This is a genomic window from Achromobacter sp. DMS1 (assembly GCF_001270295.1).
On record NZ_LHSJ01000004.1, the window covers coordinates 5,784 to 50,677 of the forward strand.

Consider the following 44,894-nt stretch of genomic DNA (forward strand, 5'->3'; position numbering starts at 1 on the left):
CCAGCGCGGCGCGCTCGCCCGGCGGCAGGCCGGGCATGTCGGGCCGGGCACAGAGAAACAGCGGTTCGTCCAGCAGGGGCATGATGCTCCAGCGGCGGGCCGACTCGGCGTGGAACACCACGGCCAGGTCCAGCAGGCGGCCGTTGAGCATGTCGCTCAGGTGCCCCGACAGCGCCTCCACCAGGTGCAGGCGGATATCGGGATAGCGCGCGTTCATGGCCTGCGCGTAGGGCGCGCCCAGGATGGCCGCCGTGGTCGAAGGCAAGCCCACGCTCACGTGCCCGGCCAGGCGCGCCTGCTGGGCCGCCTGCACCGCATCGTCGGCGTGGCGCAGCGCAAGCTGCGCCTGCCGGAAGAAAGCCAGCCCCGCGTCGGTGGGCACCACGCCGCTGGCGCTGCGCTGCAGCAACCGCGTTGAAAGCTCTCCTTCCAGCCGGCTGATCTGCTGGCTGAGCGCGGACGTCACCATGCCCAGCGACATGGCGGCGCGGCCGATGCTGCCCGCCTCGACGACGCGCACAAAATAACGTAGCTGGCGTAATTCCATGACGGCCCCGCACCCGGAGTGATACCCGGCTCCGATTGTAGGGCCGGCCCGGCTTCAGTACCGCGCGTCCTTGGGCTTCTTGCCGTTGGGCCAGTCCTTCTCCTTGCCCGGGAAGTCCGGCCGCGGCATGTGGGTGAAGAACTCGGCGATGTCCACCGCGTCCTGGTCAGACAGCGTGCCGTCGCGGCCCTCGCCCCAGCGGCCATGCGTGGCCACGCCCATGGGCATGTTGTTGCGGATGAAGGCCGCGGCCTTGTATGTGCGCGCCAGGCCCGCCCCGATGTTGAACGACTCGTCGCCCCACAGCGGCGGAAACACGACGTTGCCGGCGCCGTCCTTCTTGCCCTCGCCGTTGGCGCCATGACAGGACGCGCACTGCGCCGCATAGAGCGTCTTGCCGCGCGCCGGGTCGGGCACGATGCCCGTATCGATGGGCCAGGCATTCTTGATCTGGACCTGGGCGCCGTGGGGCACATCCTGCGCCAGCCACTTCATATAGGCGATCATGGCCTGCATTTCCCCGGAATCCCTGGCCAGCGGCTTGCCGTTCATCGACCTCATGAAACAGCCGTTGATGCGGTCTTCCAGGCTCACCACCCTGTCCGCCCGCGGGTTGTATTGCGGAAACGCGTTGTAGGTGTTGATGTAGGGCGCGCCCAGCGGCTTCTTGCCCTGCTGCACGTGACAGCTGTTGCAGTTCATGCTGGCCCCGGTGTTCTGCGGCAGCAGGCGGCGCGTCTCGTTCAGCAAGCGCTGGCCGTACCGGATCTGGTCCGCGTTGGGCTCCCTGTCGATCTCCGTATCGGCGGGAATGGCGTAGGCCGGCAGCGGCTTGCCGTCCTTGTCCAGCACGGGATACGTCTGCGGCGCAGAGCCGCCCGGCGCGGCCAGGGCCGTCAAGACGCCGGCAGCCCCCAGCGCGGCCAGCGCCGCTCCGATCTTCTTCTTGCTCATTGCGCGCCTCCCGCGACGATGTTGGGCTGCTTGCCGGCCAGGAAGGCGCGGATATGCGCCACGTCGGATTCGGCCACGGCCGGCGCCTGGTTGGTCCAGGCGGTGCGGATGAAATTGATCACGTCGGCGATATCGCGGTCGCTCAGCCGCCGGAAGCCGGGCATGGCGAACGCCATGGCGTCCTGGCCGCTGGACGGCATCCGTCCGCCTTCCAGCGTGATCTGGATGATGGACTGCGCGTTCTGCGCGTATACCGCCGAGTTGCCCGCCAGCGCCGGGAAAATGCGCGGCATGCCCTGGCCGTCGGCCCGGTGGCAGGCCACGCATTGCTCCATATAGATGACCGCGCCGCGCGAGTCGTAGCGGCCCTCCCGCAGCATGGCCGTGGTGGCGTCCTGCTTGGGCGGGAACGCCGGCAGCTTGCCCTGCGCCGGCGGCAACTGCTTCAGGTAGGCCGCCACCGCCGCGATGTCGCCGTCGGTGAAATGGCGCGTGCTGTGCTCGACCACGTCGGCCATCGCCCCGAAAGCCGCCACCTTGTCGGTGCGCCCCGTCTTCAGGAACATGCCGATTTCGCCCTCGCTCCACGACTGCAGCCCCTGGGCCTCGCCCCGCAGGCTCTTGGCGCGCCAGCCGTCGATGACCGCGCCGCTGAGGAACGCGTCGCCGTCGGCCAGCGACAGCGCCTTTTCCTGGTAGGCCAGCCCGCGCGGCGTATGACAGGCGCCGCAATGGCCGGGGCCTTCCACCAGGTACGCGCCGCGCGCCACCTGCTCGTCCGCCCCGGACGGCGCCGCGAAGCCGCGCTTGGGCGCGAACAGGGCCTGCCACCAGGCCATGGGCCAGCGCATGTTGAGCGGCCAGGGAATCGTGGAGCCGGCGCTGGGCTGCGCCTCAGGCTGCACCCGCGTCATGAAATAGGCGTACAGCGCGCGCACGTCCTCGTCCGGCATGATGGCGTACGAGGGATAGGGCATGGCCGGATACAGCGGCGTGCCGTCCTTGCGGATGCCGTACTGCACGGCATTCTTGAAATCCGCGTAGGCGTAGGAGCCGATGCCCGCCGTCTTGTCGGGCGTGATATTGGACGAATAAATCGTGCCCACCGGCGTCTGCATCGCCAGCCCGCCGGCAAAAGGCTTGCCGCCGGGCGCGCTGTGACAGGCCACGCAATCGCCCGTGCGGGCGATATAGGCGCCAGCCTCGGCCAGGCTGCGATCCGCCAGATCGACCCCGGCCGCGTCCGTCTTGCGCGCCGACGTCAGCACGTGCGCCCCGCCCACGGCGCCCGCCGCCAGCACGGCCAGCGCCGCCACCGCCTTGATCCCGAACTTCTTCATATTCCCTCCGAGTGCGCTGGACGGCGTGCACGTCGGGGTATTCGCGCATCGGGGTCCAGCTCTGGAGGAAATCTTAGTTCTATAAGTAATAAGCTAATTACTTGAGGAAATATTTATTCGACCCCTTTTTGATTCGGCTCAAAAAAGGGGCCGGTTCGTGGCCCGGCCGGCGCGCCGGTGCCGGCGGCGCGGCTCAGCCCGGAATGCCCAGGCCCCGCTGCACCGCCGGCCGGGCCACGAACGCCGCCAGCACGCGCGCCACGTTGCGGAACCTGTCGAACGCCACCAGCTCGCCCGCGCCGTAGTAGCCCACCAGGTTGCGCACCCAGGGAAAGATCGCGATGTCGGCAATGGTGTATTCCTTGCCCATGACCCAGTCGCGCCCTTCCAGGCGCTGCTCCAGCACGCCCAGAAGGCGGCGGGCCTCGGCCGCGTAGCGGTCGCGCGGGCGCTTGTCTTCGTAGTCCTTGCCCGCGAATTTGTGGAAAAAGCCCACCTGCCCGAACATGGGCCCGATGCCTCCCATCTGGAACATCAGCCACTGCAGCGTTTCGTAGCGTCCGGCCGTGCCGGCCGGCAGGAGCTGCCCGCGCTTGCCGGCCAGATACAGGAGAATGGCTCCCGACTCGAACAGCCCGAACGGCTTGCCGTCCGGCCCGTCGGGATCCAGGATGGCGGGAATCTTGTTGTTGGGGCTGAGCGACAGGAATTCCGGCGAGAACTGGTCTTGGGCGTCGAACGAAACGCGGTGCGCCTCATAGGGCAGGCCGGTTTCCTCCAGCATGATCGACACTTTCACCCCGTTGGGCGTGGGCAGCGAATAGAGCTGGATGCGGTCGGGATGCCGCGCCGGCCATTTGCGGGTGACGGCAAAGGAATCGAGTGCGCTCATGCAAGGGCTCCTGGTTGGGGTGGCGCCCACTGTAGCGCAAGGCGACGGGCGCGGAAACGGCGCACGCGCCCTACCCGGCCGGCGGCTCGTGCAGACAGGCGATATCGGCCTCCGCCGCCAGCGCGGGATAGCGCCGCAGCACCTCCGGATCGTGCCCCGGCACGATGTGGCCGGGCGAGTCGGCCGCGGCGCGCAGTCTGCCGTATCCCGCCAGCATGTCGGCGGTGTTGTAGACGATGGGAAACGGACGTCCGTCGTCCATGTTCTCGTAATAGTGGCTGGCGTCGGAAGCCAGCACCACCCAGCCGCGCCGGGTATGCACCCGCAGGGCCTGCAGGCCCTTCGTATGGCCGCCAATCTTCAAGAGCTGCAAGCCCGGCTCAAGTTCGCCGTCGCCGTCGTGGAACACGACGCGGTCTTCGTACACGCGGCGCACCAGCGTCACTACGTCTTGCACGGCATAGGCGTGCCGCAACGGCTCGTGGCACATGCAGCGCCCGGTGGCGTACTGCATTTCGTCGTCCTGCACATGCAGCCGCGCACGCGGCAGCTTGTCCAGGTTGCCCGCGTGATCGTAGTGCAGATGGGTGAGCACCACGTCGTCCACGTCCGCGGGCGCCACGCCCAGCGCCGCCAGAAACCCGATGGGGCAGCGCAGCAGATCGCGCCGCCGGGCGCGCGCCGTCTCGGCATTGAAGCCGGTGTCGACCAGCACCACGCGGCCGGGCCGGCGCACCAGCCAGACGAAAAAATCCATGGGCATGGGGCCGTCGTGCGGGTCGCCGCCCAGGAAGTTGTCGGACCGGCGGCGCGGCATGTGCGCATAGCGCAGGGCATACACTTCGAACCGGGGCAAGGTCTCGCCGGATGCGGCCATGCGTCACACTCCCAGATAGGCTTTTTGCACGAAAGGGTCGGCCAGCAGATCGCCGCCCCGCCCCGAGCGCACGATTTCGCCGTGCTCCAGCGCATAGGCCTGGTGCGCCAGCCGCAGCGCCAGGCGCGCGTTCTGCTCCACCAGCACGATGGAAAGGCCCTTGTCCCGGTTGATGCGCTCGATGGCGGCCGCGATCTCGGCGACGATCTTGGGCGCGATGCCCAGCGACGGCTCGTCCAGCATCAGCAGCTTAGGGTTGGCCATCATCGCCCGCCCGATGGCCACCATCTGCTGCTCGCCGCCCGACAGCGACCCGGCAAGCTGGCGCCGTCGTTCCAGCACCCTCGGAAACAACGCATAGATCTCCTCCAGCGTGCGGCGGCGCACGGCGCGCGAGCGCACGCCGTGCGCACCGGCCAGCAGGTTTTCCTGCACCGACATGCGCCCGAACAGGCGGCGGCCTTCCGGCGACAGCGCCACGCCGGCCGCCACGCGCGACGCGGCCGGCATCGCCGTCACGTCCCGTCCGTCGAACCGGATGCGTCCGTCCGCCGCCCGGGCCAGCCCGATCACGGCCTTGAGCGCGGAGCTCTTGCCCGCGCCGTTCGATCCGATCAGCGCCACGATCTGGCCGGCGTCCACAGCGAAACTGGCATTGCGCACGGCCTCCAGCCGCCCGTAGCGCACGGTCAAGGCATCGACTTCAAGCATGGGCATAGTCCGGCGCTCCGAGATAGGCTTCGATGACGGCGGGATTGGCGCGCACCGCATCCGGCGCGCCTTGCGCGATTTTCTCTCCCTGCACCAGCACGACGATGCGCTGGCACAGGGCCATGACGAGCGCCATGTGGTGCTCCACCAGCAGCAGCGTCAGGCCCTCCTCATCGCGCAGGCGGCGCAGCAGGCGGCCCAGCTCGTTGCATTCCTCGTGATTCAGCCCCGCCGCCGGCTCGTCCAGCAACAGCATGCGCGGGTGCGCCGCCAGCGCGACGGCGATGCCCAGTCGCTTCTGCAGACCGTAGGCCAGGCCGCCGGCGGGCGCGTCCCGCCATGCGCGCAGGTCGGTCAGGTCCAGGATGCGCAGCATCTCGGCCTGCACACCGCTCGCCGGCAGGCCCCCATCCTCCCGGCCGGCCAGTCCGCGCGGCACGGTGCCGAGGATGCGCGAAAGCAGCCCCCGGTACACGTTGCCCGCCACCGTTTCCTCGGGATAGCTGGTGGCCGACTGGAACGTGCGCACCAGCCCCCGGGCCACCGCTTTGCTGGGCGGACCGCCCGCGATGTCGTGCCCCGCGAAGCGCACGCGCCCGCCAGTGGGCGGCAGCGTGCCGCTGATCACGTTGAATGCCGTGGTCTTGCCGGCGCCGTTCGGCCCGATCAGGCCCACGATTTCTCCTTCGCGCACCTCGAAAGACAGGCCGCGCAGGGCCGCCAGTCCGCCGAAGCTGCGCGACAGTCCTTCGACTTGCAACAGTGGTGCGCTCATGCCGCATCCCTCGACCAAAGCTGGCGCGCGCGGCGGGGCAGGCTGGCCAGCCCGTCCGGCAGAAAGCGCAGAATGACGATCAGCGCCGCGCCATAGAAAATGTGCTGGGTCTGCACCGCCCCCCGGAACAGCTCGGGCAGCGGCGTCAGCACCATCGCACCCACCAGGGGCCCCCAGACCGAGCGCCGGCCGCCGATGACCAACATGATGATGAACCCGATGGACACGCTGGTGTTAAAGGACTCCGGCGACACATAGCCGATGTAGCGCGACTGCAGTGCGCCCGCCGCCGCCGCCAGCGCGCACCCGGCCACGAACGCCAGGAGCTGGATGCGTTGCACGTTGAGCCCCGTGGATTCCGCCAGCGCCGGATTGTCCGCCAGCGCGTCCATGGCATGCCCGAGCGGCCTGCGAAAAAGCGCATGCAGCATCCACAGCGACAACAGCGCCGCGGCCAGCGCCAGGCCGTAGAACCGCTCGCGCGTATCGAACGCGAAGCCGAACACCTGCGCCGCGCCGATGCCGGCAATGCCGTTGGCGCCGCCCGTCAGCGCCGCGCCGTCCAGCAGCGCCAGGCGCAGCAGCTCGCCGAACGCGAACGTCACCAGCACGAAATACACGCCGCGCAGGCGCAGGATCGCCCAGCCGAGCAGCAACGCGACCAGCGCCGACGCCAGCGCGCCCAGCAGCATGGCCGGCAGGAACGACAGGCCCCAATGCCGGGCCGCCAGCACCGACGCGTACGCGCCTATTGCCACGAAGGCCGCGTGCCCGAGCGAAAGCTGTCCGCAGCGGGCCACCAGCGCCAGCCCACTCACCATGACCGCATTCAGACAGACCAGCACGGCCAGGTGCTGCACGAATGCGCCCGAGAACCAGGGCAGCGCCGCCAGCGCCGCGAGCAGAACCAGTCCAGCCATGCCGAGCGGCCCCACGCGGCCGCCGGGGCGCGCCGCAAGAGCGAGAGTCGTCATTTCAAGCTTCTCCCCGGCCCAGCAGCCCCTTGGGCCGCAGCACCAGCATCGCCATCACGATGGCGAAAATCAACATGTCGGCCGTGCTGCCCGCGAGCAGCAGGCTGGCATAGCTCTCGACCAGCCCCAGCAGCATGGCCGCCACGGCCGCGCCCGGAATGCTGCCCAGCCCGCCCAGGATCACCACGATGAACGCCTTGAGCAGCGGCGCGCCCCCCACGAACGGCGACACCGAGAAAAGCGGCGCCATCAGCGCGCCCGCCACCGCCGCCAGCCCGGCGCCCAGGCCGAACCCCAACGGGTAATACAGCCTGGAACGGATACCCTGGATCGCAGCGATCTCCATGTCTTCCACCACCGCGCGCAGGGCGCGGCCCGGGCGCGAGAAACGGAGAAAGCCGTACAGCAGCGCCAGCACCGCGCAGGCGAAGACCACCACGTACAACCGCGCCGTGGGAACGACCGCCTTGCCCAGGCGGGTGACGCCCTCGGCCACGGGCGGCATGGACAGCGGGTCCGGCCCGAAGAACATCAGGGCCAGGTTCTGCAGAATCATCGCCAGCCCGATGGTGGCGATCATGCCATTGAGCTCGTCGCGCCGGAACGGCTTGAGCACGCCCCATTCCAGCAGCGCGCCGCCGGCCAGGGCGCCGGCGAAGGTAATGGCCACGGCCGCCATGAATGGCAGTTGCGCCCCCGAAACCAGGAAATACGCGCCGAAGGCGCCCAGCATGTAGAACTCGCCATGGGCGAAATTCACCATGCGCATCACGCCGAACACCAGCGTGAAGCCCACTGCCATCAGCAGATAGAGCAGGCCGACGATCAGGCCGTTGACCGTCGCCTGCGTTGCCAGGAAAGTCCAGTCCACGAACGGTTCTCCCCGCGCCTTAGCGGCAGCCTTCGACGGTGCAGCGCGCGCGGATGACTTCCTTGCCGTCCTGCACCTCGGCCACGTAGAACGGCGCGTCGAGCTGATGGTCGATGCCGTACATGGCCTTGCCGGTCCAGCCTAGCCTGCCCAGCGCCCCTTCGAAGCCCGAGATGCGCTCCAGCTCCGCGCGCACCTTCTCCGTATCGTCCACCGTCCCGGCCCTGCGCATCGCCTCGAAAAGCAGGTTGGCGCCGTCATAGAACGCCGGACTGAAGCCGTTCATGGAATGCTTGTAGCGCGCCGCGTACAGGTCCATGTAGGCCTTGGTGGACGGCAGTTCCGGATCGATGGGCGTGTGCACGAACATACCCTGCGTGGCCGCCTTGCCCGCTACGTTGACGATCTCCTGCGTGGCCGGCCCGCCGGTGCGAACGATCTTGCCGGCGTATCCCAGCTCGCGCGCCTGCTTGACGATCATGCCGGCCGTGGCGGGCGAATTGCCGTCCAGCTCGATGGCATCGATGCCGCGCGCCAGCATGCGCGTGAGCAGCGGCACGAAATCCACGCGGTCGCGCTCGAAGAATTCCTTCACCGGAAGCTTCGCCCCCGCCTTCTTGTAGGCCGCCTCCAGGTCCTGGGCGATCTGCTGTCCCGTCTCGTCGTTCGGAAAGAGCGCGCCCACCTTCTTGATGCCCTGCGTGCGCACCAGCCAGTCGATCTGGGGCTGCGAAACCTCGGCCGTCGTCACGTTGGGGCGGAAGGTATAGGGTTTGTCCTCAGACAGCGCCTTGGCGGTAAAGCCCAGCGTCATGACGATCACGCGGTTCTTCTCGGTAATGGGCTGGATGGCCAGCACCGGCGCCGACCCCACCGGGCCGATGATGTACTTGACCTTGTCCTCGAACACCAGCCGGTTGGCCACCGTCACCGCCTCGTTGGCCTGGTACTTGTCGTCATAGGCCACCACCTTCACCTGGTATTTCCTGCCGCCCACATCCAGGCCGCCGGCCTTGTTGACCTGGTCGGCCGCGATTTCCGCGGCGTTCTTCATGCCCTGGCCCCAGGCCGCGCCCGAAAGCGTCACCAGCGCACCCAGCGTCAGCGTATCCTGCGCCTGGGCCCCGCCGCCGGCGGCCAGGACGGAAGACAACAGCACGATATGCGGGATTTTCATTTTTTCTGTCTCCTGTGCTTATGCGCCTTGCGTCCGAACCGGCGCGGCGCTGATCTGGTCGAGCACCGGCAGCAGGTACTGCCGGAACTGCCCGGGGTTCTCGCTCATCGGGAAATGACCCACCTCGCGCATGATCGAAACTTGCGCGCCGGGAATGGACCCGGCGGTGCGCAGCGTGTCCTGCGGCGAGCAAGAGAAGTCGTATTCGCCTGTCAGCAGGAAAAGGGGGCACAGGTCCGTCCGGATGCCTCCCAGCCTGCCCCGCAGGTCGCCGTCCACGCGATAGAAATACAGGTCGCCCCGGAACACGCCCGGCCCGCCCTGCATGTACTGCCACAGCGTTTCATGGCGGTGCAAAGAGGGGGACTGCGGCGCGACCAGGCCCGACACCAGCGCCGCGCAGACTTCGCCTCCGTGCACGTCGGGGCGGTGCAGCCACGACGTGTCGTACCAGGGCTCCTGGTAATCGGCGGCTTCCACGCCGATCAGCGCGCGGAAACGGTCGCTGTGGCGGTGCGCCAGCTCGAGCACGATGCGCCCGCCGATGGAACAGCCGATCAGGGCCGGCCGCTCCAGCCCGAGCGCGGCGCAGAAAGTCATGACGGTTTCCACATAGAGATCGGTGGAAAGCCGGTACTCCTCGTCCTGCCAGCCCTCGGGAGGATACGACTTGCCATGCCAGGGCAGGTCGAACGCCATGACGCGAAAGCGCGAGGTGACGGCCTCGTCGCACATCATGTGGCGGTACTGCCGCCCGTCGGCCCCCGCGGTGTGCAGGCACACCAGCGGGATGCCCTGGCCCGCCTCCTCGAAGTACACGCGGCAGCGGCGCCCCGCCACCTCCAGCGTCACATACCGCCCCACGATGGGTTCCAGCGCCGCCGTCATGCCGCCTCCCTGCCGAGGGCCGCCATATCCTTGACGTACTGCAGATTGGCCATCAGGGGCTGGAGATTGCCTTCGATCGCCATCTCGCCGCGCTTGGCCAGCGCGAAAACGTCGTGCCAGCCGGCCTCGGGAAACGGCCGCCAGAACCGCTCCCAGGCCGGCGCGCCGGCGGAGAGCGAAAAATCCCACGAACACATCGGCCCCTCGACGATGCCGGCCCGCGCCACCTGGCCGCCCCGCACCGCGACGAGCACCGGAATGCCGCCGAACCGGAAGCATATGTCCGCATCGACCTGCCTGGGCCGCGCATAGCCGCGCACTGCCTCGACGAAACGCCGGGCCAGCCTCGCGCCGCCCGCGTCTGTGCAAATGGTGTCCATAGTCTCCTGCCTTGCGCGCTCCGCTTCCAGGGAAGCAAGCGCATGTTCTGCTAGATAGAACTTATATTCTTACTGAAAGAACATTCTGGAAGCAAAAAAACCCGGTGTCAACCCGGAACCCATATGTGGGACGAATACGGCCTCAGCCTGCGTTCAGCGCTCTCCAATCGCCGGCCAGCGCCAGCGGGCAGCCGGTCAGTTCCTGCAATCGCCCGAACGAAAGGCCCGCCACCATGGCGCGCACCACCATGCCGCCGGGCGTGATGTCGATGATCGCCATATCGGTATACACGCGGTCGACCACCCCGGCGCCGGTCAGCGGATAGCTGCACTCGCGCACCAGTTTGGGCTGGCCGTCCTTGGTGGTGTGTTCCATGGTGATGTACACCTGCCGCGCGCCAGCCACAAGATCCATCGCCCCGCCCACGGCGGGAATGGTTCCCGGCTCGCCCGTGTCCCAGTTGGCCAGGTCGCCCCGCTCGGACACCTGGAACGCGCCCAGCACCGTCAGGTCGAGATGCCCGCCTCGCATCATGGCGAACGACACCACGTGATCCGTGATGGACGCCCCTGGCAACAGCGTCACGGCCTCCTTGCTGGCATTGATGAGATCCAGGTCCAGCGGCGCGCCAGAATCTCCCGGCCCCATTCCGACAATGCCGTTTTCCGTGTGCAGGATGACGTCCCGATCGTCCGGCAGGAAGCTCGAAACCAGGGTCGGGATGCCGATGCCGAGATTGACGTAGGCGCCGTCGGGAATGTCCTGCGCCACCATCTGCGCGATCCGGGCCCGGCTGAGTTTTTCAAACGACATGGCTGCGCTCCACCTGCACGACGCGTTGGACAAAAATGCCGGGAGTCATGACATGCTCGGGCGGCAGCTCTCCCTTTTCGACGATACGGTCCACCTGCGCCACCGTGGTCTGCGCCGCCATGCACATCACGGGCGCGAAGTTGCGCCCCGCGTAGCGATAGACGAGGTTCCCCCAGCGGTCGCCGGCCTCGGCCTTCACCAGCGCGAAATCGCCCTTAAGCGGTTGCTCCAGCACGTAACCCACCCCGTCTATCACCCGCGTCTCCTTGCCCTGGGCCAGCGGCGTGCCATAGGCCGTGGGCGTGAAGAAGGGCCCCAGCCCCGAGCCGGCGGCCCGCATGCGCTCGGCCATGGTGCCCTGCGGCACGCATTCCAGCTCGATCCGGCCGGCCCGGTAGGCTTCGGCAAACGCCGCCGCGTTGGGCTTGCGCCGGTCCGAGGAGCGCGCGAAAGAACAGATCATCTTGCGCACGCGCCCCGCACGTATCAGCTCGCTCAGCCCGCGTTCGCCGTTGCCGGCATTGTTGTTGACGATCGTCAGTTCCCTGGCGCCCTGGTCCAGCAGCGCGCAGACCAGCTCCGTCGGCACGCCCGATGCCCCGAAACCGCCGATCATTACCACCGCCCCGTCCTGCACGCCCGCAACGGCGTCGGCCAGGCTTGCCACAGTCTTGTCCAGCATGGATGCTCCTTGTTCCGGGCCCGTCACCGCGTGGCGGGCCCGCCGAAGACCGCCGTGGCCTGGCTGGAGAGAGTTCCGCCGTTGCCATGGACGAGCGCGATCTCCGCGCCCGGCACCTGGCGCTCTCCCGCCTGCGCGCGCAACTGCCGCACCGCCTCGATCACCAGGAAAATGCCGTACATGCCAGGATGCACGCACGACAGCCCGCCTCCGTTCGTATTGACCGGCAGCCGACCTCCCGGGGCAATGCCTCCTTGCGCAACGAAAGCCCCGCCCTCGCCCTTGCGGCAGAATCCCAGGTCTTCCAGGAAGAGCAGCGTATTGATGGTGAAGGCGTCGTACAGCTCCGCCACGTCCACGTCGCTCACCGACACGCCCGCCATGCCGAGTGCACGCGGCCCGGATTCCGCCGCCGCCGTGACCGTCAGGTCTTCCATGGAAGAAATCTGGCGGTTCCACACGGCCGTGGTGCTGCCCAGCAGGTAGACTGGCGGCTGCGGCAGGTCGCGGGCGCGATCCGCGCGCACCAGCACATAGGCGCCCGCGCCGTCCGTCACCAGGCAGCAATCGCGCGTCGTCAGGGGATCGGACACCATCCTCGCGTTCAACACGTCGGCAATGGAAAGCGGGTCGCGCAAGGCGGCCTCCGGGTTACGCTGCGCCCATTTGCGCGCAGCCACCGCCACTTCGGCCAGCTGCTCGCGGGTGGTGCCGTACTGGTGCATGTGGCGCGCCGCGGCCAATGCGTATGAGGTAATGGGCTGCAAGGGGCGATAGGGATGCTCGTACGGCTGCGGGTCGAGCAGCGACCTGGCCTTCACACCTTCGCTGCGGCCGAACGCCGCGGTCTTCTGCGTACTGCCATAGCAGACCAGCACGGCATCGCACTGGCCCGATTCCAGCGCCATCGCCGCAGGCAGCAAATGCGACACGAAGCTGCTTCCGCCCAGCATGGTGGCCTCGATGAAACGCGGGCGCAGGCCCAGATATTCGGCCACCGGCATGCTCCACATCGTGGCGGACGAACTGCACGTCGCCAGGCCGTCGATGTCGCGCATGGACAGGCCGGCATCCGCCACGGCGCGGCAGGCCGCCTGCGCGAGAATCTCCATTTCGGTATAGCCGTGGGCCGCGCCCAGGCCGGCGTGGCCCACGCCCGCCACGGCAACCTTGCCCCGCAGGGATTCGAGCGCCGTCATGCCGCCACCCCCTGTGCGTCGAAGACCACCAGCGGACCGCCTTCGCCGTCCCGGACGCGGGCGCGCACCGGCATGCCGATGTGCAGATCGTCGGGCGCCACGCCCTCGACGCGGGACATCATCCGTATCCCTTCGCGCAAGTCGACGAGGGCAACGTTGTAGTCGCCCCCCGCCTCGGGCTTGCGCCTCACCACGCTGAACGAATACACGACACCCTCGCCCGACGGCGCTGCCCATTGCAGCGCCAGGCTGCCGCAATGCACGCACAGCGTGCGCGGATAGAACTGGTGGCGGTCGCAGTCCCCGCAGCGCTGGACTTCGAAGCGCCCGCGCGCAAGCGCGGCGAAATACCGCGCCTGCGGCCCCGCATCCCTGCTTTCGTTTTCCATGATTCCTCTCCTGGCGGACGGCGCGAGCCGTTCCGGCCTCACAAGTCGTAGAACGTTTTTCCTTCGCGCACCAGACGCTCCAGCAGGGGAGCCGGCTCCCACAGCTCGCCATGCCGGGCATGGAACTGGCGGATGGACGCCAGCACCTCGGGCAGGCCGACTTCGCACGCATAGAAAAGCGGCCCGCCCCGGAACGCCGGGAATCCGTAGCCGTGCACATAGATCACGTCGATGTCGGAAGCGCAGGACGCAATGCCTTCCTCGAGGATCCTGGCGCCTTCGTTGACCAGCGCATACATGGTGCGCGCGACGATGGTTTCGTCCGAAATGGCCTGGCGCTCGATGCCGTCCTCCCTCGCGCAGGCCTCGATCAGCGCATCCACTTCCGGATCCGGGACTGGCGCCCGGCTGCCCGCCTCGTAGCGATAGAACCCTGCGCCCGTCTTCTGGCCGAACCGGCCCTGTTCGCACAGGCGGTCGGCCACGCGGGAATAGCGCAGGTGCCTGGGCCGGGTGGGCGCAGTGCGCTTGCGGAAAGCCCAGCTGATGTCCAGTCCAGCCATGTCCGCCATGCGCAGCGGTCCCATCGCCAGGCCGAAGCGCTCGAGCGCGCCGTCCACCTGCCGAGGGGAAGCCCCCTCTTCGAGCAGAAAATGCGCCTCCCGGGTGTAAGGGCTTACCATGCGGTTTCCCACGAATCCGTCACACACGCCGACGAGCACGGGCAGCTTGCCCATGCGGCGCGCCAGAGCGAACGCCACGCCCAGGGTTTCCGGCGACGTGGCTTTTCCCCTCACGACTTCCAGCAAGCGCATCACGTTGGCCGGACTGAAGAAATGCATGCCGAGGACGCGCGCCGGCCGGGCCGTGAATCCGGCGATCTCGTCGATATCCAGGCGGGACGTGTTGGACGCCAGAATGGCGTGAGGCGCGCATATGGCGTCCAGCTTCGTGAAGATGTCGCGCTTGACCGCCATGTCCTCGAAAGCCGCTTCGATCACCAGGCCGGCGTCGCCCAGATCCTCCAGCGACAGGCTGGGGCGGATGCGGCCCAGGCGCTCGCGCATGGCTTCCTCGCTCAGGCGTCCCTTGGCCACGCTGGCGGCGTAGTTGTGCTGCATGGTCTTCCAGCCCCGTTCCAGGGCCTGTGCATCGCGCTCCACCAGCACGACCTCCAGCCCGGCGTTGGCCAGGCTCATCGCGATGCCGCCGCCCATGGTGCCCGCCCCCACCACGCCTACCCGCGCCGGCGCCTCGCCGGGCGCCGGCGTGCGCATCGCCACCCGTTCGGCGAAGAACAGATGCCGCTGCGCGCGCGACTGGCTGCCCTGGACCAGTTCCTGGAAACGCCGGCGCTCATAGGCCAGACCCGCTTCCAGATCGCTCTCGACGGCCTGGCGCACGCACGCCACGCAGGCTTCCGGCGCGACGCATCCCCGGAATCGGCGCCGTCCTTGCGCCAGCGCCCGGTCATAGGCTTGCGGATCGGCGGGCGCAGACGCGCGGCGCGCGCCCAGCACGCGGCCGCCCAATGGCACGTCGGCCCGCTCGAACGCGTATGCGGCGCCCGGCCGGCCAGGCCGTCGTCGAAGACTGCGTCCAGCAACCCGTCCGCGAGCGCCCGTGCAGCGGAGCTGGGTTCGCCTTCGACAATCATCTCCAGCGCGCGGACAACGCCGACGGCTCGCGGCAGCCGCTGCGTTCCTCCCGCTCCGGGCAGTATGCCGAGCTTGACCTCGGGCAGGCCCAGCTTCGCCCCGGCCAGCGCCACACGATAATGGCACCCCAGCGCCAGCTCCAGGCCACCGCCCAGCGCCGCGCCATGCACCGCCGCCACCACCGGCTTGTCCGCGCGTTCTATCCGACCGATCAGCTCGCGCAGGCTGGGTTCGCGCAACGAGGCCGGCGTGTTGAACTCCCGGATCTCGGCGCCGCAGCAGAAAAATTCGCCCGCGCCCGCCAGCACGATGGCACGGATGCCCTCTTCCGACAGGGCCTCGTCCAGCGCCCTGCCCAGGGCCTCTCGCAGGTCGGCGCTCATGGCGTTGACCGGCGGGTTGTCCATCCACAGCACCGCTACCCGGCCTTGATGCCGCAATTCGGTTCGAATCGGCATGGCCGTCACTCCAGTTCGGCCATGGCCTGGCCTTCGTCCACCTCCACGCCTTCGGCGACCAGCACGCGCTTGACCACCCCTGCGCGCTCGGCCTCGACCGGGATCTCCATCTTCATGGATTCGACTTTCGCCACGCAGTCGCCTTCGGCGACGAGTTGTTCCAGGTACAGGTCGGCCTTGCCGAAACTGCGTGTGGCGATGGCATGGGCGCGCTCCCATTGCGATGCCACCTCGGCGGGCCCGAACACGGGCAGCATGCCGATGCCGCCGCCGCCGCAGGCCGGCTTGATGAGCAACGGATATCCCAGCTCGTCGGCCGCGCGCCGCGCCGCGGCAGAGTCGTCGCCCAGCACCGGGCTGCTGGCGGCCATCGGCATGCCCAGTGCTTTCATGGCGGCGCGCGCTTCGGTCTTGTGCCCGAGCATGCGAATCCAGCGCGGACTGGGCCCGATGAAAAGCAGGCCGGCTGCTTCCGCCGCCTGCGCGAAATCCGCGTTTTCGGAAAGAAATCCGTAGCCCGGATGCACCGCGTCGGCGCCCGTCTCGCGTGCGGCGCGCAGCAATGCCCCGGCATCCAGATAGCTTTGCGCGGCGGGAGCGGGGCCGATGAGGACAGCGGCGTCGGCCTCTTCCAGGTAGGGCATGCCACGGTCCGCTTCCGAATAGACGGCGACCGATTCCAGCCCCAGGCTGCGCAGCGCGCGGATGACGCGCCGCGCCACCGCACCCCGGTTGGCAACCAGCACTCGTTTCATGATGGTTCCCTCCCGTTCAGGGCCGATAGCCGAATGCGGCCGGGCCCGCGCCGCGCAGCGGGGCCGTCAGGGCGACGAACTCCTCCAGCGCGGCGCGCGTCTCGGCCGGGTCGATGATGTCCTCCACCACGAAGGCCTCCGCGCTGCGGAATGGCGACGCCAGGCTGCGCACGCGGTCCTCGATCTGCCTGGTCTTCTCGGCCGGGTCGTCAGCCGCTTCGATTTCCGCCTTGTAGGCCACCTCCAGGCCGCCCTCCACCGGCAGCGAGCCCCACTGCGCAGACGGCCAGGCGTAGCGGAAGTTGTGGCGGCCGGCGTTCTGGTGCCCGCCTCCCGCGACGCCGAACGCCTTGCGCACGATGATGGAGCACCACGGCATGGTGGACTGGGCCACTGCGGTCAGCGCACGCACGCCGTAGCGCATCGCGCCGCTCTTCTCGGCCTGCAAACCGATCTGGAAACCCGGCACGTCCACGAAGTTCACGACCGGCAGGTGAAAGGTCTGCGCCAGGTCCAGCAACCGCGTGAACTTCTCGGCGGCCGGTCCGTCCCAGCCGCCGCCGTACTGATACGGATCGCTGGCGAACACCGCCACCGGCCAGCCGTCGATGCGGGCCAGTCCGGTGATGACCGCCCGCCCCCACCGCCGGCCGATCTCCATGAACGACCCCTCATCGACCACCCGCTCGACGATGGGCCTCATCTTGTAGACGGATCTGGGGTCGCGCGGCACGGCTTCGCGCAGCCAGTCCTGGTCCGGCGCCGCGCGACCCGGTTCGCCCCTGGGCGGCGCTTCGGCCACGGAGCGCGGCAGATAGGAAAGAAAGCGGCGCGCCAGGGCGAAGGCCGCTTCTTCCGACTCCGCCTCGTCGTCCACCACGCCATTGCGCGTATGCACTTCGCTGCCGCCCAGCTCGTTCTTTTCCAGCTTCTGGCCGATGCGCGCCACGACCGGCGGCCCGGCGATGAAGAGCTGCGACGTATCGCGCACCATGACCGAGTAATGGCTGGCGGCCACGCGCGCCGCGCCCAATCCCGCCACGGAACCCAGCGCCAGGGACACCACTGGCACGGCCGCCAGGTTCTGCGCCATCAGCGGCCACATGCGCAGCTTGGGCAGCAGCGTATGGCCCTTGATCTCGATATTGCGCACCGAGCCGCCGCCTCCGGTGCCGTCCACCAGCCGCAGCAAGGGCAGGCGCAGATCCTGCGCCATGCGTTCCGACTCCACCAGGTTGTCGCCGACGGCGCCGTCGTTGGCGCCGCCACGCACGGTGAAGTCGTCCGCCGCCAGCACCACCGGGCGGCCCTCGACCCGGCCCCTGCCGATCAGGAGGTTGGACGGCGTCAGGTCGACCAGCCTGCCTTCGGCGTCGTATTGTGCGCTGCCCGCCAGCGCGCCCACTTCGCGGAACGAGCCGGGGTCGAGCATCTTCTCTATGCGCTCGCGCACCGGAAGCCGGCCCGCGTCGCGGTGGCGCTTCACTTTCTCCTCTCCGCCCATGCGCGCGGCGAGCTTCTTGCGCAGCGCCAGTTCATCCAGTTCTTTCTGCCAGGACACGGATAATTCTCCTTGTAGGGCCGGCCCGCAGCGGGCCCGCCGGATCTCAGTCGATCTTGATGTCGGCGCGTTGATCAGCGCCTCGTTCTGCTTGAGCTCGTCCGTGATCTTGACCGCGAACGCCGCAGGTTCCTGAGTGCCGGGCCTGCCCTGCGCCGCCAGGCGCTTGCGGACTTCCGGATCGCGCACCGCTTCCGCGATATGCCGGTTGAGCTGCGCCACTACCTTCTCCGGCGTTGCGGCCGGCGCGAGAATGCCGACCCAGAACGACACATCGAAGCCCGGGTAGCCCAGCTCGGCCATCGCGGGCACCTCAGGAAGATCGCTCCAACGGTCGGTGGTGGAAACCGCCAGCGCACGCAGCTTGCCCGACTTGATCAGCGGCACGCCGGAAAGCGTATCGAAGCCGAAGTCCACTTCGCGCGAAAGCAGCCCTGCCTCCATGGGCGCCGCACCGCGGTACGGCACATGCAGCATCTTCACGTCGGCCATGGTCGCCAACTGCGCGCCGGCCAGGTGCATGAGATTGCCGTTTCCCGCCGATCCGTAGCTCACCGTGCTGGGATTGCGGCGCGCCAGCTCCACCAGGCTCTTGACGTCGGTCACGCCGCGCATGCGCTCGTTCTCGGGGTTGATGGCCAGAATGAAGGGCACAGACACCACCGTGGTGACCGGCGCGAAGTCCTGCAGAGGGTCGTACTGCAAATCCTTGAACAGCAGCGGATTGACCGTGATGGAGCTGGAATTGCTGACCAGGATGGTGTAGCCGTCCGGCTTCGCCTGCGCCACCATGCGCGCCGCGATCATGCCGTTGGCGCCGGTCTTGTTCTCGACCACGAACGGCTGCCCGGTCCGCCGCTGCAGCGCCTCGCCGACGATGCGCGCCACGGTGTCGATGGTGCTGCCCGGGCTGAACCCGACCACGAACTTCACGGGCGCATTGGGATACTCGGCCGCTCCCGCGGGAGCGGCCTGCAACGCGAAAACGGCGGTTGCCGCCGCCAGCCATTTGACGGTTTTCATACTCTGTCTCCTCCGCCGGCTCGACGGCGCGACGCGCCGCCGGCCTGCCTGTTTTCTGCTTATTGAAACGTTGCGGCTGATGCCGCGGAAACCACGCCGCCCGGAAGCGGCGTGCATGCCGGCTACGGATTCACCGCCATGCCCGACACCTTCACGGCCTTGCCCCATTTGGCCTGTTCGTCCGTCATGAACGCGGCGAAGGCCTGGGGCGTGCTGTTGACGACTTCGCCGCCCAGGCTTTCGATCCGTTCACGCATCTCGGGCGTGTCCACGATGCGCGAGACGTCCTGGTAGATACGCTGGGTCAGCGCCGGCGGCGTGGACGCGGGGGCCAGCAGGCCGAACCAGGTGGCAGCCTCGAAGCCCGGCATGCCGGCTTCGCCAAAGGTCGGCACGTCGGGCAGCGCCTTGACGCGCGTACCGCTAGCCACCGCGAGGGCGCGCAGCTTGCCCGAATGAATGAGCGGCAGAGCCGAGGTAATGGTGGCCAGCATCATCTGTACTTGGCCGCCGGCCAGGTCGGTGAACGCCGGCGCGTCGCCGCGGTACGGCACGTGGGTAATGGCGGTGTGCGTGGCGATCTTGAACAGCTCGCCGCTCAGGTGCTGCGCCGTGCCGTTGCCCGGCGAGGCGAAGTTGACCGTGTCGCCCTGCTTTTCCAGATAGGCGAGGAATTCCCGCAGGTTGCCGGCGGGCACGGAGGGATTGACCACGAGCACCAGCGGCACCTTGGTCACCAGCGTGATGGGCGCGAAATCCTTGACGGGGTCGTAGTTCAGCTTGGAATAGATGTGCCCGCTGATGGTGTGCGCGGAGGTGGTCATGTACAGGGTATAGCCGTCGCCCGCAGCGCGCGCCACGGCGCTTGCGCCGATGGTCGTGCCCGCCCCCGCGCGGTTTTCCACGATCACCGATCCGCGCCAGGCCGTTCCGAGCTTTTCGGCCACGGCGCGCGCCACCACGTCGGTCGCGCCGCCCGCCGGATAGGGCACGACCATGGTCACCGGCTTGGCGGGATAGGTGTCCGCCCGCGCGGCCGCCGCGCACAGCGCCAGGGCGAATGCGCATCCGCGCAGCCATTTGTGCTTCATCTTCACGTCTCCTCTTGTCATCGACCTGCGGTTTGTATATTCTGTTCGTTCCAACAGACAGAACGTTCATTCTATTTTAAGACGATCCGGCCGCTGGCTGTCAATGAAAAAAAGGCGGGACCCGCCCGGCGGGTCCGCCCCGGCGGCCTCTATTCCAGGAACAGACACCTCATGCCAGAATCCGAGCTTTCACTCAAATCCATGCTGATCGGCGATCAATGGATCGCCCAGGAGAGCGGCGCTTTCGACTCCGTCAACCCTGCGACCGGAACCGTGAACTTCCGCATCAGCGGGGCGACGCAGGCCGAGATCGACCTCGCCGTGGACACCGCGGGGCGCGCGGTGCGACAGCCCGCCTGGCGCGACATGCTTCCGCATGCGCGGGCCGCCCTGCTGCGCCGCATGGCCGACGGCATCGACGCCAACGCGGAAGTCCTGGCGCGCCTGCAGATGATCGAGAACGGCAAGGTCTGGAGCGAGTGCAAGGCGCAGGTCGCCAGCGCGGCGGCCACCTTCCGCTACTACGCCGGGGTCTGCGAAACCCTGTGCGCCGAAGTCACGCCGCCGCGCGGCAACTATCTCTCCATGACGCGCTACGACCCGTATGGCGTGGTGCTCGCGATCACGCCGTGGAATTCGCCGCTCACCATGGAGGCCCAGAAAGTCGCGCCGGCCCTGGCCGCGGGCAACGCGGTGATACTCAAGCCTTCCGAAGTCACTTCCTCCCCCGCGCTGGAGCTCGGGCGCATCGCGCTCGAGGCCGGCCTGCCGCCCGGCATCCTGAATATCGTGACCGGCCTCGGCGCCCGGGTGGGCGGTCCGCTGGTGCAGCATCCGGGCGTTCGCATGGTGTCTTTCACCGGCGGCACGGCCACCGGGCGCGCCATCGCGCACGCGGCCGCTGAGAAACTGATGCCGGTGGCGCTGGAGCTGGGCGGAAAGTCGCCGCACATCGTGTTTGCCGACGCCGACCAGGACGCGGCCATCGACGCGGTGATCGGCGGCATCTTCGAGGGCAGCGGCCAGTCCTGCGTCGCAGGCTCGCGGCTGTATGTGCAGCAGTCCATCGCCCAGTCCTTCATCGAGCGGCTGGCCGCGCGCGCCGGCAGCCTGCGGGTGGACCTGCCCGACGCCGAGCGGGCGCAGATGGGGCCCATTGCCTCTTTCGGCCAGCGCGAGCGCATCGAGGGCATGGTCGAGGCCGCCCGCCGCGACGGCGCGCAGGTGCTGCTGGGCGGCGCCCGCCCCGGCGACGAACGGCTGGCTCGGGGGGCCTTTTATCTCCCCACGATCCTGGCCGGCCTGAAGCCGGACGCCACCGTCGTGCGCGAAGAGATCTTCGGCCCGGTGCTGTGCGCGCTGACGTTCGAGGACGAGGACGACCTCATCGCGCAGGCCAACGACAGCGTCTACGGGCTGGCTTCTGGCGTGTGGACGGTCGACTACCGGCGCGCCTGGCGCATCGCGCAGCGGCTGGAGGCGGGCAGCGTCTGGATCAACACCTACAAGCAGCTATCGATTTCCACCCCGTTCGGGGGCTTCAAGCAAAGCGGCATCGGCAGGGAAAAGGGAATCACCGGCATGCGGCTCTACCAGCAATCCAAGGGCATTTACTTCGGCATGTAAGCCGGCCTTCCTTTCCTTACGCACTACCTGAACTCGGAGACTTGAACATGCATCAACCCTATACACGAGCCGGCTTCATCGGCCTGGGCGTCATGGGCGAACCCATCTGCCGCAACCTGGCCCGCAAGAGCGGGCTGCCGGTGCTGGGCTGCGACACCGACCCCGCCCCCCTGGCCCGGCTGGCCGTCGACGGGGTGCAGGCGTCGAATGCCGCCGACATCATGCGCGGCTGCGACGTGGTGTTCCTCTCGCTGCCTTCCGGCGAAGTGGTCGAACAGCTCGCCCGCACCGAGGACGGCCTGCTGGCCCTGGCGCGGCCGGGCCAGCTCATCGTGGACCTCAGCACCTCGCCCGCGCAGACCGCCCGCGACCTGGCGGCCGACTTCGCCGCCAAAGGCGCGCATTTCATCGACGCGCCGGTAGCCCGGACGCGCGCCGCGGCCGAGGCCGGCACCCTGTCCGTCATGGTGGGCGGCGATGCCGGCCTGTTCGAGCGCGTGCGGCCGCTCATCGCCACCTTCGCTTCCGAGATCACGCTCTGCGGCCCGGTGGGCAGCGGCCAGGTGGTGAAGATCCTGAACAACATGGTGCTCTTCGAGACGGTCGTCGCGCTCTCCGAAGCCCGGGCCATCGCGCGGCGCTCGGGCGTGGATCCGCAGGTGCTGCTGGAAACGTTCACACGCGGCTCGGCAGACAGCTTCGCGTTGCGCAACCATGGCGTAAAGGCTATTCTCCCCGGAGATTTTCCCGAGAGGGCCTTCCCCGTCGACTATGCCCGCAAGGATCTGCGCTATGCGCTGGCGCTGGCCGAACAGACCGGCGTCTCGGCCAGCGGCGCGCAGAACGTGGACCGCTGGTTCGAGGCGGCGATCGCCGAAGGTTTCGGCAATCGCTATTTTCCGGTGGTGAGCCGCGTCATCGACCCCGACTCGGGAGCAACCGGCAAAATACCCAACCGTCCTGCATGAGTCGTACTACCCCTCAAGAATCCGCATCCGACGGCGTCGCCGCCGTCGAGCGGGCGCTGGCGATCGTGGCCGCGATCGCCCAGCGCGCCGAACCCATCTCGCTGGCCGACCTCTCGCGCGCCACCGGCTTCTACAAAAGCACCCTGCTGCGCCTGATCGCCTCGCTGGAGCGCGCCGCCCTCGTGGTGCGCCGCGCCGACGGCCGCTATGCGTTGGGGCCGTATGCCCATACCCTGGGCCGCGCCTTCGAGGCCACCTACGGCATCAGCGAAACCATACTTCCGCTGCTGCAGGGCCTGGTCGACAAAGGCACGGAAAGCGCCTCCTTCCACGTCTACCACGACGCCCATTACCGCGTCTGCCTGCTGCGCGTGGATTCACACCACTCCACGCTGGACCGCATCCGCCCCGGCGACCTGCTGCCGCTGGACAAGGGCGCCGCCGGCCGGCTGCTCACCGCCTACCTGGTCCAGGGCCTGCCGCCCTCGCAGGCCGGCCTGGTGCTGACATCCATGGGCGAGCGCGACCCCAACTGCGCCGCCGTGGCGAGCCCGGTGTTCGGGCCCGACGGCGGGATGTGCGGCGCCATCTCCCTGTCCGGCCCCAAAGAACGCTTCACGCCGGCGGCCATCAAGAAAATGAGCAAGCTCGTCCAGGAAAGCGCGGCCGCCGCCACGCAAGGCCTGGGCGGCCGCTGGCCCGCGGCGCGCTAGCACGGCCCGGCCCGCGCCGGGCCGCCTTGCCTGCCACGCCCGGCGCTATCATGGCTCCACGTCCGGCAGGTTCCCGCCTCTCTTTCCGGAGGGGCCGGGACGCTGCTCCGGGCCCGGCGGCAAACGTCCGCCCCAGGAGACTGTCATGCATCGCGCCCTACCCTGGCTGGCCGCCCTGGCCGCCGCCCTGCTCACCGCCTGTTCCGGCCCCGGCGGGCCGCCGCATCCCGGGGCGGTCAACCCCTACAGCAGCGGCGGGTTCCACGACGCCGGCCCCAATTACCCCGATACGGGCATCTGAGCGCCCGGCTTGCGGCCCGCCGCGTTCCGGACTAAATTGTTGACAATCAGTGAATTCCAAGCCGAAATAATCGGCAAAACGCAGTAAAACTCACAAGATTGTCAACACCATGAGCAAAGTGCTCACGCTGCCCGACCCGGCGGGCGACGCCGAGACGCTGTCCGACCAGCTTTTCCGCAAGCTGCAGTCGGCCATCGTCAAGGGTGAGATCGCGCCGGGCAGCAAGATTTCCGAGCCTGAGCTGGCGCGCGCCTACGGCGTGAGCCGGGGGCCGCTGCGCGAAGCGCTGCACCGGCTCGAGGGGCAGAAGCTGCTCGTGCGCGTGCCGCACGTGGGCGCGCGCGTGGTGTCGCTGAGCCAGCAGGAGCTGTGCGAGCTCTACGAAATACGCGAATCCCTGGAGGGCATGGCCTGCCGCCTGGCGGCCGAGCGCATGCACGCGCAAGACGTGCAAGAGCTGCGCCGCGTGCTCGAGGCGCACGAGCGCGACGAGGCGTTCCAGGCGGGCCGCGGCTATTACCAGCAGGAGGGAGACTACGATTTTCACTACCGCATCGTTAAGGGCAGCGGCAACCAGATGCTGTTTCGCATGCTGTGCGACGAGCTCTACCAGCTCGCGCGCATGTACCGCATCCAGTACTCCAACACGCCGAACCGCCCGCGCCAGTCGTACGCGGAACACCACCGCATCCTGGACGCCATCGCCGACGGCGACGGCGAGCTGGCCGAAATCCTGATGCGCCGGCACATCCGCGCATCCCGTCTCAACATCGAACAGCAGATCGCGCAAGGCAAGCTGCAAAAGAGCGAAGCATGAACCATTCCTACCGCAAGCCCCTGCCGGGCACCCGCCTGGATTATTTCGACGCCCGCGCCGCCGTGGAAGCCATCGCCCCGGGCGCCTACGACGAACTGCCCTACACCTCGCGCGTGCTCGCCGAAAACCTGGTGCGTCGCTGCGAGCCCGCGCTGCTCAACGACGCCCTCCGGCAGCTCATCGAACGGCGCCGCGACCTGGATTTTCCGTGGTACCCGGCGCGCGTGGTCTGTCATGACATCCTGGGCCAGACGGCGCTGGTGGACCTGGCGGGCCTGCGCGACGCCATCGCCGAAAAAGGCGGCGACCCGGCCAAGGTGAACCCGGTGGTGCCGGTGCAGCTCATCGTGGACCACTCGCTGGCCGTGGAGTACGGCGGCTACGATCCCGACGCCTTCGCCAAGAACCGCGCGGTGGAAGACCGGCGCAACGAAGACCGCTTCCATTTCATCGACTGGACCAAGCAGGCGTTCCGCAACATCGACGTGGTGCCGCCGGGCAACGGCATCATGCACCAGATCAACCTGGAGCGCATGTCGCCGGTGATCCATGCGCAGGACGGCGTGGCCTACCCCGACACCCTGGTGGGCACCGACAGCCACACGCCGCACGTGGACGCGCTGGGCGTGATCGCCGTCGGCGTGGGCGGCCTGGAGGCCGAGAACGTCATGCTGGGCCGCGCCTCCTGGATGCGCCTGCCCGACATCGTGGGGGTAGAACTCTCCGGCCGTCCGCAGCCCGGCATTACCGCCACCGACGTCGTGCTCACGCTCACCGAGTTCCTGCGCAAGGAGAAAGTGGTGGGCGCCTACCTGGAGTTCTACGGCGAGGGCGCGGCCGCGCTCACGCTGGGCGACCGCGCCACCATTTCCAACATGGCCCCGGAGTACGGCGCCACGGCCGCCATGTTCGCCATCGACGGGCAAACCATCGACTACCTGCGCCTGACGGGCCGCGAGGAAGAACAGGTGGCGCTGGTGGAAACCTATGCCAAGACCGCCGGCCTGTGGGCCGATACGCTGAAGAACGCCCGCTACGAGCGCGTGCTGCGTTTCGACCTCTCCACGGTGGTGCGCACGCTGGCCGGCCCCTCCAACCCGCATCGCCGCCTGCCGGTTTCCGACCTGGCCGAGCGCGGCATTGCCGGCAAGGTGGCAAACACGCCGGGCCAGATGCCGGACGGCGCGGTCATCATCGCGGCCATCACAAGCTGCACCAACACCAGCAATCCACGCAACGTGATCGCCGCGGGCCTGCTGGCGCGCAACGCCAACCGCGCGGGCCTGGCGCGCAAGCCCTGGGTGAAAAGCTCGCTCGCGCCCGGCTCCAAGGCGGTGGCCCTGTACCTGGACGAAGCCGGCCTTACGCCCGAGCTCGAAAAACTGGGCTTCGGCGTGGTGGCCTTCGCCTGTACCACCTGCAATGGCATGTCGGGTGCGCTCGACCCGAAGATCCAGCAGGAAATCATCGACCGCGACCTCTACGCCACCGCCGTGCTGTCGGGCAACCGCAATTTCGACGGCCGCATCCACCCGTACGCGAAGCAGGCCTTCCTGGCCTCGCCGCCGCTGGTGGTGGCCTACGCCATCGCCGGCACCATCCGCTTCGACATCGAGCGCGACGTGCTGGGCGTGGACGCGGAAGGCCGCGAGATCCGCCTGAAAGACATCTGGCCCAGCGACGAGGAAATCGACGCGGTGGTGCGCAGCGCCGTCAAGCCCGAGCAGTTCCGCAAGGTGTACGCCCCCATGTTCGGCATCCAGGACGAGCGCAAGACGGCCGTGAGTCCGCTGTACCCCTGGCGCCCCCAGAGCACCTACATCCGCCGCCCGCCATACTGGGAAGGCGCGCTGGCGGGCGAGCGCACGCTGCGCGGCATGCGGCCGCTGGCGGTGCTGGGCGACAACATCACCACCGATCACCTCTCGCCGTCCAACGCCATCCTGGCCGACAGCGCGGCGGGCGAGTACCTGGCGAAGATGGGCCTGCCCGAGGAGGACTTCAACTCCTACGCCACCCACCGCGGCGACCACCTCACGGCCCAGCGCGCCACCTTCGCCAACCCCAAGCTCTACAACGAGATGGTGAAAAACGCCGACGGCACCGTCAGGCAGGGATCGCTGGCCCGCGTGGAGCCCGAGGGCAAGGTGATGCGCATGTGGGAAGCCATCGAAACCTACATGGAGCGCAAGCAGCCGCTCATCATCGTGGCCGGCGCCGACTACGGCCAGGGCTCTTCGCGCGACTGGGCGGCCAAGGGCGTGCGCCTGGCGGGAGTGGAAGCCATCGTGGCCGAGGGCTTCGAACGCATCCACCGCACCAACCTGATCGGCATGGGCGTGCTGCCGCTGGAGTTCAAGCCCGGCACGAACCGCAAGACGCTGGCGCTGGACGGCACCGAAACCTATGACGTGGTGGGCACGCGCGAACCGCGCGCCGACCTCACGCTGGTCGTCCACCGCCGCGACGGCCGCACCGAAGCGGTGCCGGTCACCTGCCGGCTGGACACGGCCGAGGAGGTTTCCATCTACGAAGCGGGCGGCGTGCTGCAACGCTTCGCCCAGGACTTCCTGGAGGCCGAATCCGCCGCCGGCGCGCAAAAGGCCGGTTGACGCCCGGCAACGACGGCGGGCGCAGGCCCGCCTTTCCCGTAACCCTAAACACCAGGACTGCGCCATGGCACACGCCCCCCAGATCCGTATTCCCGCCACCTACATGCGCGGCGGCACCAGCAAAGGCGTTTTCTTCAAGCTGGACGACCTGCCCGAATCCGCCCGCGTGCCCGGCCCGGCTCGCGACGCCCTGCTGCTGCGCGTGATCGGCAGCCCCGATCCGTACGGCAAACAGATCGACGGCATGGGCGCGGCCACCTCCAGCACCAGCAAGACCGTCATTCTGTCGCGCAGCGCCCGCCCGGACCACGACGTGGACTATCTCTTCGGCCAGGTCTCGATCGACCAGCCGTTCGTGGACTGGAGCGGTAACTGCGGCAACCTCTCGGCGGCCGTGGGGCCGTTCGCCATCGCCAACGGGCTGGTGGACGCCAGCCGCGTGCCGGCCGACGGCGTGGCCGTGGTGCGCATCTGGCAGGCCAACATCGGCAAGACCATCATCGCGCACGTACCCATGACGAACGGCGCGGTGCAGGAAACCGGCGACTTCGAGCTGGACGGCGTGACCTTCCCCGCGGCCGAGGTGCGGCTGGAATTCATGGACCCGGCGGAAGACGGCGACGGCGGGTCCATGTTTCCCACCGGCAACGTGGTGGACGAGCTGGAGGTGCCCGGCGTGGGCACGTTCAAGGCCACCATGATCAATTCCGGCATTCCCACCATCTTCCTGGACGCCGAGGCGCTGGGCTACAAGGGAACCGAGCTGCAGGACGATATCAATGGCGATGCCGCCGCCCTGGCGCGCTTCGAGACCATACGCGCGCACGGCGCGCTGCGCATGGGACTCATCGGCAAGCTGGAAGAAGCCGCCGCGCGCCAGCACACGCCCAAGGTGGCGTTCGTGGCGCCGCCGCGCGAGTACGTGGCCTCCAGCGGCAAGCGCATCGCCCGGTCGGACGTGGACGTGCTGGTGCGTGCGCTGTCCATGGGCAAGCTGCACCACGCGATGATGGGCACGGCCTCGGTGGCCATCGCCACGGCGGCGGCCGTGCCGGGCACCCTGGTCAACCTGGCCGCCGGCGGCGGCGAGCGCGACACCGTGTGCTTCGGCCATCCCTCGGGCACGCTGCGCGTGGGCGCCAAGGCCGAGCAGGTGAACGGCGAGTGGAAAGTCACCAAGGCCATCATGAGCCGCAGCGCCCGAGTGCTCATGGACGGCCGCGTGCACGTGCCGCGCGCGGGCTTCTGAATCGCGCCGCGGGCGGCGCGCCGCCCGCGGCTATTTGTAGTACACGTCGACGACCACCGTCGCGGAAAACGGTCCCGGTTCGCGGCGTTCGGCCATCCACTTCAGGTGTGTATCGATGCGCGCGGCCGTGCGTGCGTCCTTGCCGGGCGGCAGCAACCGGATTTCTTTGCCCCAAGGTATGGGTAAGCCATTCTCGCCGTACAGAAAAATGCCGACGGACTGGTTCTGGGCAGGGAGCAGCGCGTGATCCGCCAATACCGATCCCTTGGTGACGTTCATGACGGCGGATATCCCGGCCTGCAGCGAGCACTTCCTGTCCACCGTAACAAAAAAGGACCGCTCCGAGATGACGCCGCCTGTGGGGGCAGTGGACATGGAAATCGAGCCGAAGTCGATCACGCTCGGCGTTACGCTGGCCGCGGGCTGGCAATAGGCATAGCGCACCTTTTCCAGCCCTGTAAGAACGAGCTTGTAGGAAGAATTGCCAGGAGTGGGAAGCCCATTCTTGTCGCCGATGCTCATCGCGTCGGCGGCGGTGGCCGCGGCCAGCGGCCCCGACAGGCGGGAGGTGTCCCATGGACTCTGCTTCTTGAACAGAAACAGACTATAGGAAATCTGGAAGACCGTCTTGCGGCCTGAGCAACTAAAGAAGCAGGACGACGTCTTTCCGATCGACTTGCGGCAGTACGGGGCGATGACGGGGCAGGGTTCGTCGGTTCCATTCATGCGAATGCCCAGTCCGAGCCCCGGGCTGAAGTGGGTATCGTCGGTGGCGCCCGGATACAGGTATATATAGACATCCTCGCCCCAACCCCAGTGGTCGTGATAGCAGACCAGGGTGAGGTTGATGGTGGGAGAGCGCCACAACACCGTGCCCTCGCGCGCGTTGTTGTCCACCAGGATGACCGGGCCGTCGACGACCATGGACTCGTGGAGAGTCAACGGATCCTTGTAGCACCTGAAAGCAGCGTGGCTGTCTGCGGCAAACAGCGTGGCGGCGAAAAAGAACGAAACCAGCCAGCCTCTCATCGAGTTCCTCCCTGAGGAAGGCTATTGCCGCCGGGTCTTGCAGTGATTCTTCTTTGCATCGCTTGCTACTTGTAGTACACGCTGATTACGGCGGCGGCATGGAACGGGCCCGTCGTGGGCTTTTCCGTCAGCCATTTCGGCCGGACCCTGAAGCCGGCGGTGAAGTACACGTTTTCCGTGGGCGGCATCACGGTGAACTCCTCGTTGAACGGCACGGGAGACTTGCCGTCGGCGGCGTAGATGGAGATGCCCAGCGAGGCGTTATGGTCGGGAACCAGCGTGTACTGGTCCAGCAACCTGCCATTGGTCGGCACGATGATGGCCGACAGCCCGTAATAGCTGATGCAGTTCTTGCCGACGATGATGTAGAAGGACTTCTCGGCGATGGGATCGCCGACGCGCGCGCCGCTCATGGGAAGCGGCCCGAAATCGAGCACGGAGGGATACAGCGCTATTTTGGCCAGGCAGCCCACGTAACGCATGCGGTTCAGCCCCGTGACCGTCATGCGGAAGTTCTGGCCCGGACGCTCGTTGATGCCCCCCTCGCCGTCGATCTGGAAGGCGTCGTACTGGGAAAGCCCCGCCAGCACGCCCTCTTTGTGTGCGCTTTGCTCCGGTGTGGATTTCTTGGCGATGAAGAAGTTGTACGCAATCGAGAAACGGGTCTTGAAGTTGGTGCACAAGAGGGCGCAAGGCTCGGTCTCGCCGATTTCCATGCGGCACCGCTCCAGGCTGCTGCATGTGTAGTCGACACCCTTCAGGTTGACGCCGAACTCGATGTCGGGCCCCAGCTGGGTCATGCCCTGGTCGGTGGGGCTGAGATAGATGAAGACCTTCTCGCCTAGGCTTATCGACTTTTCCTGCTTGCATTCGACGCGCATGTGGTAATTGGGCGAGCGCCATAGCACCGTGCCCCTTGCTTCGTCGTTGGGCACGGCGATGGTGGTGCGGATGTCGACCGAATCCTTGGAAAGGCCGCCCTCCTTGAGACAAATGACGGCAAAGCCGGCTTTCGAAAAGCACAGCAAGGCGACGAGCAGAATCGACTGAAGGAGTTTCACTTTTTCCTCGATATGCCGCGGATGACCGTGGGCCGGGAAGCGCGGAAGACGGGCGGCGCGACGGCTGGATATTTCGCCGCCGGGGAACTCCGCCCGGGGCAACCCGATGCGGCGCCGGCACAGGATTGGGAATCATAAGAAGAGCGCAGGCGCCGCCACCATAGGATGAGACTGACAAGTGCGTAGGAAAAAACTCAAGCTTGTGCAGGTCGCTGCGTCCGCGGCCCGGCCCGGCGCCCGCGCGAGTTGCTCCAGGGCCGGAAAATGGATCAGTTTCTTATTGGTATTTTCCCCTAGAGACGGACGGTCCTCCGTCGCGCTCTTCTCGCCATTCCTCTATGAAAGCGGAAAATACATTAGCAATCCTAATGAATTTCAATGCAACTCTAATTTGAATCGCGCGGTCCGGCTCTTTAAGGTGGGCGCCTGTTTCCCACAAAAGACACGGAGCCCATACGCCATGCAGCAAGCCAACCCGGGATCGGCCCAGATCCGCGCCGCCATCGACCAGATCAAGGGGCTGTTCGAGCGCGGCGGAGAAAACCGCGACACCCTGGCCCAGGTCCTGGACAAACTGGTCGGCCTGGCCGCCCACAAAGACTGGTGGAGCGCCGAGCGCTACCCCGCGCCCGAGCAGGGGGAACTGCAGGCCCGCTACCTGATCCAGGAAGACGAAGACAAGTCCTATGCGCTGTACCTGAACGTCATGCGCCCGGGCAAGAAGATCGTGCCGCACAACCACACAACCTGGGCCTGCATCGCCGCGGTCGAAGGCGTGGAACTCAACTACACCTACGACCGCAAGGACGACGGCAGCGAGCCGGGCCGCGCCACGCTGGAGCAGACCGGAACCGTGGTCGTCGAACCCGGCGCCGGCATCGCTCTCATGCCCGACGACATCCACGCCGTGCACATCGAGGGCCAGGACGTCATCCGCCACCTGCACATGTACGGCCGTGCGCTGGAAACGCTGGACCGCCGCATCGCTTTCGATCTCGAAAAAGGCACCTGCCAGCAGATGGCCATCGGCGTGCAGACCCGCAAATGAGACGCGACATGGCCAAGGACCAGCACGCGCCGCAAGGCGCCTACGAAACCCGGCTGCTGCGCAGCGGCCGGCCCCACCAGGGCTGGGTGAACACGCCGGTAACGCGGGCCAGCACCTATGTGTTCGACAGCGTGGCGCAGTGGCGCGAGACGCGCCAGCGCCGCGGCCAGGAGCGCCTGCGTTCCTACGGCGCGCGCGGCACCGACAGCACCTATGCGCTGGAAGACGCGCTGGTCGAGCTGGAAGGCGGCTACCGCGCCAAGGTGTTCCCGACCGGGCTGGCGGCCATCGCCATGGTGTTTCTCGCCTACCTGAAGGCGGGCGACCACGTGCTCATGACCGACGGCGTGTACGAACCGGCGCGCGCGCTGTGCGCGCAGAGCCTGGCGCGCCTGGGTATCGAGCACAGCTACTACCAGCCCGATGGCTCCGACCTGGCGGAGAAGATCCGGCCCAACACGCGCATGATCTATGCCGAAAACCCCAGCTCGCTCGTCTACGAGATGATGGACCTGCGCGCGGTGTCGGCCCTGGCCCGGAAGCATGGCTGCCTGCTGGCGGTGGACAACACCTGGGGCTCGGGCTTCCTGCACCAGCCGCTGGCGCTGGGCGCCGACATCTCCATCATCGCGGCCACCAAGTACCTGAGCGGCCACGCCGACGTCATGATGGGCACGGTGGTCACGACCCGCGAGGCGTGGCCGGAACTGGAAACCGCGCAGGTCAATTACGGCCAGACCGTGGGCGCGGACGACGCCTACCTGCTGCTGCGCGGCCTGCGCACCCTGCCCGTGCGCCTGCGCGCCCACCAGGCGCACATGCTCGAAGTGGCGGGCTGGCTGCAGCGGCACCCGCGCGTGGCCCGTGTCTATGCCGCCGCCTGCGCCGAAGGCGCGCAGCGCGAGATCTTCGAGCGCGACTTCCGCGGCAGCAACGGCCTGGTGTCGGTGGAGTTCGCGCCCGAGGTCGGCCCCGAGCGCATGGAAGCCATGATCGACGCGCTGGCGCTGTTCGGCATCGGGGCCTCGTGGGGCGGCTACGAGAGCCTGGTCGTGCCCATGAACATGGCTTCCGCGCGCAGCCTGTCGTCCTGGAGCGGGCGCGGTCCGATGTGCCGTTTCCATATCGGCCTGGAAGACCCGGCCGACCTCATCGCCGACCTGCAACAGGCGTTCGACGCCCACCTTTCGTAGTCCTCCGCGCCGGCGCGGCCGGCGCTTCTTCCTGTTGAACCCATGGCAATCACACCCTCGATCCGCGCGCGCGTAGGCGCCGCCACGCTCAAAGACTGGCTGCACGACGGCCACGAGATCGCCCTGCTGGACGTGCGCGAGCATGGCCAGTATGGCGAGTCCCACCTTTTCTATGCCGTCAACGCGCCGTACAGCCAGCTCGAATTCGAAACGCTGCGCCTGGTGCCGCGCAAGACGACCCGCGTCGTGGTCTACGACCAGGCCAACGGCGTGGCGGAACCGGCGGCCGAGGCGCTGCGCGCCCTCGGTTATACCCAGGTCAGCGTGCTGGATGGCGGCGTCGACGCCTGGCGCGGCCAGGGCTATGCCCTCTTCGCCGGCGTCAACCTGCCGAGCAAAACCTTCGGCGAGCTGGCCGAACACGTCTTCCACACGCCCGCCATCACGGCCGAGGAACTGAGCCGGCGCCTGGCCGCCCGGGACAACCTGGTGGTGCTGGACGGCCGGCCGTTCGCCGAATACCAGAAGATGAGCATCCCCACGGCCACCTGCTGCCCCAACGGCGAGCTGGCGCTGCGGGTGGACGAGCTGGTGCCCGACGAGAACACCACCATCGTGATCAACTGCGCCGGCCGCACCCGCAGCATCATCGGCGCGCAGACGCTCATCAACCTGGGCGTGAAGAACCCGGTGTACGCCCTGGAAAACGGCACCCAGGGCTGGTACCTCAAGGACCTGCCGCTGGACCACGGCCAGTCGCGCCGGCATGGCATGGAAACCTCGCAGGCGGCGCTGGCGCGCGCCAGGGAGCGCGCCCAGGCGCTGGCGGCGCGCTACGGCGTTGCCGCTATCGACCCCGCCGCCCTGGCCGCCATGCGGGCCGACGGCGCGCGCACGACCTACGTCTTCGACGTGCGCACGCCGGAGGAATATCAGGCCGGCACCTACCCCGGCGCCGCCAGCGCGCCCGGCGGCCAGCTCATCCAGGCCACCGACCAGTATGTGGGCACGCGCGGCGCCCGGCTGGTGCTGGTCGACGGCGAGGGCGTGCGCGCCCCCACGGTGGCCAGCTGGCTGCGCCAGATGGGCTGGGAAGTCCACGTGCTGGAGGCCGCCGCGCTGGACGCGCCTCCGCCGCCTCCGCCGGCCGTGGAAAGCCGGTTGGCGCGCATCGACAGCGCGCAGGCCCGCGCGCTGCTGGAAGAGGGCGCCGCCTTCGTCGACCTGCGCCCCAGCATGGCCTACCGCAAGGCGCACATCGCCGGCGCGCGCTGGGCCATACGCGGCAAACCCGCCGCGGCCGACCGTCAGACCGTGCTCGTCGCCGAGGATCCGCGCGTGGCCGAGCTCTATGCGCGCGGCCTGCCCGGGAGCCTGGAACCGCTGCTGCTCGCCGATCCGCCCGCCGCCTGGACCGGCGCGGGCCTGCCGGTGGAGTCCAGCCCCGGCAACCCGCCCGACGAAGACTGCATCGACTTTCTTTTCTTCGTGCATGACCGCCACAGCGGCAACAAGGCCGCCGCGCGCAAGTACCTGGAATGGGAAACCAATCTGGTCAACCAGATCGACGAGCGCGAACGCGCCGCTTACCGCTTCGCCCCCTGAGGCGCGGCCGGCGGCGCGGACCGCCGGCGCCGCCATCCACCATCAAGACAGTCCAAGGAGAAAACCATGAAGCCGTCCCTCGCAGTCATTGCCCTGTCCCTTTCCGCGGCCGCGGCCGCCAGCGCCCAGGCCCGCGACCTGAAGGAAATCGAGGCCAGCAAGAAGCTCGTCTGCGGCACCCAGAGCGCCAGCGAACCCTATGCCTTCCAGGATCCGGCCACGCGCAGGTTCGTGGGCTACGACGTCGACGTGTGCCAGGCGCTCGCCAAAGGACTGGGCGTGGAACTGGTGCACAAGCCGCTGTCCACCGAAGCGCGCATTCCCGAACTGAAAATGGGCCGCGTGGACGTGGTGGCCGGCTCCATGGCCTACCTGCCCGAACGCGCCGCCCAGGTCGACTACAGCCTGCAATACCTGCAGGGCAGCATCAAGGTGCTGGTGCGCCGCGACGAGAAGATCGGCTCGCTGGCCCAGCTCGAGGGCAAGCGCGTCTGCGCCAGCAAGGGCTCGTCCTCGGCCGCCATCGCCAGCCGCGTGCTGGCCAAGTCGAAAATCGTGACCTATCAGGATCTGGCCACCTGCTACCTGGGCCTGCAGAACGGCAAGGTGGACGGCATCTCGGCCGGCGAGCTCACGCTCAAGCGATTCGAGATCGAATCCGCCAAGACCGGCTCGCCCGCCGTGCTGGTCGACGAACCGCTGTTCACCGAGCGCATGGGGGTGGTGGTGTCCAAGGGCAACACGGGGCTGATGCAGGCCGTGGACAAGGTGCTCGCAAAGATGGACGCCGACGGCGAGCTGGACGCCATCTACGCCAAGTGGCTGGGCAAGGACTCTATCTACAAGCTCACCCGCTCCTTCAAGGTCGAACCGGTCGCCAAGGCCAATTGAGGATGAGGCGGCGGCCTCGCGCCGCCGCCGCTGCCGCTTATGGATCTGGATATTTCTTTTCTGCTGCACGGGCAATACGGCGAGCTGCTGCTCGACGGCCTGAAGACCACCCTGCTGGTGTTCGCGCTGTCGTGGCTGCTGGGCATGGCGCTGGCCGTCGTCATCGTGCTGCTGCGCGCCATACCGTTCAGGCCGCTGGACGCGCTGATGTCGCTCTTCGTGGAGTACCACCGCAACGTGCCCACGGTGGTGCAGATCATGGTGTGGTATTTCGGGATGCCCCAGGTGCTGCCGCCCGGGTTGAAAGCCTATGTCAACGCCGGCAACACCGAGCTGCTGTTCGCCGTGATCGCCCTGTCGCTCAACGTCAGCGCCTACATGTCGGAAGACCTGCGCTCCGGCCTGAAGGCCATTCCGGCCGCCCAGGCCGAGGCGGGCCGCGCCATCGGCCTGGGCTTTCTGCAGAGCATGCGCTACGTGATCCTGCCCCAGGCGCTGCGCATCGGCGTGCCGCCTCTGGTCAACCGCTCGCTCATTCTCTTCAAGGACACGAGCCTGACCATGGTGATCGGCGTGACGGACCTCACCTACCAGGCCAAGAACATCGACAACCTCACCTTCCGGACCTTCGACGTCTTTGCCGTGACCACGCTGATCTACCTGCTGTGCTCGCTGGCGATCATGCTCGTGGGCAGCCGCGTGGAGAAGGCATTTCCGTCGGCCTACAAGGGATAAGCCATGCTCGACATCCTGCAAAAATACGGCGCCATGTTCCTGGTGGGTTCCTGGCCCAACGGGCCGCTGGGCGGCTTTGCGGCCACCCTGCTGCTGGCCGTGCTGGGGCTGGGCCTGGCCTTTCCCATCGCCGTGCTGCTGGGCTTTGCGCGCGTGGGGCACTACCGCCTGCTGCGCATCCTGGCCACCTGCTGGATCACGGCCTTCCGCGGCGTGCCGCTCATCATGATCATCTTCTGGGCGTACTTCGCGGTGCCGCTGGTCACCGGCATGACGATCTCGGCCTTCAAGACGGCGCTCGTGGCCATCGTGCTGTATGAGAGCGCCTTCCTGGCCGAAATCGTGCGCGCCGGCCTGCAGGGCCTGCCGCGCGGCCAGACCGAGGCGGCGCGCGCCGCCGGACTGTCGTACTGGCAGAGCATGCGCTACGTGATCCTGCCCCAGGCGCTGGTCAACATGATCCCGTCGCTGGTGAGCCAGTTCGTGTCCACCATCAAGGCCACTTCCATCGTCTACGTCATCGGGGTGGAGGAAGTCACCTTCGTCGGCCAGCAGATCAACAGCATCGAACTCACGTCGGCCCTGCAGACGTATCTCATCCTGGCCGGCTTCTACTTCGCGGTCTGCCTGGCGCTCTCGCGCCTGGCCGCACGCATCGAAACCCGCATCCAGAAGCGCCGGCTCGGGCTGGCCTGACCATCACAGGGGGAAACCGCCATGATCGAATTGAAGAACGTGAACAAGTGGTACGGCGAATACCACGCGCTGAACGACGTCTGCGGCCGCGTCGAGAAAGGCCAGGTGCTCGTGGTGTGCGGCCCGTCCGGCTCGGGCAAGTCCACCATGATCCGCACCCTGAACCGGCTGGAGAACATCCAGAAAGGCGACATCACCGTCAACGGGGCCAGCATCTACGATCCGCGAAACGACCTGAACAAGCTGCGCGCCTCCATCGGCTTCGTGTTCCAGCAGTTCAACCTGTTTCCGCATTATTCGGTGCGCGAGAACGTGACATTGTCGGCGCGCAAGGTGTTCCGCATGCCGGCGCGCGAGGCCGACGAGCTGGCAGAAAGCCTGCTGGCCAAGGTGGGCCTGGCGCACAAGATCGACGCCATGCCCGCCAACCTGTCCGGCGGCCAGCAGCAGCGCGTCGCCATCGCCCGCGCCCTGGCCCAGCGGCCGCCCGTCATTCTGTTCGACGAGCCCACCAGCGCGCTGGATCCGGAAATGGTCAACGAAGTGCTCTGCGTCATGAAACAGCTCGCCGCCGAGGGCATGACCATGGTGGTCGTCACCCACGAAATGGATTTCGCCCGCGAGGTCGCCGACCGCATCTGGTTCATGGACGCCGGCTGCATTCTCGAAGACAGCACGCCGGCCGAGTTCTTCAGCGCTCCGCGCCATCCCCGCGCCCGCAAGTTCCTCGAGGACGTGCGGCACTGAGGCGGGGCGGCCGCGCATGCGCCGCGCCCCGATTTGCGCTAAGGTCCGCCGGTATGCCCGACATTCCGAGGATCTTCCATGCGCAACCTGGACCTGGACCTGCTGCGCACGCTGGTCGCCATCGCCGAACACGATTCGTTCTCCGCCGCCGCCGACAGCCTGCACAAGACCCAATCGGCCGTCACGCAGCAGATGCAGCGGCTGGAGCACCTGATCGACCTGCCGCTCTTCGAGAAGCGCGGCCGCAACAAGCGCCTTTCCAGCCACGGCGAGAAACTCGTCACCTATGCGCGCCACATGCTCGCCATCAATGACGAGGCCCTGCGCTCGCTGCAGGACAGCCTGCTGGAAGGCGAGCTGCACCTGGGCTCGCCGCACGACGTGGCCGACAGCATCCTGCCCAGCGTGCTGACGCACGTGGCGCGCACCTTTCCGCGCATCAAGCTGGAGATCCGCGTCGACCGGAGCCCGCACCTGATGACCGCGCTGCGCAACGGCGAGCTGGATCTCACGGTTTCCACCCGCTTCGACCCGGACTTCGAGGGCGTGGTGCTGCGCACCTCGCCCACCGTCTGGCTGTGCTCCGCCGACTACGTGCACGACATGCACGCGCCCGTGCCGCTGGTGCTGGCCGACGAGCCCAGTATCTTCCGCCGCATCGCGCTCAATGCGCTGGAGCAGTCCCAGGTCCACTGGCAGACCAACTACGTGGCTCCCAACCTGGTCGGCATCAAGGCGGCGCTGCGCGCGCGCCTGGGCATTACCGCGCGCAGCGTGGAGCTGCTGGGTTCGGACATGCGCGTGCTGGGCGAGAAAGACGGCCTGCCGCCCCTGCCCGACGTGAACTACTTCCTGTGGATGCGCCGCGACCACATCAACCCGCTCACGCGCCACGTCTACGACATGCTCAAGACCAACCTGCGGCTGTCTTCCAACGGCGCGTAGCGCCGGGGCGCCCGGCCTGGCGGGGCGAGGCGGCCGGCGACCCGTCCTAAGCCGGCCGCAGGCAGTCCGCGTTGCGCGGGTTCTTCAGCGCACGGCGGGCGTAGTACTCGAAGGCGATAGTGTTGCGTCGCGGGCGCAGGATCCAGTCGTGCGCTTCCTTGCCCAGCGCGGGGTCGATGGGCTTGATCTCGCCCGCCGCGCCGGCGAGCAGCTGCATGCGCGCGGCGCGCTCGAACGCAATGGCCAGCACGCAGGCCTCTTCCACCGACGAGCCGGCGATCAGCAGGCCATGGTGCGAGAGCATCAGCGCGCGCTTGCCGCCGAGCGCGCCGGCGATGAGTTCGCCTTCTTCGTTGCCCACCGGGATGCCCGGCCATTTGGCCACGAAGGCCACGTCGTCGTACAGCACGCAGTTGTCCATGTGCGAAACGATGAGCGGCTGCTCCAGCATGCCCAGCGCCGCGGTGTGCACGGCATGGGTGTGGATGATGCAGTTCACGTCCGGCCGCGCGCGGTAGACCCAGGAGTGGAAGCGGTTCGCGGGGTTGGGCATGCCGTCGCCAGCCAGCACATTGAGGTCTTCGTCCACGCGCAACAGGTTGTCTTCGGCGATCTCGTCAAAACCCAGGCCGAGCTGCTGGGTGTAGAACGTGCCCGGCGTCTCGGCGCGCGCCGTGATCTGGCCGGCAAGCCCGGAGTCGTGGCCATTGTCGAAGAGAATGCGGCAGGTCAACGCCAGCTTCTGGCGCAGGGAGTAGGCGCTTTCCGGGAACTGCTGGTCGATCTTGCGGGTGGACTGCGAAACCAGCGTGGCCTTGTCGAGCTTGAAAGTGTCGGTGTTCATGGGTAGACCTAGGGATGTTCTGCGGTGGAGAGATTGCGTTCCGGCTGGCCCGGGAAGAGCGCCTGGTATCCCGGCAGGCGCTCCACGCGCGCCAGCCAGGCCCGGATGGCGGGGTAAGGGTCCAGCGCGATGCCGCCCATGGGCGCCATGCGGGTATAGGGGTAAAGGGCCACGTCGGCGATGCTGGGGTGGTCTTGCGTGGCCACCCACCCCTGCGCGCCCTGCCGTTGCAACTGCGCCTCCAGCACCTGCAGCGCGGCGTGCGCCGCCCGCGCATGGCCGGCGTAAGGCTCGCTTTGCGGATCGCCGCGCCGGTGCAGCGCGAGGTTCAGGCGCAGCTGCGCCAGCGGCTTCATGTGACGGTCCTGCTCGAACGACAGCCAGCTCAGCACCCGGGCCTGCGCCAGGGCGTCCCGGGGCCACCACGGGCTGCCCTGCGCCAGGTAGTGGAGAATCGCCATCGACTCGGCCAGGTGCGTGCCGTCCGGCAGTTGCAGCACCGGCACGTGCGCCATGGGCGCGATGGCCAGGAATGCCGGGCTGGCCAGGTCGCCCCGGTCGATGGACAGCGTGCGGCGCGCCAGCGGCACGCCCAGCAGGCTGGCCATCAGCCGCACCTTCCAGGCATTGCCCGAACGCAGGGTGTCGTAAATCAGCATGTCGTCAACCCTCCTCCCGAAGCCGCGTCAATCGAGGCGCGTGCCCGCGGCCTGGATGACCTTGGACCATTTCTCGGTTTCGTTGGCGACGTGCTTCCGGTACGCCTGGACCCCTGTGGGCAGCGGCTCGATGCCCATCTGCGCCAGGCGCTGCACGAGCTCGGGACGCTCGAGCGCCTGCGCCAGCGCCTTGTTCAGCGCCTCGACCGTGGAAGCGGGCGTGCCGGGCGGCGCGATCAGCGCATTCCAGGAGCCGATCTGGAATTGCGGCAGGCCCTGCTCCACGCTGGTTTTCAGGTCGGGCGCCACGCGGCTGCGCCGCGCATCGGCGATGGCCAGCATTTTCAGCCGGTGCGCCTTGGCCTGCGGCTCGATGACGGGCAGCGCGTCGATCACGATGTTCACCTGGCCGCCCACCGCGGCGTTGACCGCCTCGGCCCCGCTCTTGAAGGGAATGTGCACGATATCCGTCTTCGTGGCCAGCTTGAAGAGCTCGATTCCCAGGTGCGGCGAACTGCCGTTGCCCGCGGACCCGAAATTCAGCCGCGCGGGGTTGTCCCTGGCGTAGCGCACCAGCGACTGCAGGTCGTCCACGCCCTCCACCCCGTTGACCGCCAGCACGTACGGCGAATTGCTGACCAGCGACACCGGCGTCATGGCCGCCGGGTCGTAGCCCAGCTTGCGGTAGAGCATTTTGTTCACCACCTGCGTGCCTACGGTGCCCAGCAGCAGCGTGTAGCCGTCGGGCTTGGCGGCCGACAGCGCCTGCGCGGCGATCGCCCCGCCCGCGCCGGGGCGGTTCTCTATCACGATCTGCTGCGACAGGGCCTCGCCCAGGTATTGCCCGACCAGGCGGCCCGCCACGTCGGTGATGCCGCCGGCGCCGAACGGAATGATCAGCCGGATGGGCTTGTCCGGGTACCGCGGCTGCGCCGCGCCCGCGGCGCAGCCCGCCACGCTTGCCGCGCCGCAAAGCACGGCCATCATGATCGCCCGACAACGTTTTCCGAACGTCATAACATATCCCCTTGCAAGTGGGCGGTTGTGGAGAGGCCGCCCGGTTTTTTGATCTATGACAAGAAACAAGTTGATTTTAGGACACAAGTGTCCAACAGGAAAGCAATGGCCGTCAAATTGAAGTTGTTACGCGTGCAGGCGGGCTTGACGCTGGAAGAGCTGGCCCAGGCGGCCGAGCTCACGCGCAGCTATGTGTCCAAGCTCGAAAGAGGGGTGTCCACGCCGTCCATCGGCGCCGCCCTGCGGATCGCGAAGGCGTTGGGCGTGAAAGTGGAGGAGCTGTTCGCCGAGTCGCCGGAAGACGATCCCATCGTCATCAACCGCGCCCAGCCCGGCGCGGACGCGCCGCGCCGCGCGCCCCGGGTGGTGTCCGGCACGCTGCCCGGGCACCGGATGGTCGCCTTCGTCATGAGCCCCACCGACGAGCCCGTGCGCAACCACCCCATGAGCCATCACCAGGGCGAGGAGATCCTCTATGTGCTCAAGGGCACCGTGAGCCTGCAGCTCGCGCGCCGGCGCGAAACCCTGAACGCCGGCGACAGCGCGCATTTCAACTCCAGCATCCCGCACAAGATTACCTCGGTGGGCAAGCATCCCGCCTCGGTGCTGCTGGTGATCGCGGAGGAGAAGTAGGCGGCGAAGGCCGCCCCTTGCTGCCTTACTGCACTTGCGGAATGCCCGCCTCCTCGATCACCTTCTCCCATTTGGCGATTTCGCTATCGACGAAGGTGGAGAACTCCCGGGGTGTGCTGGAGACGGATTCGACGCCCAGGGCGGCCAGCCTGTCGCGCACGTCGGGCAGCGCCGCCACGCGCGCCACTTCGTCCGCCCAGGCCCGGGCCACGTCCTGCGGCATGCCGGCCGGCCCCATGAAGCCCACCCACGACGTGACGAAGTACCCGGGATACTTTTCGCTGACGGCGGGCACCTGGGGCAGCGATTTCAGCCGCTTTTCGCTCGCCACGGCGATGTACTTGAGTTTTCCGGTTTCCACCTGCGGGTTCATCAGGAACACCGAGTCGAAGGTCAGGTCGACTTCGCCGGCCACGCCCGCCATCACCGACGGGCCGCTGCCTTTGTAGGGCACGTGCACCATGTCGACGCCCGCCAGCGACTTGAGCAGCTCGCCGCCGAGATGGATGATGGTGCCGTTGCCCGACGACGAATAGGTCAGCGAGCCAGGCTTCTTCTTGAGCTGGGCGATAAGCTCGTCCAGCGTGTTCACCGGCGTGCGGGGATTGGCGGCGATGGCCAGCGGGATCATTCCCGCCATGCTCAGGTAAGTGAAGTCCTTGCGCGTATCGTAGGGCAGGGATTTGTACAACGGCGCGTTGCTGGTGATGCTTGCCGTGGCCAGCACGACCGTATAGCCGTCAGGCTCGGCCTTCGCCGCCTGGTTGAGCCCGATCGTGGTTCCCGCCCCCGGGCGGTTCAGCACGATGACGGGCACGCCCCAGTGCTGGGTGATCTTCTCGGCGTACAGGCGCGCGATGGGGTCCACCGCGCCGCCGGGCGGATACGGCACGATCAGGTTGATGGGCCTGCTGGGAAACGGCGCGGCGGACGCCGCCGACGAAAACACGCACAAAGCCAGCAACAGCATTCGGATCATCATGACGCCTCCTCCCTTGTAAGACTCGTTGTCCGCAGCACGGCCGGATCGCCGCTACGCGAACCGCAAGACCGCCTCCGTTTTCCCGAGCAATTCATCCTGGCTCACGCCCGGCGCCATCTCGCGCACGACGAACGCATCGCCGGCGCATTCGAAGATTCCCAATTCCGTATAGACGCGCGTCACGGTGCGCACCGCCGTCAGCGGAAAAGCGCAAGCCTGGACGAGCTTGGGCGCTCCCGCCTTGTCCTGGTGGCGCATCATGACCAGCACGTTCCTGGCGCCCACGGCAAGATCCATCGCACCGCCCACGCCCCCGCCGCCTTTCTGGCCCGGCACTTTCCAGTTGGCGATGTCCCCGGACGCCGACACCTGCAGGGCGCCCAGGATGGAGTAGTCCAGCCTTCCGCCCCGGATCAGCGCAAACGAATCCGCATGATGGACAATGGACGCGCCCGGAATGAGGGTGGCCTGCTTCTTGGCGGCATTGACGACGTCCGGGTCTTCGCGTCCGGGCTGCGGCGCGGGTCCGAGCCCGATGATTCCGTTCTCGGAATGGAAGAAGACGGTCTTTCCCGCCGGGATGTGGCCGGCGACCCGCACGGGCAGGCCGATTCCCAGATTGACGACCGCGTGCTCCGGCAGATCCGCCGCCACGCGGGCAGCGATTTCGTCTTCCGACCATCCTTTAGTCATTTCCCACCTCCACCATCCTGTCCACGTACACGCCGGGAGTATGAATGTCGTCGGGGCCGATGCCGCCCACCGGAACCTTCTTCTTGACCTCGGCGATCGTGGTGCGCGCCGCCATGGCCATGATGGGATTGAAGTTCCGGCTGGCGAGCCGATACCTGAGATTGCCGTAGGGGTCGGCGAGATCCGCCTTGATGAGGGCGAAGTCGCCCCTCAGCGGCCGCTCGAACACGTATCCCCTGCCGTCGATGATGCGGCACTCCTTGCCTTCGGCCAGTTCGGTTCCGTAGCCGGTCGGCGTGAAGAATCCGGCCAGGCCGGCGCCGCCCGCGCGGATGCGTTCGGCCAGCGTGCCCTGCGGCACCAGCTCCACCTCGACGGCCCCGGCCTCGTGGGCGGCGAAATAGTGGTGCGAATCCGGCTGCGAGGGAAACGAGGCGATCAGGCGCGACACCTGGCGGTTCTTGAACAGGCGCGACAGCCCCAGCTCGCCGGTTCCGGCGTTGTTCGAGACAATGGTCAGGTCCCTGACGCGCGTGCGCGCCAGGGCGTGCAGAAGCTCGAACGGAAGACCGATGTCCCCGAAGCCGCTAACCAGTATGGTGGCGCCGCTCTCAATCACGCTGACCGCTTCGTCGGCGGATTCGTATGTCTTGTCGAACATGGCGTTGAACTCGTCGGAAGAAATGGGGCGGCCGTCCGGAGGGCGTCAGGGATGCAGCGCGCGCACGAACTCGGCCGCGCCCGCCCCGCCCTGCATCAGCGCCTTGCCCACCACGCCGTTCCAGTGCGCTTCGGAGCCGTGCGCGAGCCGCCAGGCATGCAGACGGCGCGTATGGAGCTGCAGGTCGTATTCCTCGGTAATGCCGATGGCGCCGTGCACCGCGTGCGCGATGGAGGCGGCCAGCGCCGCCGCTTCGCTGGCGCGGGCCTTGGCGACGGCCGACGGCAGAAGCGCGGGCTGCGTGGCCTGCGCGGGAAACGCGGCGGCGGTGGCGATGCGCGCGGCGGCGACGTGCTCGGCCATGACGGCCAGCTGGTGCTGGATGGCCTGGAACTTGCCGATGGAGCGGCCGAACTGGCTGCGGTCGTTGCCATATTGCAGCGTCAGCTCGAAACAGCGCGTCATGGCGCCCGAGAGCAAAGCTGCGTGCAGCGCCGCCCCCCAGGCCGCCAGGCGGCCATCGGCATTTTCTTCGAGCCGCACGCCCTTGCGCCGCCAGGCGTCGCCTTCCCAGGAAAGGTCGGCGGTGGATTCGCCGTGCAGGCCGCAACCGGCGCGCCGGGCGTCGGCCGCGTCGAGCAGCCAGAGCGCGCCATCGATTTCAGCCAKSAYSGCGTGGCTTTTCTTGCCCTTGATGTGGGCGACGAAGCCGACGCCGCAGGCGTCGTGCTCATTGGCCGGGCTGTACAGCCCCTGGGCGGCGGGCAAGCCGATGCGGCTCGCATCGATGGGAACCGCCTTGAGGGGGCGACAGGAATCGTTCGGGGTAATTTGGGACATGGCGCGCTCCGCAGTGGGCCTGCGTCGTTATGTTGCAGTGCAGGGTGGGACAATAACCCTGCGGGAGGTAGGGCGCAACAGAAATAAAAAGGGAGCGACCCTATTTATATGTTTGCACCGTTTCTGTGCAATAAATAGGGTACGCATCAAGAGGCGCGCCAGACAAGGGTTACAGGGGTATGGTCAAAAAATGCGCACTATATTGGGGCGCGGAATGGCTGTTTTTCTTATATTATGTCCCCAATAATTTGTGGGTTTGTCGCAATCTGGAGCAGCCCGCGCCGGGCGGCGGGAGCGCCCGGCGCGCCGCGGG

The 44,894-nt window shown here is 67.8% G+C and carries 46 protein-coding genes and 1 pseudogene; 16 read left to right on the plus strand and 31 right to left on the minus strand.

The window, feature by feature from the left end; translation table 11 throughout:
- The 22 genes and pseudogenes from AD428_RS00950 to AD428_RS01045 form a co-directional block, all read right to left on the minus strand.
- Positions 1-547: LysR family transcriptional regulator (locus AD428_RS00950; protein ID WP_152967946.1), on the minus strand; the 547-nt coding region annotated here is incomplete at its 3' end.
- Positions 548-601: 54 nt separating this feature from the next.
- Positions 602-1,501, minus strand: a complete 900-nt coding sequence (locus tag AD428_RS00955) for a c-type cytochrome (protein WP_053243805.1) — start codon at positions 1,499-1,501, stop codon at positions 602-604.
- A complete protein-coding gene (locus tag AD428_RS00960) occupies positions 1,498-2,841 on the minus strand; it encodes a cytochrome c (RefSeq protein WP_053243806.1) in 1,344 nt (447 codons plus the stop codon). The genes AD428_RS00955 and AD428_RS00960 overlap by 4 nt, the downstream gene beginning before the upstream one ends.
- A gap of 193 nt (positions 2,842-3,034) precedes the next feature.
- Positions 3,035-3,733, minus strand: a complete 699-nt coding sequence (locus tag AD428_RS00965) for a glutathione S-transferase N-terminal domain-containing protein (protein ID WP_053243807.1) — start codon at positions 3,731-3,733, stop codon at positions 3,035-3,037.
- A gap of 70 nt (positions 3,734-3,803) precedes the next feature.
- Positions 3,804-4,610 (minus strand): N-acyl homoserine lactonase family protein, encoded by an 807-nt coding sequence (locus tag AD428_RS00970; protein ID WP_053243808.1) that lies wholly within the window; start codon positions 4,608-4,610, stop codon positions 3,804-3,806.
- A 3-nt stretch (positions 4,611-4,613) separates the two neighbouring features.
- A complete protein-coding gene (locus tag AD428_RS00975; protein ID WP_053243809.1) occupies positions 4,614-5,327 on the minus strand; it encodes an ABC transporter ATP-binding protein in 714 nt (237 codons plus the stop codon).
- Positions 5,314-6,096 (minus strand): ABC transporter ATP-binding protein, encoded by a 783-nt coding sequence (locus AD428_RS00980; RefSeq protein WP_053243810.1) that lies wholly within the window; start codon positions 6,094-6,096, stop codon positions 5,314-5,316. The genes AD428_RS00975 and AD428_RS00980 overlap by 14 nt, the downstream gene beginning before the upstream one ends.
- On the minus strand, positions 6,093-7,070 hold the full coding sequence (locus AD428_RS00985; protein WP_053243811.1) for a branched-chain amino acid ABC transporter permease: 978 nt from the start codon (positions 7,068-7,070) through the stop codon (positions 6,093-6,095). Before AD428_RS00985 ends, AD428_RS00980 begins: the two co-directional genes overlap by 4 nt.
- A 1-nt stretch (position 7,071) precedes the next feature.
- Entirely contained in the window at positions 7,072-7,941 is an 870-nt protein-coding gene (locus AD428_RS00990) for a branched-chain amino acid ABC transporter permease (protein ID WP_053243812.1), read from the minus strand.
- Between the two features lie 19 nt (positions 7,942-7,960).
- Positions 7,961-9,118 (minus strand): ABC transporter substrate-binding protein, encoded by a 1,158-nt coding sequence (locus tag AD428_RS00995; protein WP_053243813.1) that lies wholly within the window; start codon positions 9,116-9,118, stop codon positions 7,961-7,963.
- A gap of 18 nt (positions 9,119-9,136) precedes the next feature.
- Positions 9,137-10,006: an alpha/beta fold hydrolase gene (locus AD428_RS01000; protein WP_053243814.1), complete on the minus strand. Its 870-nt coding sequence runs from the start codon at positions 10,004-10,006 to the stop codon at positions 9,137-9,139.
- Entirely contained in the window at positions 10,003-10,386 is a 384-nt protein-coding gene (locus tag AD428_RS01005; RefSeq protein ID WP_053243815.1) for a hypothetical protein, read from the minus strand. Before AD428_RS01005 ends, AD428_RS01000 begins: the two co-directional genes overlap by 4 nt.
- Before the next feature lie 142 nt (positions 10,387-10,528).
- Positions 10,529-11,200 carry a 3-oxoacid CoA-transferase subunit B gene (locus AD428_RS01010; RefSeq protein WP_053243816.1) on the minus strand — a complete coding sequence of 224 codons (672 nt, stop codon included), beginning with the start codon at positions 11,198-11,200 and terminating at the stop codon, positions 10,529-10,531.
- Positions 11,190-11,882: a 3-oxoacid CoA-transferase subunit A gene (locus tag AD428_RS01015; protein ID WP_053243817.1), complete on the minus strand. Its 693-nt coding sequence runs from the start codon at positions 11,880-11,882 to the stop codon at positions 11,190-11,192. The genes AD428_RS01010 and AD428_RS01015 overlap by 11 nt, the downstream gene beginning before the upstream one ends.
- Before the next feature lie 23 nt (positions 11,883-11,905).
- Complete coding sequence (locus tag AD428_RS01020) at positions 11,906-13,081, minus strand: thiolase (protein ID WP_053243818.1); 1,176 nt, start codon at positions 13,079-13,081, stop codon at positions 11,906-11,908.
- Entirely contained in the window at positions 13,078-13,470 is a 393-nt protein-coding gene (locus AD428_RS01025; RefSeq protein WP_053243819.1) for a Zn-ribbon domain-containing OB-fold protein, read from the minus strand. The genes AD428_RS01020 and AD428_RS01025 overlap by 4 nt, the downstream gene beginning before the upstream one ends.
- A gap of 38 nt (positions 13,471-13,508) precedes the next feature.
- Entirely contained in the window at positions 13,509-14,747 is a 1,239-nt protein-coding gene (locus AD428_RS29175; protein WP_369798668.1) for a 3-hydroxyacyl-CoA dehydrogenase, read from the minus strand.
- Positions 14,708-15,586 carry an enoyl-CoA hydratase-related protein gene (locus AD428_RS29180; RefSeq protein WP_369798669.1) on the minus strand — a complete coding sequence of 293 codons (879 nt, stop codon included), beginning with the start codon at positions 15,584-15,586 and terminating at the stop codon, positions 14,708-14,710. The genes AD428_RS29175 and AD428_RS29180 overlap by 40 nt, the downstream gene beginning before the upstream one ends.
- Positions 15,587-15,591: 5 nt before the next feature.
- Positions 15,592-16,341 carry a biotin carboxylase N-terminal domain-containing protein gene (locus tag AD428_RS01035; protein WP_082308199.1) on the minus strand — a complete coding sequence of 250 codons (750 nt, stop codon included), beginning with the start codon at positions 16,339-16,341 and terminating at the stop codon, positions 15,592-15,594.
- A gap of 16 nt (positions 16,342-16,357) precedes the next feature.
- Positions 16,358-17,902: an acyl-CoA carboxylase subunit beta gene (locus tag AD428_RS26950; protein WP_053243842.1), complete on the minus strand. Its 1,545-nt coding sequence runs from the start codon at positions 17,900-17,902 to the stop codon at positions 16,358-16,360.
- Between the two features lie 129 nt (positions 17,903-18,031).
- Positions 18,032-19,093: pseudogene (locus AD428_RS26955) on the minus strand (Bug family tripartite tricarboxylate transporter substrate binding protein); the annotation flags it as partial.
- Positions 19,048-20,016: a tripartite tricarboxylate transporter substrate binding protein gene (locus tag AD428_RS01045; protein ID WP_053243820.1), complete on the minus strand. Its 969-nt coding sequence runs from the start codon at positions 20,014-20,016 to the stop codon at positions 19,048-19,050. The pseudogene AD428_RS26955 and the gene AD428_RS01045, both read right to left, overlap by 46 nt.
- Positions 20,017-20,187: 171 nt before the next feature.
- Between AD428_RS01045 and AD428_RS01050 the strand changes: the two genes are divergently transcribed.
- From AD428_RS01050 to prpF, 7 genes are all read left to right on the plus strand, one after another.
- Positions 20,188-21,642, plus strand: coding sequence for an aldehyde dehydrogenase (locus AD428_RS01050; RefSeq protein WP_053243821.1), 1,455 nt, complete (start codon positions 20,188-20,190; stop codon positions 21,640-21,642).
- Between the two features lie 47 nt (positions 21,643-21,689).
- Positions 21,690-22,610, plus strand: a complete 921-nt coding sequence (locus AD428_RS01055) for an NAD(P)-dependent oxidoreductase (RefSeq protein ID WP_053243822.1) — start codon at positions 21,690-21,692, stop codon at positions 22,608-22,610.
- A complete protein-coding gene (locus AD428_RS01060; RefSeq protein WP_053243823.1) occupies positions 22,607-23,323 on the plus strand; it encodes an IclR family transcriptional regulator in 717 nt (238 codons plus the stop codon). Before AD428_RS01055 ends, AD428_RS01060 begins: the two co-directional genes overlap by 4 nt.
- 145 nt (positions 23,324-23,468) lie before the next feature.
- Positions 23,469-23,624: a hypothetical protein gene (locus AD428_RS26960; RefSeq protein ID WP_200907968.1), complete on the plus strand. Its 156-nt coding sequence runs from the start codon at positions 23,469-23,471 to the stop codon at positions 23,622-23,624.
- Between the two features lie 109 nt (positions 23,625-23,733).
- On the plus strand, positions 23,734-24,441 hold the full coding sequence (locus AD428_RS01065) for a GntR family transcriptional regulator (RefSeq protein WP_053243824.1): 708 nt from the start codon (positions 23,734-23,736) through the stop codon (positions 24,439-24,441).
- A complete protein-coding gene (gene acnD, locus AD428_RS01070; RefSeq protein WP_053243825.1) occupies positions 24,438-27,053 on the plus strand; it encodes a Fe/S-dependent 2-methylisocitrate dehydratase AcnD in 2,616 nt (871 codons plus the stop codon). Before AD428_RS01065 ends, acnD begins: the two co-directional genes overlap by 4 nt.
- Positions 27,054-27,117: 64 nt before the next feature.
- Positions 27,118-28,302, plus strand: coding sequence for a 2-methylaconitate cis-trans isomerase PrpF (gene prpF / locus AD428_RS01075; RefSeq protein WP_053243826.1), 1,185 nt, complete (start codon positions 27,118-27,120; stop codon positions 28,300-28,302).
- Between the two features lie 30 nt (positions 28,303-28,332).
- On the opposite strand, the gene AD428_RS01080 is transcribed toward prpF, so the two are convergent.
- On the minus strand, positions 28,333-29,331 hold the full coding sequence (locus AD428_RS01080) for a fimbrial protein (RefSeq protein WP_053243827.1): 999 nt from the start codon (positions 29,329-29,331) through the stop codon (positions 28,333-28,335).
- Positions 29,332-29,396: 65 nt separating this feature from the next.
- Positions 29,397-30,392 carry a fimbrial protein gene (locus AD428_RS01085; protein WP_053243828.1) on the minus strand — a complete coding sequence of 332 codons (996 nt, stop codon included), beginning with the start codon at positions 30,390-30,392 and terminating at the stop codon, positions 29,397-29,399.
- 460 nt (positions 30,393-30,852) lie between these two features.
- Between AD428_RS01085 and AD428_RS01090 the strand changes: the two genes are divergently transcribed.
- The 8 genes from AD428_RS01090 (at position 30,853) to AD428_RS01125 (ending at position 38,252) form a co-directional block, all read left to right on the plus strand.
- A complete protein-coding gene (locus AD428_RS01090) occupies positions 30,853-31,440 on the plus strand; it encodes a cysteine dioxygenase family protein (RefSeq protein WP_200907969.1) in 588 nt (195 codons plus the stop codon).
- Positions 31,437-32,633, plus strand: coding sequence for a cystathionine beta-lyase (gene metC, locus AD428_RS01095; RefSeq protein ID WP_235488722.1), 1,197 nt, complete (start codon positions 31,437-31,439; stop codon positions 32,631-32,633). The genes AD428_RS01090 and metC overlap by 4 nt, the downstream gene beginning before the upstream one ends.
- A gap of 42 nt (positions 32,634-32,675) precedes the next feature.
- Complete coding sequence (locus tag AD428_RS01100) at positions 32,676-34,238, plus strand: rhodanese-like domain-containing protein (RefSeq protein WP_053243830.1); 1,563 nt, start codon at positions 32,676-32,678, stop codon at positions 34,236-34,238.
- Between the two features lie 66 nt (positions 34,239-34,304).
- Positions 34,305-35,129 carry a transporter substrate-binding domain-containing protein gene (locus tag AD428_RS01105; RefSeq protein ID WP_053243831.1) on the plus strand — a complete coding sequence of 275 codons (825 nt, stop codon included), beginning with the start codon at positions 34,305-34,307 and terminating at the stop codon, positions 35,127-35,129.
- A gap of 39 nt (positions 35,130-35,168) precedes the next feature.
- Positions 35,169-35,864: an amino acid ABC transporter permease gene (locus tag AD428_RS01110; RefSeq protein WP_053243832.1), complete on the plus strand. Its 696-nt coding sequence runs from the start codon at positions 35,169-35,171 to the stop codon at positions 35,862-35,864.
- A 3-nt stretch (positions 35,865-35,867) separates the two neighbouring features.
- On the plus strand, positions 35,868-36,560 hold the full coding sequence (locus tag AD428_RS01115; protein WP_053243833.1) for an amino acid ABC transporter permease: 693 nt from the start codon (positions 35,868-35,870) through the stop codon (positions 36,558-36,560).
- 21 nt (positions 36,561-36,581) lie between these two features.
- Positions 36,582-37,307 carry an amino acid ABC transporter ATP-binding protein gene (locus AD428_RS01120; protein ID WP_053243834.1) on the plus strand — a complete coding sequence of 242 codons (726 nt, stop codon included), beginning with the start codon at positions 36,582-36,584 and terminating at the stop codon, positions 37,305-37,307.
- Positions 37,308-37,385: 78 nt separating this feature from the next.
- The gene (locus tag AD428_RS01125) at positions 37,386-38,252 is read left to right on the plus strand and encodes a LysR substrate-binding domain-containing protein (protein ID WP_053243835.1); all 867 of its coding nucleotides are present in this window, start codon (positions 37,386-37,388) and stop codon (positions 38,250-38,252) included.
- Positions 38,253-38,298: 46 nt separating this feature from the next.
- Here the strand turns inward: AD428_RS01125 and AD428_RS01130 are convergent, their stop codons facing one another.
- From AD428_RS01130 to AD428_RS01140, 3 genes are read right to left on the minus strand one after another with little or no spacing between them, the layout of a single operon-like run.
- Positions 38,299-39,096, minus strand: coding sequence for an aldolase (locus tag AD428_RS01130; RefSeq protein ID WP_053243836.1), 798 nt, complete (start codon positions 39,094-39,096; stop codon positions 38,299-38,301).
- Between the two features lie 8 nt (positions 39,097-39,104).
- Positions 39,105-39,755, minus strand: a complete 651-nt coding sequence (locus AD428_RS01135; RefSeq protein WP_053243837.1) for a glutathione S-transferase family protein — start codon at positions 39,753-39,755, stop codon at positions 39,105-39,107.
- Positions 39,756-39,782: 27 nt separating this feature from the next.
- A complete protein-coding gene (locus AD428_RS01140; protein WP_369798666.1) occupies positions 39,783-40,742 on the minus strand; it encodes a Bug family tripartite tricarboxylate transporter substrate binding protein in 960 nt (319 codons plus the stop codon).
- A gap of 135 nt (positions 40,743-40,877) precedes the next feature.
- On the opposite strand from AD428_RS01140, the gene AD428_RS01145 reads away from it, so the two are divergent.
- Positions 40,878-41,405, plus strand: a complete 528-nt coding sequence (locus tag AD428_RS01145; RefSeq protein ID WP_053243838.1) for an XRE family transcriptional regulator — start codon at positions 40,878-40,880, stop codon at positions 41,403-41,405.
- A gap of 25 nt (positions 41,406-41,430) precedes the next feature.
- On the opposite strand, the gene AD428_RS01150 is transcribed toward AD428_RS01145, so the two are convergent.
- From AD428_RS01150 to AD428_RS01165, 4 genes are read right to left on the minus strand one after another with little or no spacing between them, the layout of a single operon-like run.
- A complete protein-coding gene (locus AD428_RS01150; protein WP_053243839.1) occupies positions 41,431-42,387 on the minus strand; it encodes a tripartite tricarboxylate transporter substrate binding protein in 957 nt (318 codons plus the stop codon).
- A 51-nt stretch (positions 42,388-42,438) separates the two neighbouring features.
- Entirely contained in the window at positions 42,439-43,080 is a 642-nt protein-coding gene (locus tag AD428_RS01155; RefSeq protein ID WP_053243840.1) for a 3-oxoacid CoA-transferase subunit B, read from the minus strand.
- Positions 43,073-43,741 (minus strand): 3-oxoacid CoA-transferase subunit A, encoded by a 669-nt coding sequence (locus AD428_RS01160; protein WP_053243841.1) that lies wholly within the window; start codon positions 43,739-43,741, stop codon positions 43,073-43,075. The genes AD428_RS01155 and AD428_RS01160 overlap by 8 nt, the downstream gene beginning before the upstream one ends.
- Before the next feature lie 45 nt (positions 43,742-43,786).
- Positions 43,787-44,581, minus strand: a complete 795-nt coding sequence (locus AD428_RS01165) for an acyl-CoA dehydrogenase family protein (protein ID WP_235488725.1) — start codon at positions 44,579-44,581, stop codon at positions 43,787-43,789.
- Positions 44,582-44,894 lie beyond the last annotated feature (313 nt).

What these genes read in the sequence shown, in the direction of transcription:
- AD428_RS00955 (WP_053243805.1), bottom strand. Translation starts at nt 1,501, where the DNA reads ATGAGCAAGAAGAAGATCGGAGCGGCGCTGGCCGCGCTGGGGGCTGCC.
- AD428_RS00960 (WP_053243806.1), bottom strand. Translation starts at nt 2,841, where the DNA reads ATGAAGAAGTTCGGGATCAAGGCGGTGGCGGCGCTGGCCGTGCTGGCG.
- AD428_RS00965 (WP_053243807.1), bottom strand. Translation starts at nt 3,733, where the DNA reads ATGAGCGCACTCGATTCCTTTGCCGTCACCCGCAAATGGCCGGCGCGG.
- AD428_RS00970 (WP_053243808.1), bottom strand. Translation starts at nt 4,610, where the DNA reads ATGGCCGCATCCGGCGAGACCTTGCCCCGGTTCGAAGTGTATGCCCTG.
- AD428_RS00975 (WP_053243809.1), bottom strand. Translation starts at nt 5,327, where the DNA reads ATGCCCATGCTTGAAGTCGATGCCTTGACCGTGCGCTACGGGCGGCTG.
- AD428_RS00980 (WP_053243810.1), bottom strand. Translation starts at nt 6,096, where the DNA reads ATGAGCGCACCACTGTTGCAAGTCGAAGGACTGTCGCGCAGCTTCGGC.
- AD428_RS00985 (WP_053243811.1), bottom strand. Translation starts at nt 7,070, where the DNA reads ATGACGACTCTCGCTCTTGCGGCGCGCCCCGGCGGCCGCGTGGGGCCG.
- AD428_RS00995 (WP_053243813.1), bottom strand. Translation starts at nt 9,118, where the DNA reads ATGAAAATCCCGCATATCGTGCTGTTGTCTTCCGTCCTGGCCGCCGGC.
- AD428_RS01000 (WP_053243814.1), bottom strand. Translation starts at nt 10,006, where the DNA reads ATGACGGCGGCGCTGGAACCCATCGTGGGGCGGTATGTGACGCTGGAG.
- AD428_RS01005 (WP_053243815.1), bottom strand. Translation starts at nt 10,386, where the DNA reads ATGGACACCATTTGCACAGACGCGGGCGGCGCGAGGCTGGCCCGGCGT.
- AD428_RS01010 (WP_053243816.1), bottom strand. Translation starts at nt 11,200, where the DNA reads ATGTCGTTTGAAAAACTCAGCCGGGCCCGGATCGCGCAGATGGTGGCG.
- AD428_RS01015 (WP_053243817.1), bottom strand. Translation starts at nt 11,882, where the DNA reads ATGCTGGACAAGACTGTGGCAAGCCTGGCCGACGCCGTTGCGGGCGTG.
- AD428_RS01020 (WP_053243818.1), bottom strand. Translation starts at nt 13,081, where the DNA reads ATGACGGCGCTCGAATCCCTGCGGGGCAAGGTTGCCGTGGCGGGCGTG.
- AD428_RS01025 (WP_053243819.1), bottom strand. Translation starts at nt 13,470, where the DNA reads ATGGAAAACGAAAGCAGGGATGCGGGGCCGCAGGCGCGGTATTTCGCC.
- AD428_RS29175 (WP_369798668.1), bottom strand. Translation starts at nt 14,747, where the DNA reads ATGCGCACGCCGGCGCCCGGCGAGGCGCCGGCGCGGGTAGGCGTGGTG.
- AD428_RS29180 (WP_369798669.1), bottom strand. Translation starts at nt 15,586, where the DNA reads ATGCCGATTCGAACCGAATTGCGGCATCAAGGCCGGGTAGCGGTGCTG.
- AD428_RS01035 (WP_082308199.1), bottom strand. Translation starts at nt 16,341, where the DNA reads ATGAAACGAGTGCTGGTTGCCAACCGGGGTGCGGTGGCGCGGCGCGTC.
- AD428_RS01045 (WP_053243820.1), bottom strand. Translation starts at nt 20,016, where the DNA reads ATGAAGCACAAATGGCTGCGCGGATGCGCATTCGCCCTGGCGCTGTGC.
- AD428_RS01050 (WP_053243821.1), top strand. Translation starts at nt 20,188, where the DNA reads ATGCCAGAATCCGAGCTTTCACTCAAATCCATGCTGATCGGCGATCAA.
- AD428_RS01055 (WP_053243822.1), top strand. Translation starts at nt 21,690, where the DNA reads ATGCATCAACCCTATACACGAGCCGGCTTCATCGGCCTGGGCGTCATG.
- AD428_RS01060 (WP_053243823.1), top strand. Translation starts at nt 22,607, where the DNA reads ATGAGTCGTACTACCCCTCAAGAATCCGCATCCGACGGCGTCGCCGCC.
- AD428_RS26960 (WP_200907968.1), top strand. Translation starts at nt 23,469, where the DNA reads ATGCATCGCGCCCTACCCTGGCTGGCCGCCCTGGCCGCCGCCCTGCTC.
- AD428_RS01065 (WP_053243824.1), top strand. Translation starts at nt 23,734, where the DNA reads ATGAGCAAAGTGCTCACGCTGCCCGACCCGGCGGGCGACGCCGAGACG.
- acnD (WP_053243825.1), top strand. Translation starts at nt 24,438, where the DNA reads ATGAACCATTCCTACCGCAAGCCCCTGCCGGGCACCCGCCTGGATTAT.
- prpF (WP_053243826.1), top strand. Translation starts at nt 27,118, where the DNA reads ATGGCACACGCCCCCCAGATCCGTATTCCCGCCACCTACATGCGCGGC.
- AD428_RS01080 (WP_053243827.1), bottom strand. Translation starts at nt 29,331, where the DNA reads ATGAGAGGCTGGCTGGTTTCGTTCTTTTTCGCCGCCACGCTGTTTGCC.
- AD428_RS01090 (WP_200907969.1), top strand. Translation starts at nt 30,853, where the DNA reads ATGCAGCAAGCCAACCCGGGATCGGCCCAGATCCGCGCCGCCATCGAC.
- metC (WP_235488722.1), top strand. Translation starts at nt 31,437, where the DNA reads ATGAGACGCGACATGGCCAAGGACCAGCACGCGCCGCAAGGCGCCTAC.
- AD428_RS01100 (WP_053243830.1), top strand. Translation starts at nt 32,676, where the DNA reads ATGGCAATCACACCCTCGATCCGCGCGCGCGTAGGCGCCGCCACGCTC.
- AD428_RS01105 (WP_053243831.1), top strand. Translation starts at nt 34,305, where the DNA reads ATGAAGCCGTCCCTCGCAGTCATTGCCCTGTCCCTTTCCGCGGCCGCG.
- AD428_RS01110 (WP_053243832.1), top strand. Translation starts at nt 35,169, where the DNA reads ATGGATCTGGATATTTCTTTTCTGCTGCACGGGCAATACGGCGAGCTG.
- AD428_RS01115 (WP_053243833.1), top strand. Translation starts at nt 35,868, where the DNA reads ATGCTCGACATCCTGCAAAAATACGGCGCCATGTTCCTGGTGGGTTCC.
- AD428_RS01120 (WP_053243834.1), top strand. Translation starts at nt 36,582, where the DNA reads ATGATCGAATTGAAGAACGTGAACAAGTGGTACGGCGAATACCACGCG.
- AD428_RS01125 (WP_053243835.1), top strand. Translation starts at nt 37,386, where the DNA reads ATGCGCAACCTGGACCTGGACCTGCTGCGCACGCTGGTCGCCATCGCC.
- AD428_RS01130 (WP_053243836.1), bottom strand. Translation starts at nt 39,096, where the DNA reads ATGAACACCGACACTTTCAAGCTCGACAAGGCCACGCTGGTTTCGCAG.
- AD428_RS01135 (WP_053243837.1), bottom strand. Translation starts at nt 39,755, where the DNA reads ATGCTGATTTACGACACCCTGCGTTCGGGCAATGCCTGGAAGGTGCGG.
- AD428_RS01140 (WP_369798666.1), bottom strand. Translation starts at nt 40,742, where the DNA reads ATGATGGCCGTGCTTTGCGGCGCGGCAAGCGTGGCGGGCTGCGCCGCG.
- AD428_RS01145 (WP_053243838.1), top strand. Translation starts at nt 40,878, where the DNA reads ATGGCCGTCAAATTGAAGTTGTTACGCGTGCAGGCGGGCTTGACGCTG.
- AD428_RS01150 (WP_053243839.1), bottom strand. Translation starts at nt 42,387, where the DNA reads ATGATGATCCGAATGCTGTTGCTGGCTTTGTGCGTGTTTTCGTCGGCG.
- AD428_RS01155 (WP_053243840.1), bottom strand. Translation starts at nt 43,080, where the DNA reads ATGACTAAAGGATGGTCGGAAGACGAAATCGCTGCCCGCGTGGCGGCG.
- AD428_RS01160 (WP_053243841.1), bottom strand. Translation starts at nt 43,741, where the DNA reads ATGTTCGACAAGACATACGAATCCGCCGACGAAGCGGTCAGCGTGATT.